General features: G+C 42.9%; 58 protein-coding genes (2 of these 58 cut by a window edge). 16 read left to right on the top strand and 42 right to left on the bottom strand.

Annotation, left to right across the window (positions count from 1 at the left end):
• The 4 genes from rihA to LC20001_RS09475 all read right to left on the bottom strand — a co-directional run.
• Window positions 1-615: the 5' portion of a pyrimidine-specific ribonucleoside hydrolase RihA gene (gene rihA / locus LC20001_RS09460; protein ID WP_010011659.1), read on the bottom strand. It extends 321 nt beyond the left edge of the window; only the first 615 of its 936 coding nucleotides appear in the window; it begins with the start codon at window positions 613-615; the stop codon falls past the left edge of the window.
• Between the two features lie 271 nt (window positions 616-886).
• Window positions 887-1,597, bottom strand: coding sequence for a ribose-5-phosphate isomerase RpiA (gene rpiA / locus LC20001_RS09465; protein ID WP_010011660.1), 711 nt, complete (start codon window positions 1,595-1,597; stop codon window positions 887-889).
• 26 nt (window positions 1,598-1,623) lie between these two features.
• Window positions 1,624-2,583 carry a nucleoside hydrolase gene (locus LC20001_RS09470; RefSeq protein ID WP_035457368.1) on the bottom strand — a complete coding sequence of 320 codons (960 nt, stop codon included), beginning with the start codon at window positions 2,581-2,583 and terminating at the stop codon, window positions 1,624-1,626.
• A gap of 201 nt (window positions 2,584-2,784) precedes the next feature.
• Complete coding sequence (locus LC20001_RS09475; protein ID WP_003678915.1) at window positions 2,785-4,014, bottom strand: NupC/NupG family nucleoside CNT transporter; 1,230 nt, start codon at window positions 4,012-4,014, stop codon at window positions 2,785-2,787.
• Between the two features lie 242 nt (window positions 4,015-4,256).
• Between LC20001_RS09475 and LC20001_RS09480 the strand changes: the two genes are divergently transcribed.
• The 3 genes from LC20001_RS09480 (at window position 4,257) to LC20001_RS09490 (ending at window position 6,602) form a co-directional block, all read left to right on the top strand.
• A complete protein-coding gene (locus LC20001_RS09480; RefSeq protein WP_010011662.1) occupies window positions 4,257-5,693 on the top strand; it encodes a glycerophosphodiester phosphodiesterase in 1,437 nt (478 codons plus the stop codon).
• Window positions 5,694-5,705: 12 nt separating this feature from the next.
• Window positions 5,706-6,191: a GNAT family N-acetyltransferase gene (locus tag LC20001_RS09485; RefSeq protein ID WP_003678912.1), complete on the top strand. Its 486-nt coding sequence runs from the start codon at window positions 5,706-5,708 to the stop codon at window positions 6,189-6,191.
• 66 nt (window positions 6,192-6,257) lie between these two features.
• On the top strand, window positions 6,258-6,602 hold the full coding sequence (locus tag LC20001_RS09490) for an ArsR/SmtB family transcription factor (protein ID WP_010011663.1): 345 nt from the start codon (window positions 6,258-6,260) through the stop codon (window positions 6,600-6,602).
• A gap of 82 nt (window positions 6,603-6,684) precedes the next feature.
• On the opposite strand, the gene LC20001_RS09495 is transcribed toward LC20001_RS09490, so the two are convergent.
• On the bottom strand, window positions 6,685-7,338 hold the full coding sequence (locus tag LC20001_RS09495) for an HD domain-containing protein (RefSeq protein ID WP_003678909.1): 654 nt from the start codon (window positions 7,336-7,338) through the stop codon (window positions 6,685-6,687).
• 32 nt (window positions 7,339-7,370) lie between these two features.
• The gene (locus LC20001_RS09500) at window positions 7,371-7,928 is read right to left on the bottom strand and encodes a GNAT family N-acetyltransferase (RefSeq protein ID WP_010011665.1); all 558 of its coding nucleotides are present in this window, start codon (window positions 7,926-7,928) and stop codon (window positions 7,371-7,373) included.
• Between the two features lie 108 nt (window positions 7,929-8,036).
• On the opposite strand from LC20001_RS09500, the gene pepV reads away from it, so the two are divergent.
• A complete protein-coding gene (gene pepV / locus LC20001_RS09505) occupies window positions 8,037-9,440 on the top strand; it encodes a dipeptidase PepV (protein ID WP_003678907.1) in 1,404 nt (467 codons plus the stop codon).
• Between the two features lie 348 nt (window positions 9,441-9,788).
• On the opposite strand, the gene LC20001_RS09510 is transcribed toward pepV, so the two are convergent.
• The 3 genes from LC20001_RS09510 to LC20001_RS09520 form a co-directional block, all read right to left on the bottom strand.
• Window positions 9,789-10,247 carry a TspO/MBR family protein gene (locus LC20001_RS09510; RefSeq protein WP_010011666.1) on the bottom strand — a complete coding sequence of 153 codons (459 nt, stop codon included), beginning with the start codon at window positions 10,245-10,247 and terminating at the stop codon, window positions 9,789-9,791.
• 122 nt (window positions 10,248-10,369) lie between these two features.
• Window positions 10,370-10,549, bottom strand: coding sequence for a hypothetical protein (locus tag LC20001_RS09515; RefSeq protein WP_010011669.1), 180 nt, complete (start codon window positions 10,547-10,549; stop codon window positions 10,370-10,372).
• Between the two features lie 89 nt (window positions 10,550-10,638).
• Window positions 10,639-11,097, bottom strand: a complete 459-nt coding sequence (locus LC20001_RS09520; protein ID WP_010011670.1) for an ASCH domain-containing protein — start codon at window positions 11,095-11,097, stop codon at window positions 10,639-10,641.
• 137 nt (window positions 11,098-11,234) lie between these two features.
• Here LC20001_RS09520 and LC20001_RS09525 point away from each other — a divergent pair, with 137 nt between their 5' ends.
• A complete protein-coding gene (locus tag LC20001_RS09525) occupies window positions 11,235-11,699 on the top strand; it encodes a hypothetical protein (RefSeq protein ID WP_010011671.1) in 465 nt (154 codons plus the stop codon).
• Between the two features lie 25 nt (window positions 11,700-11,724).
• Here the strand turns inward: LC20001_RS09525 and LC20001_RS09530 are convergent, their stop codons facing one another.
• Window positions 11,725-11,973 carry a hypothetical protein gene (locus LC20001_RS09530; RefSeq protein ID WP_010011672.1) on the bottom strand — a complete coding sequence of 83 codons (249 nt, stop codon included), beginning with the start codon at window positions 11,971-11,973 and terminating at the stop codon, window positions 11,725-11,727.
• A 136-nt stretch (window positions 11,974-12,109) separates the two neighbouring features.
• Between LC20001_RS09530 and LC20001_RS09535 the strand changes: the two genes are divergently transcribed.
• Both LC20001_RS09535 and LC20001_RS09540 read left to right on the top strand, forming a co-directional pair.
• Window positions 12,110-13,075, top strand: a complete 966-nt coding sequence (locus tag LC20001_RS09535; RefSeq protein ID WP_003678903.1) for a biotin--[acetyl-CoA-carboxylase] ligase — start codon at window positions 12,110-12,112, stop codon at window positions 13,073-13,075.
• A gap of 125 nt (window positions 13,076-13,200) precedes the next feature.
• A complete protein-coding gene (locus LC20001_RS09540; protein ID WP_010011673.1) occupies window positions 13,201-14,301 on the top strand; it encodes a baeRF6 domain-containing protein in 1,101 nt (366 codons plus the stop codon).
• Window positions 14,302-14,445: 144 nt separating this feature from the next.
• On the opposite strand, the gene LC20001_RS09545 is transcribed toward LC20001_RS09540, so the two are convergent.
• Window positions 14,446-15,369, bottom strand: coding sequence for an IS30 family transposase (locus LC20001_RS09545; protein ID WP_099267147.1), 924 nt, complete (start codon window positions 15,367-15,369; stop codon window positions 14,446-14,448).
• Between the two features lie 208 nt (window positions 15,370-15,577).
• On the opposite strand from LC20001_RS09545, the gene LC20001_RS09550 reads away from it, so the two are divergent.
• Window positions 15,578-18,148, top strand: a complete 2,571-nt coding sequence (locus LC20001_RS09550; protein WP_244901103.1) for a transglycosylase domain-containing protein — start codon at window positions 15,578-15,580, stop codon at window positions 18,146-18,148.
• Window positions 18,149-18,198: 50 nt separating this feature from the next.
• On the opposite strand, the gene ccpA is transcribed toward LC20001_RS09550, so the two are convergent.
• Window positions 18,199-19,200 carry a catabolite control protein A gene (gene ccpA, locus LC20001_RS09555; protein ID WP_010011676.1) on the bottom strand — a complete coding sequence of 334 codons (1,002 nt, stop codon included), beginning with the start codon at window positions 19,198-19,200 and terminating at the stop codon, window positions 18,199-18,201.
• Between the two features lie 205 nt (window positions 19,201-19,405).
• Between ccpA and LC20001_RS09560 the strand changes: the two genes are divergently transcribed.
• Window positions 19,406-20,503 (top strand): M24 family metallopeptidase, encoded by a 1,098-nt coding sequence (locus LC20001_RS09560; protein ID WP_010011678.1) that lies wholly within the window; start codon window positions 19,406-19,408, stop codon window positions 20,501-20,503.
• Between the two features lie 75 nt (window positions 20,504-20,578).
• Here LC20001_RS09560 and LC20001_RS09565 read toward each other — a convergent pair whose 3' ends face one another.
• Both LC20001_RS09565 and LC20001_RS09570 read right to left on the bottom strand, forming a co-directional pair.
• Window positions 20,579-21,013 carry a YtxH domain-containing protein gene (locus tag LC20001_RS09565; RefSeq protein WP_010011679.1) on the bottom strand — a complete coding sequence of 145 codons (435 nt, stop codon included), beginning with the start codon at window positions 21,011-21,013 and terminating at the stop codon, window positions 20,579-20,581.
• On the bottom strand, window positions 21,013-21,483 hold the full coding sequence (locus LC20001_RS09570) for a DUF948 domain-containing protein (RefSeq protein ID WP_003679246.1): 471 nt from the start codon (window positions 21,481-21,483) through the stop codon (window positions 21,013-21,015). Before LC20001_RS09570 ends, LC20001_RS09565 begins: the two co-directional genes overlap by 1 nt.
• Before the next feature lie 333 nt (window positions 21,484-21,816).
• On the opposite strand from LC20001_RS09570, the gene LC20001_RS09575 reads away from it, so the two are divergent.
• A complete protein-coding gene (locus tag LC20001_RS09575; protein ID WP_010011680.1) occupies window positions 21,817-22,701 on the top strand; it encodes a mechanosensitive ion channel family protein in 885 nt (294 codons plus the stop codon).
• Here LC20001_RS09575 and LC20001_RS09580 read toward each other — a convergent pair.
• Window positions 22,698-23,561 carry a nucleoside hydrolase gene (locus tag LC20001_RS09580; protein WP_040473131.1) on the bottom strand — a complete coding sequence of 288 codons (864 nt, stop codon included), beginning with the start codon at window positions 23,559-23,561 and terminating at the stop codon, window positions 22,698-22,700. The two genes, LC20001_RS09575 and LC20001_RS09580, sit on opposite strands and share 4 nt — an antisense overlap.
• A 143-nt stretch (window positions 23,562-23,704) precedes the next feature.
• Here LC20001_RS09580 and LC20001_RS09585 point away from each other — a divergent pair, with 143 nt between their 5' ends.
• Window positions 23,705-25,150 carry a DDE-type integrase/transposase/recombinase gene (locus tag LC20001_RS09585; RefSeq protein WP_169925068.1) on the top strand — a complete coding sequence of 482 codons (1,446 nt, stop codon included), beginning with the start codon at window positions 23,705-23,707 and terminating at the stop codon, window positions 25,148-25,150.
• A gap of 276 nt (window positions 25,151-25,426) precedes the next feature.
• Here the strand turns inward: LC20001_RS09585 and LC20001_RS09590 are convergent, their stop codons facing one another.
• Complete coding sequence (locus tag LC20001_RS09590) at window positions 25,427-26,800, bottom strand: IS701 family transposase (RefSeq protein ID WP_145955953.1); 1,374 nt, start codon at window positions 26,798-26,800, stop codon at window positions 25,427-25,429.
• A 320-nt stretch (window positions 26,801-27,120) separates the two neighbouring features.
• Between LC20001_RS09590 and LC20001_RS09595 the strand changes: the two genes are divergently transcribed.
• Both LC20001_RS09595 and LC20001_RS09600 read left to right on the top strand, forming a co-directional pair.
• On the top strand, window positions 27,121-27,969 hold the full coding sequence (locus LC20001_RS09595; protein ID WP_010010634.1) for an aldo/keto reductase: 849 nt from the start codon (window positions 27,121-27,123) through the stop codon (window positions 27,967-27,969).
• 47 nt (window positions 27,970-28,016) lie between these two features.
• A complete protein-coding gene (locus tag LC20001_RS09600; protein ID WP_010010635.1) occupies window positions 28,017-28,397 on the top strand; it encodes a hypothetical protein in 381 nt (126 codons plus the stop codon).
• Window positions 28,398-28,485: 88 nt separating this feature from the next.
• Here LC20001_RS09600 and LC20001_RS09605 read toward each other — a convergent pair whose 3' ends face one another.
• Window positions 28,486-29,763 (bottom strand): O-acetylhomoserine aminocarboxypropyltransferase/cysteine synthase family protein, encoded by a 1,278-nt coding sequence (locus LC20001_RS09605; RefSeq protein ID WP_056943341.1) that lies wholly within the window; start codon window positions 29,761-29,763, stop codon window positions 28,486-28,488.
• Window positions 29,764-29,778: 15 nt separating this feature from the next.
• Window positions 29,779-30,621: a homoserine O-acetyltransferase/O-succinyltransferase family protein gene (locus LC20001_RS09610; protein WP_010010637.1), complete on the bottom strand. Its 843-nt coding sequence runs from the start codon at window positions 30,619-30,621 to the stop codon at window positions 29,779-29,781.
• A gap of 505 nt (window positions 30,622-31,126) precedes the next feature.
• Here LC20001_RS09610 and LC20001_RS09620 point away from each other — a divergent pair.
• The gene (locus LC20001_RS09620; protein WP_010010639.1) at window positions 31,127-32,203 is read left to right on the top strand and encodes an LCP family protein; all 1,077 of its coding nucleotides are present in this window, start codon (window positions 31,127-31,129) and stop codon (window positions 32,201-32,203) included.
• A gap of 60 nt (window positions 32,204-32,263) precedes the next feature.
• Here LC20001_RS09620 and LC20001_RS09625 read toward each other — a convergent pair whose 3' ends face one another.
• On the bottom strand, window positions 32,264-33,925 hold the full coding sequence (locus LC20001_RS09625) for a C40 family peptidase (protein ID WP_010010641.1): 1,662 nt from the start codon (window positions 33,923-33,925) through the stop codon (window positions 32,264-32,266).
• 436 nt (window positions 33,926-34,361) lie between these two features.
• On the opposite strand from LC20001_RS09625, the gene LC20001_RS09630 reads away from it, so the two are divergent.
• A complete protein-coding gene (locus tag LC20001_RS09630; RefSeq protein WP_010010643.1) occupies window positions 34,362-35,045 on the top strand; it encodes a metal-dependent transcriptional regulator in 684 nt (227 codons plus the stop codon).
• Between the two features lie 20 nt (window positions 35,046-35,065).
• Here the strand turns inward: LC20001_RS09630 and LC20001_RS09635 are convergent, their stop codons facing one another.
• The 12 genes from LC20001_RS09635 to racE form a co-directional block, all read right to left on the bottom strand.
• Window positions 35,066-35,551 carry an S-ribosylhomocysteine lyase gene (locus LC20001_RS09635; RefSeq protein ID WP_003678610.1) on the bottom strand — a complete coding sequence of 162 codons (486 nt, stop codon included), beginning with the start codon at window positions 35,549-35,551 and terminating at the stop codon, window positions 35,066-35,068.
• A gap of 136 nt (window positions 35,552-35,687) precedes the next feature.
• On the bottom strand, window positions 35,688-36,263 hold the full coding sequence (locus LC20001_RS09640) for a non-canonical purine NTP pyrophosphatase (protein WP_010010644.1): 576 nt from the start codon (window positions 36,261-36,263) through the stop codon (window positions 35,688-35,690).
• Window positions 36,256-37,557: a bifunctional folylpolyglutamate synthase/dihydrofolate synthase gene (locus LC20001_RS09645; RefSeq protein WP_010010645.1), complete on the bottom strand. Its 1,302-nt coding sequence runs from the start codon at window positions 37,555-37,557 to the stop codon at window positions 36,256-36,258. Before LC20001_RS09645 ends, LC20001_RS09640 begins: the two co-directional genes overlap by 8 nt.
• Window positions 37,557-38,117, bottom strand: a complete 561-nt coding sequence (gene folE, locus LC20001_RS09650; RefSeq protein WP_010010646.1) for a GTP cyclohydrolase I FolE — start codon at window positions 38,115-38,117, stop codon at window positions 37,557-37,559. The genes LC20001_RS09645 and folE overlap by 1 nt, the downstream gene beginning before the upstream one ends.
• Window positions 38,114-38,599, bottom strand: coding sequence for a 2-amino-4-hydroxy-6-hydroxymethyldihydropteridine diphosphokinase (folK, locus tag LC20001_RS09655; RefSeq protein ID WP_010010648.1), 486 nt, complete (start codon window positions 38,597-38,599; stop codon window positions 38,114-38,116). The genes folE and folK overlap by 4 nt, the downstream gene beginning before the upstream one ends.
• Window positions 38,599-38,958, bottom strand: a complete 360-nt coding sequence (gene folB, locus LC20001_RS09660) for a dihydroneopterin aldolase (RefSeq protein WP_003678614.1) — start codon at window positions 38,956-38,958, stop codon at window positions 38,599-38,601. The genes folK and folB overlap by 1 nt, the downstream gene beginning before the upstream one ends.
• 52 nt (window positions 38,959-39,010) lie before the next feature.
• Entirely contained in the window at window positions 39,011-40,120 is a 1,110-nt protein-coding gene (folP, locus tag LC20001_RS09665) for a dihydropteroate synthase (RefSeq protein ID WP_010010649.1), read from the bottom strand.
• Window positions 40,121-40,236: 116 nt separating this feature from the next.
• Entirely contained in the window at window positions 40,237-41,376 is a 1,140-nt protein-coding gene (locus LC20001_RS09670; RefSeq protein ID WP_010010650.1) for an N-acetyldiaminopimelate deacetylase, read from the bottom strand.
• A gap of 14 nt (window positions 41,377-41,390) precedes the next feature.
• Window positions 41,391-42,101, bottom strand: a complete 711-nt coding sequence (gene dapD / locus LC20001_RS09675; RefSeq protein WP_010010651.1) for a 2,3,4,5-tetrahydropyridine-2,6-dicarboxylate N-acetyltransferase — start codon at window positions 42,099-42,101, stop codon at window positions 41,391-41,393.
• Between the two features lie 18 nt (window positions 42,102-42,119).
• Window positions 42,120-42,590 carry a cyclic-di-AMP-binding protein CbpB gene (gene cbpB / locus LC20001_RS09680; RefSeq protein WP_010010654.1) on the bottom strand — a complete coding sequence of 157 codons (471 nt, stop codon included), beginning with the start codon at window positions 42,588-42,590 and terminating at the stop codon, window positions 42,120-42,122.
• 33 nt (window positions 42,591-42,623) lie between these two features.
• The gene (gene rph / locus LC20001_RS09685; protein ID WP_010010655.1) at window positions 42,624-43,976 is read right to left on the bottom strand and encodes a ribonuclease PH; all 1,353 of its coding nucleotides are present in this window, start codon (window positions 43,974-43,976) and stop codon (window positions 42,624-42,626) included.
• Entirely contained in the window at window positions 43,960-44,805 is an 846-nt protein-coding gene (gene racE, locus LC20001_RS09690) for a glutamate racemase (protein ID WP_010010656.1), read from the bottom strand. The genes rph and racE overlap by 17 nt, the downstream gene beginning before the upstream one ends.
• Before the next feature lie 477 nt (window positions 44,806-45,282).
• Between racE and LC20001_RS09695 the strand changes: the two genes are divergently transcribed.
• Window positions 45,283-45,882, top strand: coding sequence for a YslB family protein (locus LC20001_RS09695; RefSeq protein ID WP_010010657.1), 600 nt, complete (start codon window positions 45,283-45,285; stop codon window positions 45,880-45,882).
• Between the two features lie 30 nt (window positions 45,883-45,912).
• Here LC20001_RS09695 and LC20001_RS14605 read toward each other — a convergent pair whose 3' ends face one another.
• The 11 genes from LC20001_RS14605 to LC20001_RS09750 all read right to left on the bottom strand — a co-directional run.
• On the bottom strand, window positions 45,913-47,271 hold the full coding sequence (locus tag LC20001_RS14605) for a polysaccharide deacetylase family protein (protein WP_010010658.1): 1,359 nt from the start codon (window positions 47,269-47,271) through the stop codon (window positions 45,913-45,915).
• Window positions 47,272-47,453: 182 nt separating this feature from the next.
• A complete protein-coding gene (gene trxA, locus LC20001_RS09705) occupies window positions 47,454-47,768 on the bottom strand; it encodes a thioredoxin (protein ID WP_003678631.1) in 315 nt (104 codons plus the stop codon).
• A gap of 197 nt (window positions 47,769-47,965) precedes the next feature.
• Window positions 47,966-50,323 (bottom strand): endonuclease MutS2, encoded by a 2,358-nt coding sequence (locus LC20001_RS09710; protein WP_010010661.1) that lies wholly within the window; start codon window positions 50,321-50,323, stop codon window positions 47,966-47,968.
• Window positions 50,324-50,434: 111 nt separating this feature from the next.
• Window positions 50,435-50,968 (bottom strand): CvpA family protein, encoded by a 534-nt coding sequence (locus LC20001_RS09715; protein ID WP_003678635.1) that lies wholly within the window; start codon window positions 50,966-50,968, stop codon window positions 50,435-50,437.
• Window positions 50,969-50,995: 27 nt separating this feature from the next.
• A complete protein-coding gene (locus LC20001_RS09720; RefSeq protein WP_010010663.1) occupies window positions 50,996-51,271 on the bottom strand; it encodes a cell division protein ZapA in 276 nt (91 codons plus the stop codon).
• 204 nt (window positions 51,272-51,475) lie between these two features.
• Entirely contained in the window at window positions 51,476-51,784 is a 309-nt protein-coding gene (locus tag LC20001_RS09725) for a DUF1292 domain-containing protein (RefSeq protein WP_003678637.1), read from the bottom strand.
• 38 nt (window positions 51,785-51,822) lie between these two features.
• Window positions 51,823-52,254 carry a Holliday junction resolvase RuvX gene (gene ruvX, locus LC20001_RS09730; protein ID WP_003678639.1) on the bottom strand — a complete coding sequence of 144 codons (432 nt, stop codon included), beginning with the start codon at window positions 52,252-52,254 and terminating at the stop codon, window positions 51,823-51,825.
• Between the two features lie 2 nt (window positions 52,255-52,256).
• Window positions 52,257-52,514, bottom strand: a complete 258-nt coding sequence (locus tag LC20001_RS09735; RefSeq protein ID WP_003678640.1) for an IreB family regulatory phosphoprotein — start codon at window positions 52,512-52,514, stop codon at window positions 52,257-52,259.
• Between the two features lie 117 nt (window positions 52,515-52,631).
• The gene (gene alaS / locus LC20001_RS09740; protein WP_010010664.1) at window positions 52,632-55,274 is read right to left on the bottom strand and encodes an alanine--tRNA ligase; all 2,643 of its coding nucleotides are present in this window, start codon (window positions 55,272-55,274) and stop codon (window positions 52,632-52,634) included.
• 345 nt (window positions 55,275-55,619) lie between these two features.
• The gene (locus LC20001_RS09745) at window positions 55,620-56,606 is read right to left on the bottom strand and encodes a hypothetical protein (RefSeq protein WP_010010665.1); all 987 of its coding nucleotides are present in this window, start codon (window positions 56,604-56,606) and stop codon (window positions 55,620-55,622) included.
• Between the two features lie 25 nt (window positions 56,607-56,631).
• Window positions 56,632-57,671, bottom strand: partial view of a DEAD/DEAH box helicase gene (locus tag LC20001_RS09750; protein ID WP_003678647.1) — the 3' portion only. It continues 310 nt past the right edge of the window; the window shows 1,040 of its 1,350 coding nt (coding positions 311-1,350); its start codon lies beyond the right edge, outside the window; the stop codon is at window positions 56,632-56,634.

Raw genomic sequence — 57,671 nt, forward strand, 5'->3', positions numbered from 1 at the left:
AAATGCAGTGACATCGGCGGGCAGAATCTGTGCCTTATGGGTCACATCTAACCCAGCCATCACCAGTGGTACGCCTGTATCGATCACTAATTTAGCTGCTTCCGGATCGACAAACATATTGAATTCGACTTGTGGGGTCCAATTGCCTAAGCCCATTGCACCGCCCATAAAAACGATCTGCGCTAATTTATCTTTTAGTTCTGGGTGAACTGACAAGAATAACGCCGCATTCGTCATTGGTCCGGTAACGACTAAGGTCACTGGTTCATCACTCGCACGTAACGTTTGCGCGATCAATTCAACTGCTGGGATCGATTGCGCCGCAAAGGCAGGTTCAGGTAATTCAGTCCCATCCAATCCAGTTTCACCATGAACACTTTCAGCAATCTGTAGATTTTGTAATAACGGCTTTTGATTTCCTCCAGCAACTGGAATATCCGTCTGCCCTAACAGCGTCAACATACGCAACACATTATTCAGCGTTTTTTGCGGTGTTTGGTTCCCCGCTGACGCTGTGACCGCCAACAAATCAATTTCTGGGGACGCAACAGCCATCATTAACGCAATTGCATCATCGTGGCCTGGATCACAATCTAAAATAATCTTCTTTACCATTTATGAGCACCTCTACTTCACTATTAAGGATATTTATTAGCCAAATACGCTAATAAATTCTGATGTTACGAACGATGTCCATTCAACTACTACTCCGTAATCAGCGTGAGTTATTTGCAAAGTCCGCAAATATCTTTTAATACTACGGACGTTGCCCATTCTTGTGGCAAAACCCCTACCGCAAGAAACCTGGCAAGGCGAGATGCGCTGCGTTGAATCATGGCGCTACTTCACTATTAATGACACTTAGCGAGGAGCGTCACTATTTAGTTTAAGCTTTAAGATCACGATAATTTGGACGTTCTGGCGCTTGTAACACTTTAGGACCATCAGCGTAGCCGACGATGACGGTGTTCACAACATTTAAAAATAATCCGTGTTCTACGATGCCCACTTGCTGATTGAGGTACTGTGCTAAGCGGAAAGCATCATCGATTTGACCTAGATGTAAATCGATCACATAATTTTTAGAATCTGTTAAAACGCGTTGCCCAGCTTGCTCCCGAAATGCAGGATGCAGACCTTTAGCAGCTAAACGTTTAAATAATTGTTGACTACCATAGGGGATCACTTCTAATGGCAACGGAAAACTACCTAATTTTGGCGCCATTTTGGATTCATCCACGATCCACATATTGCGTTTAGAATTGATTGCCACGATTTTCTCAAATAAATGAGCGGCACCGCCACCTTTGATTCCTTGAAAATCAGCATCGATCTGATCAGCACCATCGATCGTTAAATCAATCTGATCTACTTCATCCACAGCCTTGATTGGAATGCCTAACTTACGGCCTTGTGCTGCAGTTCGATCCGATGTCGGTACACCGACGATCTTTAGACCTTCTTTGGCGACACGATGGCCTAAGGCATCAACCATAAATTTAACCGTACTGCCAGTTCCTAGGCCAACGACCATCCCGTCTTTTACATAAGTTGCGGCTAGATCGCCGACCATTTTTTTCAGTTCATCTTGAGTCATCATTTATTCCTCTCTATCAGGCAATTTTAGTTATGGGCAAATAAAGCAGTTAAGCGATGCATAAAACGTTGTAAATACTTCGGTACATCCACATTTACGGCTACTTGAACGTTAGTGGTTGGTAAATCAAGACGGTCAACATCCCCAACTGTCCGCGCAGCAAATGGCGCCTCCGTTTCAACTTTCATATTAAGGCCGATTGTTTGGACTAGACTTGGATCCAAAGCTACGCCCACTGCTAAAGGATCATGTAGCGCACAACCATGTAATTGCGGATTCAATGCAGCATACGCATCAATATAATAATCGACGATATTCGCGAAAGCCACACTAGATTTCGTGCCGAGATCACGCCATAATTGCGTTTCTTTTTTAGTTAATAAGGTGCGCAAGGTAACATCCAAGCCCACCATCGTTAAATTAAACGGGCTCCGCAGAACCTGATCCGCCGCAGCTGGATCTTGATTAATATTGGCTTCACCTACCTCAGTCACATTACCAGGCACAGTCAGCGCACCGCCCATAAAAGTAACGTTGCCGACCAAAGCCGTTATTTCTGGCGCTTGGGCTAAAGCCGCCGCCAAATTAGTCATCGGTCCAGTTGGTACAATGATCAAGTCGTCACCATATTGACGTGCTGCTTCGATCATGAAATCAACCGCTGATTTATTCTCTACTGCACGTTGGGCAGTTGGTAAGCTCACCTCGCCAATACCGTTGACGCCATGAATGTCTTTGCTAACCTGCATAACATCGAAATGATCAGTCGTCGATGAATGCGGTAAGCCTAAGTAAACGGGAATATCCGTCCGCCCCAGCAACTCTAAGATCCGCAAACTATTTTGGCCAGCTTCAGCTGTAACCACGTTACCGTACGTGCTGGTAATACCAATCAAATCAACCTCATCGCTTGCTAACGCATAAGCAATTGCCAATGCATCATCGATCCCAGTATCCAAATCTAAGATCATTTTTTTCTGCGCCATCATTATTCCCTCTTTCATTAACCACTAAGCCGTTATTGTTCCCTCTTTTTCACGCTAATCATACATAAAAATCATAGCATAGCCCCTGAGCGATTTCAATCTACACAGAAAGCGCTTTATTTTAGTGCTAAATAAAAAGTTAGCCCGTAGACTAACTTTTAATTAAAACCTAATTTTAAATTGTAAGCGTTCGCTCATGGTTTACCAAACGAAAACACCGACGATCCCCGCTGACAGCAAGGAAACTAAAATACCGGAAAGTAATAAGTAACCGACATTAGCCGAGATCAAATCATTCTTTTCCTTATCAACTAAGCCCTTGAAGGCACCGATAATCATACCGACCGTTGAGAAGTTAGCGAATGAAGTTAGGAAAACCGTCAACATTGCCTTAAAATGTGGCGCATAGTTGTTGATTGAGCCTGTTACTTTACCCATGACTACAAATTCGTTGGTTACTAATTTTGTCCCCATGAATTGAGCAAACTTGAAGGCATCGTCAACGTTCAACCCGGTCAACCAAGCAAATGGGAACATGATGATTCCTAAGATGTGTTCCAACGTTAACCAAGGATTGATCAACATTAAGATTTTATCGATTAAGGCAGCTAAAGCCACGAAGGCAATAACATTAGCCGCGATGATCAAAATAAGACGACCAGCACCTAGAATGGAATCACCTAAGAAGGAGAAAAATGGTTCCCGTTTAGCTGGTGCGTCCGTATCACTGGCATCACTACTGTTACTCCCAGTCATCCGCGCAATCGTGTCTTCTTCTGGCGTAACAGTTAGTGGGTTAAGTAGATTAGTCACAATAATAGCGTTAATAATATTAATCGGTACGGCCGTTAAAATATATTGGCCTGGCATCATCTGTGTATAAGCCCCAAGGATTGAAGCCGTCACACAACTCATTGACATCATCGCCAAGGTTAAATCACGTTCTGCCTTCATTTGTTTCAATTGTAAGCTAGAAACAGCCAAGGCTTCTGTATTGCCTAAGAACATCATTTCAACGGCGAAAAATGATTCAAACTTTGGTTGACCAGTAATTACAGCTAAGCCACGGCCAATCCATTTAATAATAAAAGGTAGTACACCAATATAAGTTAAAATATCAAATAATGGCACGATCATTAAAATTGGTAATAGTGCGCTGGTAACAAAGTCCATCTGCTTAACGTTGACCCAGCTTGCTAATGCAAACGCGATCCCTTCATAAGCAACATCAACTAACCAGTTAAAGCCATCTGCGGCCGCCTTAACAATATCAGTACCAACTGAGAAACTGGTAAAGAACCACGCAATAACAAGGTTTATAACTAACATTAAAATAATCGAACGCCATTTGATGTTGCGCCGATTCTTTGAGAAAGCAAATGCAATGGCGAGAAAAATAAAGATCCCGACAATATTGACAGCTAAGTACATCCCATATCCTTCTTTCTTTTATTTTACAGCGGTGCCAGCCGGTCCTCCCTTCAATACTCAACAACACTTGAGCAACAATCTGAAAATAGTATACTAGAAAAGCGACGGGAAAGACAGTACTTTTCTACAGCATTGCCCGGCTAGCTCAGTTTACATTCAATTTGCAAATCAGCTATACTGGAGCAACGGCTTAAAACGTCTAAACGTTTTGCCAAAATTTTTAGGAATGTGGTTTTATTTCATTGAAAAAAATTATGATTCTACTTAAATTACCCTTGATTAAATTACCGCTGAGCCTATTATTTTGTTTCGGTAGTTTTTTGATTCTCAGTGGCTTCACAGTGATCGGCCACCGTGGTGATCCCCTGCAAGCCCCTGAAGAGACATTTGAAAGTTTTAATGACGCGTTTGCCGACGGCGCTAAATATGCAGAGTTAGATCTGCGGGAGAGTAAAGATGGCACCTTAATTATTTCGCATGATTCCAATCTTGAGCGTGTCAGTGGCCAAGACATCAGCATCAGTAAAACTGATTTTAATCAATTACAACAGGTCAAACAAAGTAATGGTGAATCGATCCACTCACTAGCGGAACTATTTGCGTATTACCAGAACCAGCCACAGACGCGCTTTGTTTTGGAAACTAAAAAAAGCAAAAAGAATAAACCGACTGATATGGAAGCTAAGGTTGCGGAACTAGTGCAACAATATCACATGGAAAATCGGGTCATGGTACAGTCGTTTTCTGCAGCTAGTGTCGTTTCCTTTAGTCAATTATTGCCAACGGTCCCGCGCTATTTACTGGCTAACGAACTAAGTGATATTAATTTTGACACCTTGCAAGTCGTCACCGGTATTGATATTGATGCTACCTTGGCCACGCCAGCATTTATCCAACAAATGCACGCGCTGAACAAGCAGGTACTGGTGTGGAGTGATATTGAAGAGCAAGCTAGCGCATTAGCCAATATTAGTTTGACCGATATTGACGGCATCGTGACCAACTATGCTCAACTCGCCAGTGCCTATAATCAAGCAAAAAGTACGACAACCATGTCGCCCTTAGATATAACTAGTGCCACGGTCAGCGCGACGCATGCCGTTGCTAGCGTGACCAACCCTTATTTAACGTTAAATGCTGGGCAACCGTTAACTGCACAGCGGACCTATTCATTAAGTACCTTAGTCACCAACCCACAACATAGTTATGCCGCACTCGATCAGCAACGCTGGGCCGATACCGACTACTTAAATTTTGGCAGCGATGCCTTATTAGCGGTCCCTTACCTCAATGGTTCTGCCAGCCTGCGTTACGGTCAAACTGCGCTACCATTAGTTGCTAGTCCCAGTGCACCCCAACAAGTCGTTGCTCATTTAATACCGGGCGAAGCAGCTACCATTACCGCCGTTAAACTAATTAACGGCCGCCCATGGTTGGAACTCAATCAGCATGGTTGGTTACCAGCCGAACAGACTTCGATCACTTTAGCTACTGGCGAAGCGCAAATACAGTACCAACAATTGTTATCGGACGCAAAGCTGACTAATATTAAATTACCACGTTTACGTGATTATTTACCGCTGACGCAGGCAACACTACCATTAAGCACTTTACAAAAATATTTACTGACTCCCGCACCCGTTTATCTACAAGCACAATTCCAACCACAAAATAATTGATGGAGGCTTCTTATGCAAATTCGCCATGTACAACCAACTGACTTATCAACCTTGATTGAAATCGAAAAGGCTGGCTTTGCCCCAGCAAAAGCGGCTACTCCTGCTGCTTTTAAAAATCGCATTGATACGATCAGCGACACATTTTTAGTGGCCACTGAACAAGACCAAGTGATCGGTTTTATTAACGGTCCAGTGATCGACCAACTTTATTTGACCGATGATCTTTTCACAACCACTAAGCCTAATCCCGTTAGTGGTGGCTATCAAAGTGTCCTCGGCTTAGCGGTTGCACCAGCTTGGCGTCATCACGGTGTGGCCCAACAACTTTTAAGTGAACTAGCCCAACAAGCTCAGCAGCACCAACGACGCGCAGTCACTTTAACTTGTGAGCATCGATTGATCCCATTTTATGAAGCTGCCGGCTTTCACAATGACGGCCAATCAGCATCAACGCACGGTAGTGTTATCTGGTATAATATGGTGCAGGCCCTGAATTAAGGACTTTTATCGGTAAACTAGTATCAAGAATAATAATTTTAACTGTGAGATAGAGGAGGCCTTTACGTGGAAAATCCTGTTGCCCCGACTGCCTTGGTGACCGCTGTGCAGGAGGCGATTCCAGATGATGCTGTTTTAGCGCACATCACAACGTTATTTAAAGTCCTAGGTGACAAGACTCGTGCACGAATTCTTTACGCCTTATACGAATCCGAGCTATCGGTCTCCGGCATCGTTGCGGTGTTGGATATGTCGCAATCATCCGTTTCACATCAATTACAAACGCTAAAACAAGCTGGTTTAGTTAAAAATCGGCGTGCTGGTAAGATGATCTACTATTCATTAGCCGATCACCACGTTATCAGCATCTTTAGCCAAGTTATTCAACATGTTAATGAAGATCAAAATTAAGCTAAGTAACCGCTGGTCAGTTGCTTAGCTTTTTTGGTAAACAAAAAAGCTGCTAATGCAGCTTTTCATATTTTACATTCAATTACGCTTCCCCGTTCCATTCGGCTTTAAATTCAGCTAGAAAAGCTAACATTACTTGCTGCCGTTGTGCAGCAATTTTTTTAGCACTTGGTGTGTTCATGCTGGCTTGCAATAACAGTAGCTTCTCATAAAAGTGATTGATCACTGGACTTTGCTGCCGGTAAGCGGCTTTATCCATCTGGGTTCGCGGCTTGATGGCTGGATCATATAGCGGTGCCCCAGTGTGACCGCCATAATAAAAAGTACGTGCAATTCCAATTGCGCCAATTGCATCTAATCGATCAGCGTCCTGCACGATCTGGCCACTTAAAGGTAAGGCTTGTTTATGTACCAGATTTTTACTGAAGGACAAACGATCAATAATCAACCAAATTTCTGTTTGTTGTTCATCGCTCACTTGTTCCGCAGCTAAAAAGTCACGCAGCTGTTGCCGGGCTACTGCCACGTCAGCAACCACTTTATCATCGATCACGTCATGTAGCGTTGCCGCCAATAAAGGCACAAACGCAGCGACGTGCTCTTGCTGGCAAAGCGTCTTCGTCAAACAGACCACACGCTGAATATGGTCAATACTGTGCCCGCTATGATCTTGCCCTAATACTTGCTGCATATAAGTTGTTGCCGCAGCCAATTGTTTCTGTTGTAACTCATTCATAATTTAACTCCTCTGCTCAGCAAAAGCTGGGCCTATTTATTTAAATATTGTTCGCGCGTGATAGCGTGTAGACAGCCGTCGACAAACTGATGACGCATCAAAATAGTCTGATGTAGTACCCCTTCCTGCTGCATCCCTACTGCGGCCATCACCTTAGCTGAAGCTTGATTTTCCGGTTCATGCAAGGCATAGATACGCTGCATACTTGTTTGGTGAAACAGCATATCCAACAATGCCGTCACACTTTCCTGCATATAACCGCGATGCTGATAAGCTGGATTAAGTACATACGCCAGACTCGCTTTACGATTATTTTCATCGATATCAAGCAATTGCACTGCACCGATCAGTTGATTATTTTCGTTTAAAGCAATGCCGTATTGTCCGGCTGGTCGTGCCATGAAAAAATCCAAGATGGCCTTTTTACTATCAACCAAGCTATGATTGACTGGAAATACGTAGTGTGCGGTTGCTGGATCACTGGCATAGTCAAACATTGCGGCCGTATCCGCCAGTGTAACTGGTCGTAATTTAACTCGTGACGCTGGCACACTTGGTTGCTCAAGTAACTCCTGTACCAAAACTCCCATCAATCAGACCCCTTTTCTAATTAAAGCTGTGTTTTTAATTGCCTAATTGGTCAAATATGATACGCTGATAGTGTTTATTTTATCTTATTTGGAAGCAGGTGCAACAACATGACGATTGATTGGGAAAAAGAAGTTAAACAACGCGAACCAGAAATGTTAGCCGATCTCGCGGAATTAATTGCGATCGATTCTTCACGTGATGATGAACATAAAACAGCTACCGCGCCTTTAGGCGAAGGACCACGGGATGCACTCCGCAAAGTGCTCTCATTTGGTGAACGCGATGGTTTTACGACTAAAAATATTGATAACTTAGCTGGCCGAATCGAATATGGCGACGGCGCCGAAGCCTTAGGCATCTTTGCACACATGGACGTCGTTCCCGCTGGTGATGGTTGGGATACAGAACCATTTAAATTAACTGAACAAGACGGAAAATTGATTGGTCGCGGAACTAGTGACGATAAAGGACCTTCAATTGCCGCTTATTACGGCTTAAAAATTGTCCGTGACCTGGGTTTACCATTGAGCAAAAAAGTGCAATTGATTTTTGGTACTGATGAAGAGTCTGATTGGACCGGCTTAAATCGTTATCAAGAAACACAAAAAATGCCTGATTTTGGTTTTTCGCCAGACGCTGAATTTCCGATCATCAATGGTGAAAAAGGAATCACTGATCTAACCATCAAGTTCCCTACTTTGGCGCAGAGTACAACGGCAGCTTTGAATTTGCAAAGTTTCGAAGCTGGCTTGCGTAGCAACATGGTTCCACAAAAAGCAACCGCAGTTGTAACTGGCGCTACTGAACTGAATACGGCTTTTGATGCCTTTTTAGCTGCTAATCCAGTTACTGGTCAAATTACTCAAAATGACGACCAAACAACGATCACTGTATTAGGTAAAGTTGCTCATTCAATGGCCCCTGAAGATGGGATCAACGCTGCCACTTATCTGGCTACGTTCTTAGCTGACCTTAACTTAGATCAAGCTGGTAAAGCCTACGTTACGGTGATTAAAGACTATTTCCATCAAGCTGATCGTGGGCAGCATTTAAACATCGCCCACACGGATGAAATTATGGGTGATTTAACCGCTAGTCCTGACTTATTCCATTATCAAGTAGGACAAGTACCTGATATTTTATTGAATGTCCGCTATCCAAAAGGTATTGATGCCGCAACGATCACTAAAAATATTCAGCAAACCTTGGCTGAATATCAAGTTGAGATCACTGCCAGCGCTCATTCGATGACACCACACTATGTTGCACCTGATGATCCATTGGTCGCAACCCTATTGTCGGTTTTTGAAGCACGCACCGGCCAACCCGGTCATCAAGCCGTCGTTGGTGGTGGCACTTATGGCCGACTATTAAAACGTGGGGTCGCTTTTGGTGCTTTGTTCGATGAAACCAAGAACGTTATGCACCAAGCAAACGAGTACACTTTAAAGGCTGACTTCTTGAAAGCAGCGGCAATCTACGCCCAAGCTATTTTCGAGCTAGCCAAATAAGCATAAATAAAAACGCCTATTACTAGGCGTTTTTATTTTTCCTTTGAATTGATGATTTTTGACTTGTCGTACTAAACAACGAGAATGTGCCATAAGGCGCCCAATTACTACTTTGCTAATAAGGTTGAGCTATTTGCAAAAAAACACAACTAGCTTTGATGCTGCGGGCGCTGACATTCTTGTGGCAAAAATCATACCGCAGGAAACATAGCAAGGCGAAAACCGCCAAGTGGAAACAAGGTAAACGGAAAAAGTTGCCTTATGTCACACGTTTTAGCTGTATTATTTGGAAGTAAAAGAAGGAGTTGAACATAAATTACTTATGTCTCAACTCCGTTTTTTACACAATTAATTTAACAGCGCAACTCCAGCAGTCAAGTAAGTCGCAAACAATAGCCAAAGTAGGTACGGCCACAGCAGAATAACACTCCGCTCCTTGGTTTGCTGAATCAGCCAACCTAACAAACCGACCATCACTAAGATAATCAATAGTCCTAACCAATAGGCATTAAAACGGAAAAAGACGATACTCCATAAAAAGTTTAAAGTAATTTGACCACCAAATAATAACCACCGTAAATTAGTTGTACGTGTTTTACTGGTCCACAAATGATAGGCGTAAATTCCTAACAGTAAATATAGTACAGGCCAGACGATGCCAAAAAGAAACGATGGTGGTGCCAGTGGTGGTTTATTCAGTCCGAGGTAAATAGCTTTAATATCACCAGCCAACCAGCTGGAAAGCATCCCAATTAATTCAACCACAATAATTGAAAGTGCCAAGCGACCCCATTTTATTTTGCTCACAACATCAGCCTCCTTCAGATTTAATAATGACTCTAATTCAGCTTAACAAAATGTTGGGACCGGATAAAATGATATGCAGACATAAAAAGGGATGGTCCACAACGAACCATCCCTTAACCAAACTAACGTGAAATCACAACGACTAATAACATTTCGCTGTCGATACTGTCGGAAGTGTTGATTGGCGTTAACTTAACGTCAACTAATTCACGATCCTCTTCACTGACATCCAATAACACTTTGTTCAACCGCTTTTCCAATTCCTGGGGATAAGTGGTAAAAACCTTGCTTTGATAATGCATTTACTTGCTTGCTCCTTCTAATAATATTATGCTAATTAGAGAATGTTACGGCTAGCATCCGCCAATGACTGACATTTACTGTCTTGACATTAATAGTGGTATAACAACATAAAACGTTCCAACAAAACTAGCGTTTGCTCGGTAAATTTTTGTTGTGCGGCAGCCAATTCTTCAGTGAAAAATTTTTCATGTACTCGGCGCCAATAAGCTAACGTCCGATCACCCTCACCTTCGGCAAAGGCGTGATCGGCACTGACATCACAAAAAGGCACTACATCAACTGCAGTAGTCCGAATGATTGCAACCGCCTGCTGGTGACCGTCTAAAATCACGCTATAGTCACCAACTTGCGGTAAAGGCATGTTGGTCAGTCCGTATAACGCATAATTTGATGCTGTCGCGGTTTTCTTACGCTTAAGCACTAAATTAGCTAAGTCATCGGCCATTTGCGGTGTTGCCCCAAATGACCAAGCATCAAAGTCAGCTTTGACTTCAGGATGCTCGGTAATAAAGGCGTGCCACATTTTGATTGCTGATTCATTTTCCATATTGCTGCTCCCTCATTCCTAATCTAATTATAGGAAATTCTAACAGCTTTGACAATCAACGATTTACAGTCAAATTAGCGATATACTGATTTAAGCCACCTATCAACCATTAAATTACAAAGTAGAGGCGATAAAAATTGAAAAAATTTGAACACTATCATCCCATGATGAGTGCCCATTACACTCTAGATTGGCTGACACAAACCCCATTAAAGGTCATTCACGCCGCCATTCCGACTGAACGTTCAATGACCGAAATGGCTCAGGTCGTCAGTAAAGCAATGCAACTGGTCATGCATAATCAAGCTTTGATCTGGGGCATCGTGCAACGTGATAATCAACAATTTGCTGGTGTAGCCAGTTTGTCGATCGACACAGTCGCACAATGCGCTGAACTCAAGTTTATTTATCAGGCGGACCGCTTGCCTGTTGCTGGACGTAATGAGATCATCGACTACTTGGCCGCATTTACGTTTGCGGAACTCGAATTACCTCATTTTGTGATCACACTTGCGGCTACCGATAACGCACTACGACAAAACTTGATCACGCAAGGTTATCAAACTACTAAACAGCCCCAGAAGCTAATAAAAAACAAGTAACTTCAAAAAAGTCACCTGTCAGCGGTTACAGAAAGATGCGTAAATTACGCTTATTGATCACAATTGTTTCAGCACTAGTCTGCTTATGGTGCTGCCGCAATAAGTGTTTCACTAATTGCTGTAATTTACCGTCGTCTTCTTTTAGTTTAGCCAGCACATCAGTATTGATTTTGAGCACTAATTTCTCCTTGGTGTTCGGTACGTCGACCGTGACTTGTTTTGTTTTCAAATCGGCCGGATCAAACTTATGCTGTAAAAAATCTTGCCATGTCACAAAAAAGCCCCCTTTTATCTCATTATAGACCATTTAACATAATAAAGGTTATGTTAACTTGATATTGATCAATAATTTGTGCACTTTTTTAATTGATCAAGTCCATTAAATCCTTATCCGAACGGAGTCTACGGTAATGTCAACTCAAGAAAAATTATTAACGCTTTTATTAGAACACCCCACCGAATATCTTTCTGGTGAACGTTTAGGCCAAGAACTAGGTGTTTCCCGCACTGCTATTTGGAAGGCCATTCAAGCCTTAAAGGCAGCTGGTTACCAGTTAGAAACTAAAGCACATCAAGGTTATCGGTACCAATCAGCCGATATTCTGAGCGCACCGGTGATTCGCCAGGATTTAGCACCTGAGTTAGCGCAAATTCCTTTGAATATTTTTCCGCAGTTACCCTCCACTAATCAAACTGCCAAAAAAGCAGCCGCTGACAATGTAGCTACTCCCCAAATTTTTATTGCGGATCAACAAACTGCTGGCTACGGCCGTTACGGGCGAAATTTTGTCTCACCGGAACAAAAAGGTATCTATATGTCGCTACTGCTAAAACCCGCTCATCCATTGACTGATGTTGGCTTATTGACCACTGCCGTAGCCACCGCCGTTTTTCGTGCAATCAAGGCAACAACTGGTATTGTCGTCGATATTAAATGGGTCAATGATCTTTATTATCAGGATAAAAAAATTTGTGGTATTTTGTCTGAAGCCATCACTGATTTTGAAAGCCAACAGATCAGTCATCTCGTGATTGGAATCGGGCTTAATTTTGCTACGACCCCTTTGATTCCTGCTGAACTACAGAATAAGGTTGGTGCGCTTTTTCAAGGCCAACCATCGATTACCCGTAATCAGTTGATCAGTGCGATCATCACCCAATTTTTCGACCTTTATCAGACTTATCCTGATGGTGCTTTTTTAAACGAATATCGTGCGCATTCACTTTTAATCGGCCGTAAAGTTACGCTGCAACAAGGTCAGCAAACCATTACCGGTACTGTCAAGACAATCAATGACACCGGTGAATTAGTGTTGACTACCACTGCTGGTAAGCAGGTCTTCGGCTCCGGTGAAGTCACCAAAGTTCATTTTTAGGGTCCAAGTTTCAAAGTGGCAGTCCCTTCCTGAAACATGTTAAGCTGAAGTTATCAAATAACTGGTACTTAAACCAAGGCGTTCTAGGATCAATCAGCTAAAGCGCATAAACAGGAGGTAACCTTATGACCACAACAACATTTACTGATCTCAAAACATTGCTCAGCGAACTAGATCAAGGTCCCTTTGTCTCACTTTACTTTTCGATGGCCCCAGCGCGGCAAGCCGATAAAAATCGCTTAACGATCAAACAACTTTTTAAAAGTGCAGCTACTCAGTTTAGCCAGGATTTTCCTGACCTAGATTGGCAACCCTACGAACAACAACTAACGCCATTATTGACCGATATTCCTTATTGGCAAGATGAGTTGCCAACTAGCTTTGGTATCATTACTAGCGCTGCGCACACCACGGTATTGCGTTTAGATACTACTGTTGAATCACAAGCTTGCGTTAGTAGCTGGCCCAACCTATTACCACAGATTGCGGCTCAACAATTAGCTTTTAACTTTGACTTATTGTGCTTAAATCAAGATAGTTTCCAACTATTCCAGGTTAATACGGGGGTCCCAGAAGCAATCAGCCTACCGGATGACGCGCCAACGACATTGCAAAAAGCTCTGGGAACAGAAGTCAGCGGTGGCGACCTTAATTTCCACGCACATACAGGGGGTCATGGCGAACACGTTAGCTACCACGGTCATAACACTGCTGACGCCGAAAAAGAAATCGATCATCGCAACTATTATCAGGCCGTAGCCGACTATATCCGGGAAATAACGGCCAAACGGCAGCGGGCACTGGTTTTATTCGCACTGCCAGAAAATCAGAGTCTCTTTCGCCCCTTAGCTAAAAATATTTACCTAGCAGAACATTTAACGATCGAACGATCACCGATCAGTTTAACAAACAGTGAATTAACCACTGCGCTTAAACCACTCCAAACTAAATGGCAAGCTGAATTATTATCAATCGTCCATGAACGATATGACTTAGCCGCTAACCAAAAACTGATCGTAAGCGAACCAGAAGAACTACGCAATGCCGCTTTAGCCGGACAAATTGATACATTATTGATTGATCAAACCCAGTTGACTGGTACAACACCAGATTGGCTATTAGAGATCTGCGACCAAGTATTACGCTATCAAGGTCGCGTGCGCATCTTCCCAACGGCAGATTATCCAGCTGCTGAAGCGGTAACCGCAATCAAACGTTACCGTTAATTCGTAACATGTATAAAAAGTTACCTTGGACAAATCCATCAAGGTAACTTTTTATTTGCGCACAGTTTAATAAATTCTTAAGTCTACTCACTTATGACCCATTTTATTGTGTTAGGCAGATTGCAAGAAATAACTTGAACAAATTTAGTAACGCAGATTACGCAAAAAGATCTCAATCGGTGTTCGCCAATTTAAACATTTGAGTGGTCGGGAATTCAAATACCAGTTAATTTGAATCAATTCATCATCGGTAATCTCATCAATCGGTTGACCTTTGGGAATGAAGCGGCGTAGTACTCGGTTGCGATTTTCATTACTGCCTCGTTCATGTGGCGAATAAGCGTGCGCAAAGTACAGCGGAACACCGGCCTGTTCTTCAATCAAATTGTAGTTGGCGAATTCTTTCCCATGGTCAACAGTAAGGGTCTTGAGATTATCTCCTAACTGGTTAGCCAATTCTAAAATAGCCTTGGTCATTGAAGTACTATCTCGTCCATTAAGCCGTTTAACGATGGTAAGCCGACTCTTACGCTCGACAAACGTAGCTACTGCTTGACCTTTACGTTTTCCAGATAAAACTGTATCAGCTTCGAAGTGACCTGAAGTATTACGATCAGAAATTTCAGCTGGACGATCTTCGATGGAACGTCCATGACTAAAACTACCACGGGTTTCTTTAGATCGTTTGCGACGAATACCATGGTCAGGTAAATCAGTCACATTAATATCCAGTAGTCCCTGATCAATCCAGTTATAGATGGTTTTGTAGGCAATTCTAACTACATGAGCCACTTGTTCAATTGACCATTTTTGGATCTTGATTTTTTCTTCAATCAATCGCTTTAGGTTAGTCGTTAAGATGGTTTTACGACCACGATGACTAAGTTTAACTGCATGGTCAGTTTGAGCCTTAACTGCGTGATACTCACCAGCTAAGCGATGAACCTCATTAAAGATAGTGGTTTTACTAAAGCCTAAATAATCGGCAATATATTGAAGTGAGTGCTTTTCATGATGAAGTGTTTCGATGACAACGCGGTCTTCAAATGATAAAATAGTGGTGCCCATAAAGGTCCTTCTTTCTAGTGGAATGTTGTGGTGACACCATTAAAGACCTTTACGGGTTTTTCTGTCCACTAATATGTTCAACTTAAATTTTACAATCTACCGTTAATTTTGGCCGAAGTCTTTCATTTTGATTACCATTACCAATTTTTCGGCGCAAATAAAATTCAATCTGTTATAATACGTAGAGTATTTAGATTTTTAAGGTGGGATGATGTTGAAGGACCATAGATCTAGAACCGATCAGCGCCAACAGCGGCGACCTGATGGGTTCTTTCCGCGGCTAGTACAGCTGCTTGGCCGAATATGGCATTACATAAAACGGCGTCTGAGCTTTCCTGACGTCATACTAAAAGAAACGGCAACAACCAAAGAAACAATCTTTTATTATCTCGATATTAGTATCAGTGTCGCCCGTAGTTTACTGTTACACTTGCTATCATTTGGGTTAGTCGTTGGTGCGCTGGGGTTAGGCTTAGGTCTCGGTTACTTTGCTGCCTTGATCAGCCACGATAACATTCCTAATTACACAACAATGAAGCGTGAGATCAATAGTAATTATGAAGCATCGAATCTTTATTTCGCTAATGATGTGCGTTTAGGCTCGATGCGAACTAATTTAGTTAGTCAGTCGGTATCGATCAATCAGATCTCACCTAACTTAACTAAAGCAATCACCTCAACCGAAGACCAATACTTCTATCAACATAAAGGAATCGTGCCTAAATCAGTTTTCCGGGCACTCCTGTCTAGCTTAACCGGTATTGGTGTTCAAACTGGTGGTTCCACGCTGACCCAACAGTTAGTAAAAATGCAAATTTTGAATTCGGAAACTACATTTAAACGTAAAGCAACCGAAATTCTATTAGCATTACGGGTCGACAAATACTTTTCTAAAACTGAAATTTTACAGGCTTACTTAAATGCCGCCACTTTTGGTCGTAACAACAAAGGACAAAATGTGGCTGGGGTCGAAGAAGCCGCTGAAGGCTTGTTTGGTGTTCACGCCAGTCAAGTCAATGTGGCCCAGGCCGCCTTTATCGCGGGCCTACCCCAGAGTCCATCGGTTTATACACCTTATACCAACACCGGTAAGTTGAAAAAGAACATCGAATACGGCCTAGAACGTAAAGATGTAGTTCTTTTCCGAATGTATCGCGACAATAAGATCAGCTACAAGACTTATCAAGCAGCGAAAAAGTATGATCTAACCAAAGATTTTCTGCCTAAAGCAAATAATCCGCAACAAAGTGTTAAGTATGGCTACGTTTATAACCTCTTGACACAACAAGCAAAAGGGATTATCAAAAAGCAACTTTACCAAGCTGACGGTCTGACCGCCGCTAAGGTTAATAAAGATGGTGCCCTTTCCGAACAATACGACGAACAGGCAGAACAGCTATTGGCTAATCGTGGTTATCATATTTACAGTACGATCAACAAACCGATCTATAACGCCATGCAACAAGTTGTTAAACAACAAGGTTCAACTTTAGGTCAAACCTACTATGATACAGCAACCGATGCCAGCGGAAATATTGTTAAAGTGAAGGAACAAGTTCAAAATGGTAGTGTGCTCTTGAATAACCAAACCGGTGCCATACTTGGCTTTATTGGTGGCCGTAGTTATTCCAGTAGCCAATTAAACCACGCCTTTGATACAATGCGTTCACCTGGTTCATCGATCAAACCATTAGCCGTCTATGCACCAGCGATCGAACGCAAGATCATTGGCTCAGAGACTAAGTTGGCCGACTTTAAAGTTAATTTTAATGGCTACAAGCCAACCGACTATGGATCAACGATTCAAAATCGGTTCATCAATGCGCGTGAAGCTTTGAAATATTCTTACAACATTCCAGCGGTCAATCTGTACAACGAAGTTCGTAATCAAGGTTCAGTCAAACCTTATCTCGAAAAGATGGGAATCACTTCGTTGACTGCCAATGATTACAAAAACTTAGGTTTAGCGCTTGGCGGGACTGATTATGGGGTCACGGTGGCCGACGCTGCAAGTGCCTACTCTACGCTTTCTAACGGTGGGACCCATACCGATTCTTATGTGATCGATAAAATTACCGATGCTAATGGCAAAGTGGTTTACCAACACAAAGCAAAATCAACTAAAGTCTTCTCAGCAGCAACTGCCTACATCACCTCTAATATGATGCACTCCGTAGTATCTTCGGGGACGGCTAGTCAAATTCCGGGTGAAACCGTCTTTGACACGACTAACTTAGTTGGTAAAACGGGGACATCTAATGACAATCGTGATAGTTGGTTTGTTGGTAGCACACCAACAGTTACCTTAGCTACTTGGACAGGTTACGATAACTATAATGGTTCCTCGTATAATCTAACTGATTCATCTAGTGAGATCACCAACCAGTTCTGGTCTAACCTTGCTAATGCCGTTTACAATGCGGATAGCAGCGTAATGGGTACAACCAAAACGCGTAAAAGACCAAGTGGCGTCACGACTGCCTCGGTGGTTAAATCAACAGGACAGTTACCTGGACAATTAACGGTCGCTGGTCAAAGCGTCTTCGCCAGTGGCACTAAAACGACTTCGTATTATGCCGGTTGGAGCCCAAGTAAAACGAAAGAGAAATTTGGGATCGGTGGTAGCACTTCTAATTACTCAACTTTCTGGAAAAATTACATTAATGGTAATAACGCTGACGGCGCCCTTTATGGTGGCGAAGTCATTCCTGATGAATACACTGAAGGCAATACCACTACTGGTATCGGTCAGAGTACGGCCGCAACGACCACAAATTAAACTAAAAAAATAAACCTGCCGTAAAAAAACGGAGGTTTATTTTTTTACACTTATTTAGTCGTACCACGTTCAACGATACCATAAGGTAAGAGAATCGTTTGATTGTCGATTTCTTCCTTATTCATCATCTTCGTCAATAATCGCATTGCAACTGCACCAATATCATACAATGGCTGTGTGATCGAACTCATCTTGGGCCGTGAGATCTCAGTCAATTTGGAATCGTTGCTGGTGATCAATTCAAAATCATCAGGCACGTTGACGCCATCATCACCGGCACCATTCAATAAGCCAATTGCTAATTCATCGTCGCCGATCACTGCAGCAGTTGCACCAGCTGCCTTGACCCGATCCCAGATTGCTTCGCCAGCTTTATAACTGTATTCAGTTTCAAAAACCAAATTAGGATCGTAAGCAATTTTAGCTTGAGCTAAGGCTTTCTTGTAACCTTTCAAACGATATTGGCCGTTGATTGGTTCGTTTAAGCTACCCGTAACGAACGCAATCTTTTCGTTACCATGACGAACTAAAGTACTGGTAGCTTCATCAATTGCTTCAACGTAATCAATGTTAACACTAGCCACTTGTTCGTCTGGATCAACTGAACCGGCCAAAACGATTGGTGTCTTTGAGCGCGCAAATTCAGTCCGAATGCTGTCTGTGATCTGATTGCCCATGAAGATGACCCCATCGACTTGTTTAGCCAACAAAGTATTCAATACTTGGATTTCTTTTTGGCCGTTTTCATCTGAATTAGCCAAAATAATATTGTACTTGTACATTGTTGCTACATCATCGATCCCGCGAGCCAATGATGAGAAGTAAATGTTAGTGACATCGGGAATGATCACGCCGACGGTTGTCGTCTTTTTACTAGCTAAGCCCCGCGCAACAGCATTAGGCCGGTAGTCTAAACGATCAATGACTTCAAGAACTTTCTTTCTAGTTGCTGGTTTAACGTTGGGGTTACCGTTCACGACACGTGAGACGGTTGCCATTGAAACGTTAGCTTCACGCGCAACGTCATAAATGGTGATAGTTTGTTTATCCATTAGAGATTCCTCGCTTTGTTTTCATTAATTTTCATGGAATTACCTTTTATAATTTAACAAAATTCGCAAACAAATGCAAGCGTTTCAAATGCTTTTTTCATAAAACTTACATGCTTGTTTTCATAATCAGTTGTGAATTAAATTGAAAATTTGTGAAACGTTAATTATGCTATACTGAAATAGAATTAAGAAAGGATGATTACTTATGAATCATTTGCAAAATTTGCAAAACTGGTTAGCGACTAATCGTTATGATGTCGCCTACATCAGTAATCCAACTAACGTGGCCTATTTCTCTGGTTTCTTTGCTGATCCAGAAGAGCGGGTACAAGCGTTACTGGTTTTTCCTGATCAAGACCCCTTCTATTTTGGCCCCCAACTAGAAGTTGAAGCCGTCAAAGCTAGCGGTTGGACTTACCCTGCTTATGGCTACCTCGATCATGAAGATGCCTTTGCTTTGATCGCCAAACAAGTTGAACAACGGCAAGCACAACCTAAACGTTGGGCCATTGAAAAAGATGATCTCTCCTTTGGTCGTTACGAAGTGTTACAACAAGCATTTCCGCAGGCTTCTTTCCCTGGCGATGCCAGTCGCTTCATTGAACAAGCAAAGCTGATCAAAACGCCGGATGAAATTGCGGAAATGGTGGCTGCCGGTAAAGAAGCAGATTATGCCTTTGAAGTTGGCTTCAAAGCGATTCAAGCTGGGCGGACGGAACAAGAAGTCGTTGCCGAGATCGAATATGCCCTAATGAAGCGCGGCGTCATGCAAATGAGTTTTGACACCATCGTACAGGCCGGTGCTGATGCGGCTGATCCACATGAGGGTCCTAAAGCCACAAAAATTCAGCCAAATGAACTGATTTTATTTGACTTAGGAACCGTGCATAACGGCTACATGAGTGATGCTACCCGGACAATAGCCTTTGGTCAACCAGATGAAAAAGCGCTAGACATTCACAAAGTTTGTTTAGAAGCACAATTGACCGCGCAAGCAGCAGCTAAGCCAGGTTTGACCGCAGCTGAATTGGATCACATTGCCCGCAGCGTGATCACTAAAGCTGGTTATGGTGACTACTTTATTCACCGTTTAGGCCATGGTATTGGTACTTCAACCCATGAGTTTCCTTCAATTATGGAAGGCAACAACATGGAATTACAACCAGGCATGTGCTTCTCGATTGAGCCAGGGATCTATATTCCTGGCGTTGCCGGTGTACGGATCGAAGATTGTATCCATATCACTGAAGACGGCAATGAACCATTTACCCATACACCTAAAGAATTACAATACATTAAGTAGTAACGATCTTAAGACCACACAAATAAGCGCCTAGCTAAAAATAGCTTGGGCGCTTATTTGTACAGGGCTAATTAATTATTTTTCAGTCGTTTCATCACTAGTAAGTGCTTCTGACGTTGCTGAAGCTGCTTCACTGGTCACATCAGCATTTTTAGCTTCCGCAAACGCACTTTGTCCTTCAAGATTGATGTCTGCATAATCATTGGACTCATCATCCTTCAAGTCAGCTGCGGAATCCTTGGCCTCTTCTGCTGCTGATTTAACTTCTCCAGCGGCACTAGTTGCTGTTTCACCTAAATCGTTGAACGTATCGCCAGCAATATCGGCGAATTCATCGGTTGTTTCGTCAGCAAAGTCAGCATAATCAGCCGCCTTATCGCGGAACTGATTGACTTTACGTGCTAAATTATCCCGCAATTCGTCACTTGACTCAGGTGCTAACAAACGAGTTGCCGCAAATGCTGCTGCGCCACCAAGTAAAAATCCAAATAGAAAATGTCCTTTTGCCATTATAAATCGCTCCCTTGTTGTGTATTTACTTCTGAATCAGTAGTTGCTTTGTGCTGGCGCCGTTTACGATAAAGCCGCAAGGCACTAGCTCCAACACGGCTAAGTGCCGAAGCTTTGGCGGTCGTTGCACCAACATTGGATATTTTATCCACTAAGTTATGGCTTGCTTCATTAAGATCAGAAACACTAGCTCCTAGATCACCAGCTGCTTGGAAAACTGGGTCTAAGTTAGCCACCTTGCCATTAACATCGTCCAACAACACATTCGCTTTCGTCAGCAAACCTTCGACTTCTTTAGAAAGTGTGTCCACATCCCCAGTGACGACGGTTACTGTTCGCGTTGCTTCATTGACCGTTGCCTGAATTTCTTTCATCACTTTAGTCACACGCCGCAATAAAACCACGAGCCCGATCACTAAAATTAGAAATGCAATGGCTGCAATCAATCCAGCGATTTCACCACCAGTCATAGCATAGCCTCCTCTGTCCCACAATAGTGAGTAATTTTTGTGCCAAAAGTTTTGGCTATTCCGCTAAGGTAGTCCGTAACCGCACACTGACAGCTTAAACACCCTCGATCATCACCCAAAACATGGCGCTACAAATTAATAAACGAGCACTCCAACTGATTTTATATCAATTCTACAGTGCCCGATACAGGTGAAATGATTATTTCAACCAGTATCTGATGTTTTTAGGATAGCATCATTTAGCGCTTTCTTCAACGATTGTCCATGTAATTTGGCATCTTTAACTATTTTTTGCTACACTAAGACCAGATTATTAGAAATTAGGTGGAAATTTTGGCTGTTGAACCATTATTGACCGTGACCAGCTCAGTGACAAAACAAACGAATCTATTGACTCGCTTCATACAAAATATTCAGTGGGAAAATATTATTGGTAAAATTGTCGCGGTAACGATCGAATTATTACTTTTAAGTGTCCTATTTTGGATCATTAATCGCATCACACGTCTGGTGCTCGAACGTAGCTTTAATAATTACAAAACAAAACGGAATTTAAGTGAAGGCCGTTCACAAACGATCTACACATTGATTCTCAATAGTTTTAAGTATTTGATCTTCTTCTTTTATCTTTATGCTATTTTGAGTATTCTTGGCGTCCCCGTTGGCACTTTGATCGCCAGTGCTGGTATCTTGAGTGTCGCTATTGGCCTAGGTGCGCAAAGTTTAGTTAAGGACTTCTTATCCGGCTTTTTTATTTTATTGGAACAGCAACTGGATGTTGGCGATCATATCAAAGTAGGCACGATCGAAGGAACCGTTATGGCAGTGGGCTTACGCACGACACAGGTCAAAAGCTTTGATGGCACATTAAACTTTATCCCTAACAGTAATATTAACATCGTTAGCAACCTGTCCCGTAGTAATATGCGCGTGCAGATCGACGTGCGGTTATTCCCTGATACTGATTCAGAGCAAGTACAAACAGTTTTAACTAAGGTCAATCAAGAATTAGCACCTAAATACCCTGAGATTCAATCCGGCCCCGATGTTTTTGGTCTAGTTGATCTAGGTAATGGTAATTTTGCGGTGCGAGTGCTGCTATACACCCAAAATGGCGCTCAAGGTCGGATTCAAAGTGACTTTTTAGCAGCATATATTGCGGCATTAAGTGATGCTGGTATTAAATTACCAACCACCCCACTACCAAGTACGCTCTAAGCAAAATATGCTTTTAAACCTTGTAAAAAGATTTGGTTAACTTGAGCCAAATCTTTTATTTTAACTAATAGTTTAACCGGTTGTGGGGTTTTAGCTGGTGCTAATTGCAACATACCTTTACTTAGTTGTGGTGTTGGTGCAGCCAAATAACCAGTTTCAAATTCAAATAACTCGGGCTGTAGTAAGCCTAAAGCAGTGACTCCATCCCAATTAACAAAGCCATCGACTTGCCACATCTGTTGGGTCACCTTCATCCAGTCACTGATAGTGTGTTCCAACCATTGTTGACGGTGATTGCTGCCATTACCAAGTACCAAATCACGTCGACCAAAAATTGCGGTAGCTAAGTATTGCCCACTGGCTAGCATCAGTGGCGCACCGCCTGTAATTACTTGCACGACTGCAGCCGGCGCAACTGAGAAATTCAATTCGCCCACTGGAAAATGATTTACCGTCAAAGGCTTAAACAGCCCGCCCATAATCACGATTTGTTGCACTAAGTCAAAAAAATCGGGTTCCAATTGTGCGGCAGCCGCTAAATTAGCTAAACTACCAGTGGCTAAAATCGTCACTTGATGTGGATAACGTCGTACAGTCGTCGCCAAAAATTGGCTGGCGGCTGTTTTTTTATTGGTTTCTCCCTGTTCAGCCCCAGCATAAATATCAATCGATAAGGCAAACATTTTCGCTAAAAGTGTCGTTTGTTGTTGCACTTGTGCAACGGTGCCATTACCAAACGTTAAAGTTACCCCCAACAAATCGACAGTGGGCTGCTGGTTCAAATAAAGCAAAGTCCAGCCATCATCAATGTCTTTTCCCGGAATACCGATCGTATTATCACAATCATAAATCAACTTCATGGCTTTTCCTCCAATAACGGCGAGGTACTGTCAAACGTACCTCGTTTTTGTTATTAATTTCCGAATATTAAAAAACACCCGAACGTCTTTTTCTGGTATTCTTGGTGTGCCACCAACAAGAAAATCCAGAAAGAAGGATTCGAGTGCATACACCATTAATAGCCTATTTAGTTCTAATAATCAAGCTCCAAAGACAAATTATTTTGATCCTTTTAGCTCAGTTGGCTGAGATCTTTGATCATTCACGGCTGCCAAGCGCTGATAAACCGGTATTCAAGCGTTTTAACCAATTTCAGGTCGATGAGAAAGTCCCACTACTTCAAGCTGATATCGGTTCTGAAGCCCTCGACTACCAGCTGTTGATCGCTGAGTCGCTTGAAAAGAACGGTAAGCCGATACTGCCAGTCAGGCGGCGTAAACCAATCAGCTTTGCGGCGCAAGACTGTCCGCGGTGCTCGGCACCACAGGACTATCTTTACGCCAATAACGGTGCTGGCGGTCAGCTACGGTGCAAGGTCTGTCAGTTCAAGTTTCAAGATGGTCACGCCGAGAAGAATAAGACGGTCGCTTTACGTTGTCCTTATTGCCAGAATCGCCTGAGTATTCACAACCGTCGGACCAAGTTCGACGTCTGGTGTTGTTACAACGATAAGTGCGCATTTCGCCTTGGTGCGATCGCCGCAATGTCACCCGCTGAAGTCGCTGACTTCAACGTCCATCCAACTGCCCACAAGATGCGCTACACTTGGCGAACCTACAACTTTGAACTTAAAGGCATTGCGCCAGAATCGCCGATCCAAGCACCGGTAGACCTCGATCGGATTCAAGCCAGCCCTGAAGTGCTGGGCTTGGTGCTGACCTATCACATCAACTATGGTCTGTCAGCGCGGCGAACCGCGGCGATCATGTACGATATTCATGGCGTTAAAATCTCACACCAGACCATCCATAACTACGAAATGGCGGTAGCCGCTGTTGTCCGGCCTTTCTGGGCGAATTATCCTTACGCACTGTCCGATCAGATTGTTGGTGACGAGACTTACGTGCGCGTGAAAGGCGAGTGGCACTATATCTTCTACTTCTACGACGCCAAGTGTAAGCTCATTCTCGCCGACTACGTGACCCCTAATCGCACAACCGAATCAGCGGTCATTGCGATCAACCAAGTCCTCCAAAAGATGCCTCAGATCCCTGAGAAGCTTAACTTCGTCGTTGACGCGAATCCGATCTACCAAGTTGCCCAGATCTATTTTGCACAACAGGGCATCAAGTTTGGCATTCACCAGGTTGTTGGTCTTGAAAACAAAGATGAGATCAGTCGTGAGTACCGCTTCTTAAAGCAAACCATTGAGCGCTTGAATCGTTCCTACAAAGAAAATTATCGTTCCAGTACCGGCTTTGGCTCTGCCACAGGTTCAGCGAGTTACACGGCACTTTATTCAGCGGCCTATAACTTCTTGCGGCCTCATGAAGCACTGCATTACCGCATTCCTGTTGAGTTACCACAACTCAAACCGTTTGAACGAATGCCGGACAAATGGCTGGCGCTAATTGAACTAGCGCAGTCTCAATTACCAACAGCAGCCTAGATATTCTGAAAAATCAGACTAACTAAGGCTTAATTTGTGTACCCTAGAACACATAAAATAGGCAAGATCCAGTGAGAAGCAACACCTGAATTAAGTTCGATTCATCCGTGAACGGTGATTCCATATATTAATCGTCATCCCCCCTTGAACATCCGGTTTTGAACTTGGGTTTCATGGAACTTTAGACGTTACCTAAATTTTTATACTTAAAAATAATCATTAATAAAAATTATTTTTAAGCTAATTTTATTATAGCATTTTTGTCGTTTCAGCACTTTACAGCTTTTCACTGACCCCCGACCAACAAGAAGCCAACCACTGAATCACCACTTTGGCCGGTGTTGTTTTTAACCGCCTTTGCACTTGCCGCGCTAAACTAGCCAAAAACAGCGCCGCTTGAATTTGCCGACTTAACCAGAGTTTGCGTTCACGCAAACTTTTGGTTACCAAAAAAGCTAAACTAGGTTGGGTCAATGGCAATACGATCATCAAGGTATACGCCGTATTCAATAAATGATGATCGGCTTCAATCTTGGCTACTGAACGCACGGCGTAATCACCGAAGTGCCAGAATGTTTTCATTTCATAAAAATAGGTCTCGATCGCCCAACGTTTTTGATAGTAGGCCAACGCTCGTAGCGCTGGCGCAGGGGCGCTGGTCTCCGGCGTCCGATAGGTGAGCTGGGTCGGATCAACGGCTAGGGTTTCGGTTGTGATCGCCGCTAATTCTTCGGGCGCGCTCGTCGCCATGAACAGACGACAAGTCGTCTTGCGTTGTACGCGGATCATGTAAACTGGCTGGGGCATCAAGCGTGTCAGACACCGCACTATACCGATCTGATCTCCGGCCGAACAAAGATTTAATGCAATATTTCCCAAATGGATCTGGTCACCATATTTCCGCGGCCGACCGCGCTTACCGGTGCGTTTGGGTAAGCCAAACATGGCGGTATCTTTACGCACATTGGCGATCATAGCTAGATTAGGTTGCGTCATGACCAGTTGGTTGATCTCAGCTTTGGGATACCAACTGTCACACAGTAGGAACACTTGTTGGTCGCTGGCGATCGATTTCAAAGTCGTCTTGATCATTTGCGCCGCTTGCTGGTATTTGGTCGCCTGTTCCGCCTGATAAAGGTGCGTGGCTAACGGCAAGAACGTATAAACTGGCTGGTCATCTTGGTCCCGCTGTGTTGGGATCATCAGACCTAAAGTAACGAAATCATGGGCATTGACGAGCCGCTTACCCGTATGTGCGGCGTGATCGAATAGATATTTGACGCCGGTAAATTTGTGGCCGAACTTGGGTTGGACCGTGTCATCCAGAACCAATAATAAGGGCAAGTCCTGACAAGTAGTGGGAATCAAGGTCAGTAAATACGTCAAGTTGCGCACTTCTAACTGTGGCAAGTGGTTACCGATCACTGCCAAAGCCCGATAAAACGTGTTCAAAGAATGCTTCGTCACCCGGCCCAGAAATTGTTCAAATAAGTGGCGGATCGAGTGGCGGTCACCGATCACTAACAACGCTAGACACAACCAAAAATAGTTAAGGCCCATTGGCTTAGACAAGCCAGCCGCTTTTAAATCAGAAAAATAGGCGTGGAGGGTGGTTAAAAGTGATGATTTTTGATAAAATGAGTTCAACACGAATCCTTCTTTCTAAATGGTTTTTTGTCGAACTCATTTTAGCAAAGAATAGGCATTCGTGCCTTTTTATATCCAAATTTTTTTAAAAAGCTGTAAAGTGCTGGTCGTTTAAAAACAGCGCTTACAAAAGCTTTTTAATTCACTGTTAATTTTTTTGCTGCGCATCTAAGTTTGCTTGACCATTTTAACTTGAGCCAACAATTTCCTTTGTCAAATCACGTCAGTAGCCCTACAATAGGATTAGGACAATAAATAAGCCATGCTTCAACTTTGTGTCCTTGACTAATAAAAACCTAAAAGTGAAGTAGAGGAGCCATCCTATGACGAAGTTACGACAACCAAATCTGCAGTTAGCTGACGGGCACACAATGCCGCAATTAGGTTTTGGTGTCTATAAATTAGCAGATCAGGCAACAATGAACACTGCAATTGCAGCTGCTTATCAAGCAGGTTATCGGCTATTTGATACTGCACAAGCCTATCAAAATGAAGCTGAATTAGGCACTGCCTTTAAACAGTTAGCACTACCGCGAACTGAACTATTTATTACAACCAAGATTGCTGAAGTTAATCAAGGTTACGATAATACTTTGCGTTCAGTTGAGTTATCACTAAAAAGATTACAGATCGAACAACTTGATCTATTATTGATCCACTGGCCGATCCATTCACAATTTTTTGCCACTTGGCGGGCCCTAGAACGTTTAAAAGCAGAAAAAATCGTTCGTAGCATTGGGGTTTCAAATTATCATCAAACCCATTTGGATTATCTTGCTACTAAGGCTAATGAACAGCCTGTGGTCAATCAAATTGAAAACCACCCTTACCTATCACAAGAACCATTATTGGCTTATAACCGTAAACAGCATATTGTCAGTCAAGCGTGGAGCCCATTAGGCCGCGGTGCTGTACTACAGGATCCTACACTGATCAAAATTGCTTTAAAGCATCAACGCTCAGTTGCGCAGATTATTTTGCGCTGGCATTTACAACGTGGTTTAGCCGTTATTCCTAAGTCACAAAATCCACAACGGATCAATGAAAATGCGACTATTTTTGATTTTAAATTAGATGCTGATGACATGACAGCAATTGCACGACTAAATCGTTACCAACGTACTGGGGACGATCCTGAAGTCGTTTATCAAATTGAACATCAATATCATTAGCTACTGCTACAGAGCTTAATTCATTCGAGACAAGGAGATTTTTTATCATGCCTGCTGCCAATCACGATTATACTTTCCCCATTAAAATCACTAAGGGACCACAACGCTTCTTGATCCAGTTTTTAACGATCCCACAATTAACTGCCTCGGGTGAAATCTATGCTGAAGCTGAATATTACGCTTACCGCGTATTAGCTGACCACTTACTCACGCTCAAGAACGATCCCGCAAAGATTCAAGCGTTAACTGGGACTACTGCTAACGAACCAGTCGATGACCACTCTTTTTTAAGCAATATTTTAGTCCCGCAGAATTTAGACCCGCATAAAATGCAAGCGCAATTTGTTATTCCGCGAGATTCACCAGAACACGCTCACAGTGAGATCAATAAAATCACTAAACTGATCAATGAAGAACCACATGAATAGTTAAAAACAAACACAAAAAGCTGATTAACTTAAGCAAGCTAATCAGCTTTTTGTGTTTTTGTGTTTGTCCAAATAAAATGACGTTACGCTAGATCTGTGCCAATGCTTGATCCAAATCAGCGATCAAGTCATCGACATTTTCGATCCCAATCGATAACCGGATCAAATCAGGAGTGATCCCGGTTAATTTCAATTCTTCGTCATTCAATTGCGCATGGGTCGTTGAGGCGGGATGAATGATCAAGGAATGCGCATCACCGACGTTTGCCAATAAGGAGAATAGCTCAAGATGTTCAATCAAGGCTTTACCAGCTGCTTCGCCGCCTTTAAGCCCAATGGTGAAGATCGAACCAGCGCCTTTAGGGAAATACTTTTCAGCTAGGTCGTGATAAGGGCTATCGGCTAATTCAGGATAATTGACCCATGCTACCTTAGGATGTTCATTTAAGTAGTTGACGATCTTGCGGGCGTTGCTGACGTGGCGTTCAACCCGTAGTGACAAACTTTCTAGGCCTTGGATCAACAAGAAGGAATTGAAGGGACTGATCGTGCCACCGAGATCACGCAAGGATTGTGCGCGTACTTTAGTCGTGAATGCAGCGGGGGCAACATCGTTCCAAACTAAGCCGTTATATTGAGGATCAGGCGTTGTGAAGCCAGGGTAACGGCCGCTAGCCGCGTAGTCGAATTGACCGTTTTCAACGATCACGCCACCCATGGTCGTGCCGTGGCCACCGATAAATTTAGTGGCTGAATGGACCACCACATCAACCCCATGATCAAGTGGTTGGATCAAGTATGGCGTGCCGAAAGTATTGTCAGCGATCAAGATCAAGCCATGCTTATGCGCCACTGCCGCAACGGCTTCCAGGTCGATCAAGTTGATGCCAGGATTGCCGATGGTTTCCACGTACAAAGCTTTAGTGTGTTCGTTGATCGCCGCTTCAAAGTTAGCGGGATCATCAGGATCAACAAAATGAGTGGTGATGCCCAGCTTCTTCAAAGTTACACTGAACAGGTCGTAAGTGCCACCGTATAAGGTGCTGGCTGAGACGATCTCGTCACCGGCATCAGCGATGTTAAGGATTGCTGCGGTGATTGCGGCAGAGCCAGTGGCCAAAGCAACCCCGGCCGTCCCATTTTCCAAAGCCGCGACCCGTTTTTCTAGGACATCCGTCGTTGGATTCGTTAGACGTGTGTAGATGTTACCAGCATCGGTCAAGGCAAAGCGGCCAGCTGCTTGGGCGGCGTCTTTAAACACGTAAGAAGTCGTTTGGTAGATCGGCACTGCGCGAGCACCAGTTTCATCGATCGTTTGTCCAGCAGTAACTTGTAAAGTTTCAAAACGTAATGATTCTTTTGACATATGATTACCCTCTTCTTAATTTAATTGTTGGAGCCAATTGGCAATAATTTGTTGTCCAGAACTGTGCCAACGTTCAAGTACTTGTGCATTTGCATCGTTACCGTAAAAATAATTTTCTGGCAGCGTGATTGGGATCCCACTGGCTAAATCACGCTGATATTCATGTGCTAAGGTGTTACGCGCATATTCAGGATGCCCAGTAATAAAGGTTTGTCGCCGATCACGACTTTGGACCAACACTGGTCCTACATTGATATCATCCACTAGCAACTTTAAATCAGGTTGAGCAGCAATATCTTGTGATTGTAAAGTTGTATGCCGTGAATGAGGCATGTAAAAATGGTGTGGTAAATGATTCAACAACGGATCAGCACCAACAGCTCGATGTTCAAAAATACCGAAAACTTTAGGGCTGACCGCATATTTTTCGATCCCATATTGGGCGTATAAGGCCGCTTGTGCTGCCCAGCAAATAAATAAGTTTTGCCGCACATGATCCTGTGCCCAAGCTAAAATTTCAGTAAACTCTTGCCAATAATCAACTTCTGCATAAGGCAATGTTTCCACTGGTGCACCTGTGATGATCAACCCATCATAAGTATTATCAGCAATTTCTGGCAAAGTCGCGTAACTTGTTTGTAAATACGGTAAAACATGTGATTTAAAATGATGTGTTTGCGGATAAAGAAACGTTAATGTCAGGTTCTCTGGTAAGCCAGCAAATAAATCTAATAATTGGCCTTCAGTTTCTAACTTATTAGGCATTAAATTTAACACAACCAAATCGGTCGTTTGTTGTGTGCTGGTACCTAGTTGATTAAATACCAATCGTTTACTTGATTCATACTTTACGGACATCAAAGGACCACCTCCCAAATTAGCTTTAGGTGAAATAAAAAAGCTTCCATCCCAAACGTATCAAAACGTTTAGGGACGAAAGCTTTCGCGTTACCACCCTGATTTACATTGATCTCACAATCAAATGACTTAGTAAGTACATCAAAACAGACTATACTCCGCAAAATAACGCTTGCCCACGGATAAACAGCGTTACCACCGTTTATCAAGCTCCAAGACCATCTTCGATCAAATTATCTTTGCTTCCTCTCACCTAACGAAGCTCGCTAAATAGATACCTTGACTTACTCTTCTCTTCTACGCTTATCATTATTTTTTAACTTGTTACCCATGTTATCATCATCTTTTTCTCACGTCAAGCCTAGTTTACACAAAAATAGGGATAAAATTGCAGTTAAGCGCGATTTCGCTATAATAGAAGTTAGCTAAATATTTTAATCGTGACTAGCAAGTACTGAAATCAAGCTTGTCAGTCCAAAGTTAATAATCTCTGCAGGAGGCCCTCATGCCGGAAAACGAAGAATCAAATACCCGTAGTGGACGTAAACCACCCAAGAAGAGTCATCCACTATTAAAAATAATTCTCTTGATCATCTCTGTAGCTGTCTTTTTAACCGGTATTTTCGCCTACAAGCTCTATTCACATGCTGGAGATACGATTACTGGCATGCATGCTTCAATCGGTAACGCATCACAAAAGATCCAACAGAAAAAACCTTTTTCAGTCTTGCTATTAGGTGCAGATACCGGTGCTGATGGCCGTAAATATAAGGGTAATTCAGATACGATCATCCTTGCAACGGTCAATCCAGCAAAGAATCGAGTTAAATTAGTTAGTATCCCTCGTGATACTTTAGCCGAATTAGTTGGTGCTAAACCGCGTAATATGCAAAAAATCAATGCTGCTTATAATTATGGTGGTACTAAAATGGCCGCTAAAAGTGTTAGCAAACTACTCAATGTGCCGATCGATTACTACATGACGATCAATATGGGCGCCTTAAAAACAGTCGTTAATGATGTTGGCGGTATCGATGTTAATATCCCGTTCTCGTTTACCAGTGTTTGGACTGGCGGGCAGAAATTTAAAAAAGGGGGGCATCATCTAAATGGAACGCAGGCTCTAGCCTATTCACGAATGCGGCACGAAGATCCGCGCGGTGATTATGGGCGCCAATTGCGACAACAACAAGTGATTCGTGCAGTCCTCAAAAAAGCAACTCAACCAAAAATTTTACTCAAATATAAAAAAATTACCCGTGATTTAGCAAAAAATATGCGCACAGATCTGACCTTTGCTGATATCGAGACTTTAGCCTTAAATTATCGTCAATCTGCTGGCAACATTAAATCTGACCAACTACAAGGTAAAGATGCTTGGATCAACGGTTCCTCTTATCAAATTGCATCAACTAAGGAACTTAATCGTGTATCCAAAATGCTACGTCATGAATTGGGACTAACTGCTGAAAAAGTCGATAACGCAGAAGTTTACCAAAATGAATTGAATCCTTACTTTGATGGTATTGATGATCAAATGTTTTATATCAGTAATGACTTCACTACCACAATTGCTCAATAATATATTATAAAAAGGCCTTAACGTAGTTTTAAAACCACGTTAAGGCCTTTAATTTACAGATTAATAGTTGATATGCACACCGAATGAAGGCATGAAATAACTTGAAATTGAAGCAATAGTAACCGTTTCACCAGGTTGTGGTGCATTAATATACTGGTTATTACCAATATATAAAGCAACGTGATAAGTTGCACCGGCACTACCCCAGAATACTAAATCACCAGGTTGTAATTGACTGATGGAAACTCTAGATCCAGCACTTTCTTGCGCAGTTGTCACCCGACCAATCGAAACGCCAGCTTTAGCTAACGCCCATTGTGTCAAGCCTGAACAATCAAAACCTGAACCTTCAGATTCGCCACCCCAAACATAAGCGACACCAATTTGTGACTCAGCAGCTGAGATAGCGGCTTGTGCACCAGTGCCATAACTTGTGCTAGAGCTTGAACTACTTGCTGATGAGTTTGTATTAGTTGCTTGCGAAGCTTGTGAGCTCGTATTTTGTGTTGAAGTTTGATCTGTATTGGTACTTACTTGCGTTGCTTGTGAAGTTGCTTGGCTAGCAGCGGCAGCAGATGCCGCATTGGCGCTGGCAGTTGCAGCTGATTGGGCTGCTGCTTCACTAGCAGCATTAGCACTAGCGGTTGCGGCTGACTGAGCAGCAGCTTCACTAGCGGCGTTAGCGCTGGCAGTTGCGGCTGACTGAGCGGCCGTTGATGCAGCAGCTTCACTAGCAGCGTTAGCACTAGCGGTTGCGGCTGACTGGGCAGCAGACTCCGCATTAGCTTGAGAGGTTGCTTGGCTAGCAGCGGCAGCAGACGCGGCATTGGCACTAGCGGTTGCAGCTGATTGGGCGGCTGCTTCACTAGCGGCGTTAGCACTGGCAGTTGCGGCTGACTGAGCAGCTGTTTGCTGTGCAGCTTGTTCTGCTGCAGTCGATGCAGCGGCAGCACTAGCAGCAGCTATTGAATTAGCAGCGGCTTCGCTAGCGGCATTAGCGCTGGCAGTTGCAGCTGATTGGGCTGCAGCCGTTGATGCAGCGGCTTCGCTAGCAGCATTGGCGCTAGCAGTTGCAGCTGATTGGGCATCAGTCGTTAACGCAACTGAACTAGCACTAACTGTACTTGTACTAGCAGCAGTTGAACCAATCTGTAAATCAGCACTTTTAGCTGGCTCAACACCAGCTAAGTCTGTATTATTATAAGCAACGTATGCGCTTGGTACCCATGCATTGTCAGCAATTTTGTACCAAGTAATGCTACCAACTTTAACTTGTTCAGTTGCAGTCTTCGTTTGACCATAAACCATGTAATTACCAGTTGGTTGACCACTAGTTGGTGATGTCCAAATTGTGATCGCACCATCTTTGTAATTACCAGTTACAGTATCACTTGTTTTAGCAGTTGTCTTTTCAGCAGTATTCGCTTGGAAATATTTAGCTGGAACCCATTCATCAGTTCCGATCTGATACCATTTTTCACCGAAAACTTGTTTAGTTGCCTGTACCTTAACGGCTTGGCCCTTAGTTAAGTAACGGGTTGGTTTCTGACCAGTTGTTGGGTTGTTCCAAACGGTGGTTGCACCATCTTGATAAGTGACCTCAGCCGTTTGCGCAGCTTGCGTTTGCTGAGCCCCGGCTAGTGTGGCACCGGCTAAACCGGCAACACCGGCAGCCAAGTATGTAGATAAATGATTTTTAGACTTTGATTTCGCTTTTGACATATAACAGCCTCCTTGTTACGCCTAGATTAGGACGTGCACATTTGCACCATGTGATCTAAACTGGGAACAACTTGGTTCCCAAACTTTCGAACTTCAGTATAACGTACTTTAAGAAAAATTTACAGTATTTATCCCTCCGCGGCGAAAATGTAATCTATTTGTGATGAAAAAAGATGAAAAATCAGTCAACTAAACAAAATACACTAGTTTAATGACAGTTTTACCCCCATTCAACATCCTTCATTTTAGTCGATAACTAACCCACTCGTCAAAAAAATAGCGCATTCAAAATAAATTAATCCAAATACTAACTAAATCTCCGCTAAGATTAGGAGGTTCTCTTGCAGTTTTACTGTCGCCGTTCCTAAAAGTGCGCTATAATAGTGAAAGTAATTTTACACGGCAAAAAACTTTCTACAGGAGCGTGATAACGTCAATGACGCCGATTAAGGAAGATTATCTGAAAATCATTTTTGAATTAGGCGGCGCAAAAAAAGAAGTCTCTAATAAGCAGATTTCATTAGCATTAGGTATTGCCGCTGGTTCCGTCACCGAGATGGTCAGCAAATTAAAAAAAGAAAAGTTAGTCACTCATCGACCTTACCACGATATTGCATTAACTAAAACCGGCTTAGATCAAGCTATTTTATTGATCCGTAAACATCGTTTATGGGAAACTTTTCTAGCAAACGACCTTGCATTTGCGCTACCAGATATTCATCCAGAAGCTGAAGTTTTGGAACATGTTACCAGTCCCAAGCTACTAGCACGCTTAGATAAATTTCTTGGTTATCCGAAACATTGCCCTCATGGCGGCGTTATTCCTGACGCTGATGGTCACTTTCAAGAAGAAAGTTACACCGTCCTCGCACAGATACCCGATGGCCAAACGGTTACCATTGAACGTTTCATCGATGACCATGACTTGTTGATTTACCTTGCGGATATCAAATTAGAATTAGAAACTCAGGTTACGGTGCTTAAGCATGAACCTTTTGACGGCCCAATCAGTGTCACTACTGCAGAGGGTCAAAAATTTAATATTAGCTTCAAGGCAGCCCATAATATTTTTGTCACTGATGAAAGTGGCGCATCGTTGGAGCCAACAAAAAAAGCGTGAATCTAATCACGCTTTTTTGTTTACAATGAAGTTGTTACCACGTGGCGTTCAAATGGATCTGAACTGATACCTTCTTCAAGAATCTTTTTGCACCATTCTTTAGCTGAGAACAAGGAATGATCACGATAATTACCACAGCTCGTGATATCAGTTCCTTGGACGTCATCCCAAGTAGCTGGGCCCGCAATAAATTCTAGTGAGCCTTTCAAAGCAGCGGCAACATCTTCTGGTTTATGCCGCCCCCAAAGGATCAAATGAAAACCTGTCCGGCAGCCGAACGGGGAACAATCGATCACACCGTCTAGGCGATCACGCAACAAACCAGCTAACATATGTTCAATTGTATGTAATCCTGCTGTTGGAATTGCGTTTTCGTTAGGCTGAACTAAACGTAGATCGTAATTCTGAATTTCATCACCTTTAGCGCCGGATTCCGTTGTAATCAAACGGACATATGGTGCTTTTACTTTAGTATGATCTAAAGTAAAACTTTCAACTTTTGCCATGTTTAATTCCTCCAATTAGTCATTTGAGCGATGTGCTCTGCTATTTATTGTACCGCGCAAGCAGTAATTTTGAAAATCTTTAATTCAATTTCTAGAACGTACGTTAAAAAATCAACGCTGGAAGCTAACTCACGACTTAGTATAGTTGCCGGACTAAATCAGCCACTGCGCGACCGCGATGACTGTACTGGGCATGGGCTTTAGCTGGTAGCTGCGCTAAGGTTTTCCCTAGTGCAGGTAAGTAAATCAACCGATCAAAGCCGCCGCTGAGTTCCCCCTGTTCCTCAACTGCCACTTGAGCAGTCAAACAACCATGAGCACGCAATATTTGTGTGCCCACACGTAAAACCAAATAACTATGCACCGTAATTTGGCGATCATGCACATTTTGCAAGCGCGCCAGCAGGTACTTATTTGCTGGCAGTGGCTGCTGGGCTAGCGTTCGTGCAGTATAAACGCCAAATTCAGTAGGAAAAGCCGCCAACTCAATTCCAGAATCATCACCTAAAACTGGCAAATGCGTCAATTGGGCAACCTGATCGGCTTTATGCTGGGCATTTTGCCAATAGTCAGCGCCTTCTGGTGCAAAAGACAATCGTGGCAATTCAGTCGTATAACTGCGTAAGGAAAATTGCTGTTGGGCAAATAACTCACGTAACTCCGCTAACTTACCTTGGTTATGTGAAGCTAACAAAATCGGCTGCTCAATCATCTGGCAACAACTCCTTAACTAAGTAAAACGAGCCGGTGACAACGATCAGATTGTCAACTGCAGTTTGTTGATGTGCTAGACGCAAAGCTTGTTGCGGTGCTGCACAAATACTAAGTGGTAAGTCGGGGGCAATTTGGCGACACGCCGCTGCCAATTCATTTGCCGGTAAATGACGCTGCGGATTATCCGGAGTCGTTACAATCACGCGCTGCGCACGCGGTAACAGTAATTGCAGCATTTGCCGATAATTTTTATCACGTAACATACCTAAAACCAAAGTAAGCGGTCGGTGCGGAGTTAAACGCTGCAACGTTGTCACTAACGCTTGGCTACCATCAGGATTGTGCGCCCCATCCAAAAGTACGGTTGGCCGCTGACCGATCACTTGTAGCCGTCCTGGTAGCTGAACTTGTGACAGCGCTTGTCGAATGCATTTATTTGGTATAGTGATCAGTTGCTGTAACACGTGAACTGCAGTTAGAACTGTCGCCAAATTGGCCACCTGAAATTCACCAACTAACCTCAAAGTCAACTGAGGCCATGTGAACCATTCACTAGTCAAACTAACCGTCATTCCAGTTAAATCAAATCGTTCGATCGTATACTTTAATTGTTGTGGTTGCCAATAAGTTGCCCGATTATGCTGTGCAGCTTGCCGCAATACCGTTTCAGCTTCAGGCGCCTGTTGCGGATAACTGATCACTGGCACACCCGGCCGCATGATCTTACTTTTAGTGGTGGCAATCGCAGTTAAGGTATCACCAAGCAAAGCCATATGGTCATAAGCGACTTTTGTAAAAATTACGAGCTCCGGTTGATCTAAAGCATTGGTTGCATCAAATTCACCACCTAAGCCGGTTTCAATCACCGCCCAGGCAACTTGTTGCTGCTGAAAATAAACCATCGCTAAAATAAAGTACCATTCAAATTCAGATAAAGCTGTTGGTGGCAATGTTAATTCGCCTAAGGCCTTTTTGACTTGCGCAAATGCAGTTAAAAAATCAGCGGCAGTGATCATTTGACCATCGATTGTGATCTGTTCAAACGGACTTCGCAGATAAGGACTCATAAATGCGCCACTCCGATAACCTGCAGTCGTTAAAATCGTTCGTAGCATCTGTGTCGTTGAACCTTTACCGTTAGTCCCCGCAATGTGAATAAGCTTAAACTTATTCTCTGGATGCCCCAACTCTTCTAGTACTTGCCGCAGTAAGCCCACTCGATCACCAACTTCGTACAGCATTCCTTGGGTCATTTCTGCCTGTGCGGCGGCAACTTGCTGTTCGATCGTCATTAGTGCAACCGCCGCTCAAATTCAGCAATCCGCACTGGATCATCTAAAGCGCCAGTAAAGCGCGTGGTAACCGTTTGACTACCTGTCTTTTGAATACCACGCATTTCCATACACATATGCCGCGCTTCCAACTCAACCGCAATCCCACGTGGCTGGAGGATTTTTTGTAATTCATCGACTAACTGCGAAGTTAACCGTTCTTGAACATTAGGTTTATGCGCAACATAATCAACTAAACGGGCGATTTTGCTTAACCCAATGATCTGACCATCAGCCGGTAAGTAAGCAATATGGACCGTGCCGAAAAATGGTAATAAGTGATGTTCACACATTGAATAAAACGGAATATCTTTAACTAGTACCATTTCCGCATGACTATCGGTTTGAAATAATTTGTAATTCGTAAATTCTGGTTCACGTAACGAACTAAAAATTTCCGCATACATCCGCGCAACTCGCTCAGGAGTTTCAACCAAACCAGCCCGCTCAGGATCTTCCCCGACAGCTACTAAAATTTGTTTGACCGCAGCGATGATCTGCTGCTTCTGTTCATCATTCATTCTTGCTCATCCCTAATCTTGGTCACCCGCTGAGCGGCGGGTAACGCTTGTAATAATTGCTCAACTTGCTTTTGCTGCTGACCAGTCGTAATTTCTTGTAATGGGACTAAAACAAATGCCCGCTTAGCCATCTCTGGGTGCGGAATCGTCAAGTCAGCCGTTTGGATCACCACATCATCATACCAGAGAATATCTAAATCAATGGTACGCGGTCCCCAATGGATCAAGCGTCGGCGTTTTTGATTTTGTTCGATCTGCTGGATACGCTGCAAAAGCTCAGTTGCGCTTAAGCTCGTCTCTAAATAGACTGCACAATTATAAAAATCATCCTGCACAACACCGCCAACCGGTGCCGTCTCATAAATACTAGACACACGTACAACGTCGATTGCCGAGTCAGCTTGCAACGCCGCAATTGCCTGTTGCAACTGTGCCTTACGATCACCTATGTTGGATCCAATACTAAGATAGACTTGATGCATCAACGCTTCACCTGCACTTCAATTTCCACATTATCAAAAATACCCGCAATCGGTACACTATATTTACGTACGCGTAATTGAACGGCTTCAACCAATTGATATTGGCGTAACAATTCTTGGCTGATATGATTAGCCAAACTTTCGATCAATTGATATTGCTGTGTTTGCGCAATCGTAACGATGCTATCATACACTTTAGCATAGTTGACTGTTTCATTGAGTTGATCTTTAGTCCCTAACCTTTCAATCGGGACAGTTAGCGCCACATCAATTTCCAAACGTTGTCCCAGTCGATTTTCCTCTGGTAAAACACCGTTATATGTATAAACCTGAATATTATTTATTTTGATTAATCCCACAGTTGGTCCTCCTATTATTCATTAAAATAATAAAGACAGTTGAAACAAGGCTCTAACGGCTAAAACTACGCTTGATCTTATCCATAATGCCTAGCGTATATTTGGTTTCAGCAATATCGTGTGCCCGCATGAAGTTGACGTCTAAGGCGGCTGAATTAGCAAAGATCGCCATCGTTGGTACCAAACGTTCTTCAACCGGTAAATCTAATAATCTTCCGATAAACCCTTTTCGTGATGGCGCAATTAGCGTAGCCACACCTAAATCGTTGAAATAATCTAGTTCACGCAATAATGTATACTCTTGTTCATAATTTTTACCGTAAACCGAACCTAAGCCAACATCGATCATGAGCTGACGTCGTTCGATGCCATAGTGTCCAGCAAAATCAATTGCAGCAGCAAAATAATCGTGAATATCTTGAGCTAGATCCGTATATTGATCCCCATTTTGCGTATGCATGATCACTAATCCCGCATCCGCTGCCGCGACTGCCGCCAACAAACGTGGTTCATCCTGTACTGGACGCACATCATTGATAATATCTGCCCCAGCAGCTAAAACTGCCTGCGCCACTTCATATTTATAGGTATCAACCGCAATCGGAACATCCACTACAGGCCGAATTGCTTCCAGCACCGGAACGACTCGAGCAATCTCTTCTGCTGGCGTCAACTCTTGATAACCTTTACGAGTTGACTGCCCGCCAAGTTCCAATACATCCGCACCCTGTGCTACCATTTCCTGTGCCCGCTTGATTGCTGCCGCCGGTGTAAAGTAGCGACCACCATCATAGAATGAATCATCAGTAATATTCAAAATCCCATAAACACGTGTTTTAGCCTGTGTATCTAAATCAAAGCGCCGAGCATGGAACAAATGCGACTGTCGTAATTTGGCGGCTGCCTGCTGCAATGCACCAATATAATCAGTAAGTGCAACAGACTGCTGTGTTGACGTGAGCCATTTATCCATTGTTAATAACAAGTATTTGTCTACGATCAGTGCCCGTGCTGATAAACGCGTAATTTGTAATTCATGTTCCAGCTGACGTGCTGCTTGCTCAGTTGGTAGATCGACGTCTGCCATTAACATGATCATCGTTGGTTTAAATAGCTGTGCGGGCAACGTCGTGGTTGCCATTGATTGTTGTTTAAGTTGCAACGCTATCGTCCTAACTATTATTAATTTAATTAGCCCAATCTTACCCAGAAATGAGCCCAGCGTCAAACAATTATCGTGTACTAAAAAGGAGCGGCTACGTTCGCCGCTCCTTGATCTTATATTTCAGCATCACGTTTTTTGAAATAAGTTGTCATTGCGTAAATACCTTTTTCAATTGCCCCAACATGCGGCACTAAATGTTCCGAGTGTAGTTGATAAGGTTGATCAACACCTAGCCAGAACATCGTACCATGGATCTGAGCAATCAGAAAACCAAAATCTTCACCAGTCATTGCTGGCTCAGTTTCTACGTATTCAATGGCTGGATCAGCCTGCATCGTTTCAATAAACGCGGCAGTTGTTGTCGGATCATTTTCCACCGGATAATACCCGCCCTGATGGAGGTCTAGATCGACCTGGCAATCATAACTTAGTGCAATACCTTCGGCAATCGTCCGCACCCGCTGCTGGATGTGTTGATTCATGACTTGCGTCAACGCACGGATCGTACCATCAACCTGAGCACTGCCACTGATCACATTGCCAATCGTGCCAGCATGAAACTGACCTAAAGTGACCACGCCACTTTGAATCGGATCAACATTGCGACTAACGATCGTTTGAATTTGATTGACAAATTGTGCCCCAGCAACGACCATATCATTAGCCAGATGTGGATAAGCCGCATGACCACTTTTACCACTAAAATGGGCGTGGATCTCACAAGTTCCCGCAAACAAAGTGCCTTGACGACAACCGATCGCACCCGTTGGCAATTGTGGATTAATGTGTAAGCCATAAATTTCATCAGGCATCCAGTCATCCAACGCACCCATTTCATAGAGGCGTTTACCACCGCTGGCATTTTCTTCCGCTGGTTGGAACAAAAATAACATATTATTCTGTGGTTGGTTGGTGGCAAAATAAGACAATAAACCTAGTGCCACCGTCATGTGAATATCATGACCACAAGCGTGCATCATACCTTCATGCTTAGAAGCAAAAGGTAGCCCCGTTTGCTCTTGTACCGGTAAAGCATCAATATCTGTGCGCCAACCTAAAGTTGCGTGTGGTGCTTGCCCACTAACAAAAACCAAGGTTGCCGTCTCAACTTTTTTAATGGTCAACCAAGTTTGTGGTAAGCTGGCGATCACTTTAAGTAAATAAGCCTGCGTTTCAAATTCCTTTAAGCCAATTTCAGGGATTTGGTGCAGATCCTGATAAATTTGCGTTAATTCGTCTGTTGTTAATGTCATCTGCGCGCCTCAGTTTACAACTGCCGCAGTGCATCAAGAATTTCAGTCTTGCTACGCGTTTTATCATCAATATCTTTGATTTTACGCGCCGGAACACCTGCAACGACGGTATATGGAGCAACGTCTTTCGTGACGATCGCGCCAGCCGCAACCACGGCACCTTTACCAACGCGGATACCTTCCAAAACAACGGCGTTAGCACCGATCAGCGCATCATCTTCAACAACAACTGGTTGTGCCGAAGGTGGTTCAACCACACCGGCTAACACAGCGCCAGCACCGATATGCGCGTTCTTGCCCACTGTTGCGCGCCCGCCGAGAACAGCACCCATATCGATCATTGAACCTGAACCGACAACGGCGCCAATATTGATGACGGCACCCATCATGATCACTGCATTATCATGAATTTCAACTTGATCCCGAATAAAAGCACCTGGTTCGATCCGGGCATTAAATTGTTTTAGATCAACCATTGGCACCGCTGAGTTGCGAGCCTCATTTTCAACATGGTATTCACTGATTGCTTTTTGATTGGCCGCTAAAAATGGCTCAACGTCAGCCCAATCACCAAATAACACACCACTATGCGCCTCAAAAAAAGTTTGGATCGAGCCAGGGATCGTTAATTGATCTAAATGCCCCTTCACATATACCTTAACTGGGGTTTTCTTCTTTGCTTCACTGATGAAACGGATGATTTCATTTGCATCCATGTCACGCACGCACCTCTCCATAAATTATCATTTTTCACTCTCGCTTAGTGGATACACCTGATCAAAGTTATGTGCCAAGTAGTTAACACTCTTCATGATCTCCCGTCGCGTCACAATGCCCGTGAAATCACCTTTGTGACTGACGACTGGCAGAAATGGATTATCCACTAATAAATGTAATATTAACTCAATATCATAGGGGTTTTCAACTGTTGGTACATTTTTTTCGCAAACATCGCCGACACAGAGCCGATTTAATTGGCTTAAATCAAAATCATCCCGGCCTAACATCGTGTCGGTGATCATCGGTAACGAAATTAAACCAACAAACTTTGAATCGTTGGCCAGTACCGGAATTTTAGCGTAGCGAATTTTAGTTAGCACTAAAAAAGCATGGTTTAAATTATTGTCAACTTGTACATTGGCCACCTTTTCAGCTGGGATCAAGAAATGAGCTTTATTTTGTAATAGAATATCTAAAATCGGTTGACTTATCAATGCGGCACCTCCGCTTACTGTTTATGTCGATTGCTATTTTAACCAGTCACGCCAAACTTTTTCCAAATTACGTAATGCATTACCACGATGACTGATTTTATTTTTCTCATCTGCAGTCAATTCGGCTAAACTCTTATCTAATTCGGGGACCAAGAATAACGGATCATAACCAAACCCGTTGTCGCCGCGGGGAATACCTAAGATGTAGCCATTGACTTCGCCATCAACGACCAGATCATTTTCTGGTTGATTAGGTTTGGCAAAAACTAGCGTCGTGTGAAAAGTCGCGTTACGCTTTTCTTTTGGAACGCCAGTTAATTCGTATAATAATTTAGCGTTATTAGCAGCATCGTTGTGATCACCAGCATAGCGAGCTGAATAGATTCCTGGACGACCATGTAGCGCAGCCACTTGTAAGCCGGAATCATCCGCTAGTACCGGTAAATCAAGAACGCGTGCAATCGTGTCGGCCTTTAAACGGGCGTTTTCTTCAAACGTCTTCCCCGTTTCTTCGATTTCTGGCAAATCAGGAAAATCATTCAGCGTCTTCACTTGAAGACCATCAGAGGCAAACATTGCCTTAAATTCGCTAGCCTTACCCGCATTACGTGTGGCGATCACAACGGTATTTTGGGACAAATCGCTGGTATCATACGGATGTTGCAGTTTATCGAATTGATAGCGTTGTGCCGTGATCAATTGTTCAATACCTTTGGTCCCTAAATATAACAATTCGTTTAATTGACTACCAGAAAAAGTGGCTTCTTCACCAGTACCTTGTAATTCAATAAATTCGCCTTGCCCAGTCATCACAATGTTCATATCGACTGAAGCTTGCTGGTCTTCACTAGCTTCTAGATCTAGCACCGGACCAATTTCCGGTAAAATACCCACGCTGATTGCTGCTAAATCATCTTTTAAAGGATTCTCAGGTAAGACTTTATTTGTCACCAGTCTAGCTAGTGCCAGCTTTAAAGCAAAAAATGCTCCGGTAATACTAGCTGTCCGCGTACCACCATCCGCCTGGATCACATCACAATCCGCCACTAATGAGCGTGGTCCTAATTTTTCTAAGTCCACCACTGCCCGCAATGCTCGGCCAATCAAGCGTTGTATCTCGATCGTACGACCAGTTTGCCGACCTTTCGTGGCCTCACGCCGAGTCCGTTCCTTAGTCGCTCGTGGCAACATACTGTATTCGGCACTGATCCAACCTTTTTCCGTTCCGCGCAAAAATGGCGGCTGACTGTCCTCAACACTAACGCTACAGATAACTTTGGTGGCACCTAAAGTCATCAAAACAGAGCCTTCTGGATTTTTCAAATAATTAGCTGTGATTTCAAATGGACGCAATTCTGCAGTCCCGCGATTATGATTTCTTTGCATGCTTAACCTCGCTATGTTTAATTAATTCCGTTAAATCAATATGGCGAACATCTAAATCATTTAATTCTAACCAGTCCCCCGCGATTCGCTGGAACATTTCCGGATTACCGGTGGTATAAAATTCATGTTGTGGTTGTCGTGCCGGTGCTGCTAATTGATCAAATTCCAATAACGCAGAAAGTTGATTGACCGTTTCGGCACCAGAATCGATCAAAGTAACTTGATCACCAATTCGATTTTGGATCAAATGACGAATCAAGGGATAGTGCGTGCAGCCCAAAATCAAAGTATCAATATGCTGATTATCAAATGGCGTCAGCGATTCGGCGACTACTTTTTTAGCAACCGCCGATTTATATTCGTCACTTTCAACTAACGGGACAAACTTAGGACACGCGACACCCGTTACTTCAACTTGTGGTGCTTGCCGCGCAATCGCTTGCGGATAGGCCTGACTCTTGATGGTTCCAATCGTTCCGATCACACCAACCTTTTTATTTTTGGTTGCCTTGATTGCTGCCTGACTCCCCGCCACGATCACACCGATCACAGGAATATCTAAAGCTGTCTGGATTTCTGGTAAAGCCGCAGCAGTAGCCGTATTGCAGGCAATAACGATCATCTTAACGTGCTTACTTAACAAGAAATTAGTCATCTGCCACGTAAATTCTTTAACTTGACTAGCTGGCCGTGGTCCATAAGGATTACGTGCCGTATCGCCAATAAAAATAACCTGTTCATTCGGTAGCTGGCGTAACGCTTCTTTCACGACCGTCAGGCCACCCACGCCCGAATCCATATAGCCAATGCCTTGTTGTACATTTACCATTTATTTATTCCTCTTTCTGTTCGTCCAAGCTAACTCTTGCTAACTCATAGGCACCTGTATAGATCTAGTTTGAAAACTACCAAACCATACTTGTCCTGCTGACCTTTTGCAATAACCCGATCACAAATAGACCTACATATGATTTTCGCCTTTTTTAGAACTAAGTTCAAGTGAATCGCTAGGGTTATTCATTTTTTAATAAAAATTTGTTGGATGCCCATTAGTTTAATTATTTTTGCTATAATGAAAAGGAAGAAAATCAGCCATATTTTTGTTGAGTGAGTTTATGGTCAATCAACGACTGCTATTACTCAGCATAACAATACACCAATGAATTCAGGTTACTTACCATTTCAATTAAGTAACAGATTGCTTGTCGTTGTGGGTTAACCTTGCTTTAGATTGAAATCAACCACAACATCAAAAATTTTTGACCAAAAAATTAACCACGATCGTGGAGTAGAGGTGATTAGGCTTATGCCAGAGAATCATTATGAAAATTTATTACGGGCAGTGTCTACGCCGGAAACACTGGGTTATGAGCTATTGCGCGATATCTTATTGCCTGATCTTCTAGGACAGGAAGCACCTGGTATTTTGTATTGGGCGGGTAAAGATCTTGCACGCCGCCTGCCTCTAAGTCAGTTAGATGATCTGCCAACTTTTTTCGCGCAATTTAATTTTGGCGAGCTAAAATTAAGCCAACAAACCAAGAATCGGTATATTTACCAGTTAGGCGGCCAACAAATTGCACGGCGGCAAAAGGCATTTAGCAATGCGGATTTCCAACTTGAAACTGGCTTTATTGCCCAACAAGTTCAGCAACTGACGCAAACGGTTGCTGAAGGTCAGCTTGAATTTGATCGGGATAAAATTACGATCATCGTTCAAACTGACCATACAGATGCCCCTCAAGCTACTGCGATCGATAACCCGATCACGTTACACCATTTTGGTAGCACTGATGCACCTGCAGAAAAGCCCACCACAGACACCCGTACAAGTGCTACACCAGTTACCGATTTAATGCCGAAACGCACACAACGCCATAAACGCGGCTGGTTCAGCCGTAATTAAAAAGCATGCCTATATTTGCGGCATGCTTTTTCAATAGCTGCGTTGATCGCCTAATCCAAAATATTGCCATTGGCTGAATAACGGTTGCGCGATCAAGTCATCAATAGTCACGAATTGATACCCTTGCGCTTGCAAATAGCTAATAATATTGGGCAAAGCGGTGACCGTTGCCGGTTGAATATCGTGCAAAAGAATAATTGCACCTGGCGTAGTCGTTTGCTGAATCATTCTCAAAATTATAGCTGCATTTTGACTTTTCCAATCTTCGCTATCAACCGTCCACTGAATAATTGGTCGTCCCGCAATGGCAGCGCTAGTCTGATCAATACTGCCATACGGTGGTCGCATTAGCCGTGGCCAAGTTCCTGTCGCCTGATAGATCGCTACATCAGTCATAGTTAGCTCTTGATCTACCTGTGCCGCTGTTAAATTAGGTAACTGCGGATGATCGTACGTATGATTGCCAACTTCATGTCCAGCCTGAGCAACGCGCCGGGCTAACTGTGGATAAGTGGTGACATTACGTCCAACCATAAAAAAAGTCGCATGAATCTGTGCTTGGGCTAAAATCTGCAAAACTTGCGGTGTAGTGTTTGGATTCGGTCCGTCATCAAACGTTAAAGCAACATGCTTACCAGGACTTATTTGTGATGTCACGTGCCAAGCTGTCGGCAAAAAATAGCGCAGTTCTGTAAAATCAACCGGTACTGCACTTAACTGTTGCTGCGCAGTTTGTACATAGAAAACTAATTGTTGCTGATTGATCGCCAACCACGGATTTAATGGCTGGGTCATAAAGTTTTGCCTGGTTTGTGCCAAAGTTGCCGGCTGCGGTTGCACTACTTGTAGAACCGCATTGAATATTTGCAGTTTTAAGGCGTTTAATGTGGTCACATCATTCGTAATTTGGGCTAAAGTGATCACCTGATCTTGCGCATCATTCACTAATAATTGTCGCCGCGTCAATGGTAATGATATGCTCGTTCGTTGTCCCGCGCGATCAATAGCGACCGCCACCAAGTTATAACCAACTAAATTGCCAGCACGGCTGACGCTAGTTGGATAAATATCTATCGTCACCGCGGTGGACGGTATTTTAAGCTGCTGGGCAAAAATTTTCCAGAAATCAGCCGTCAACTTAGAACTAACCACTAATTTTTGTGGCACAAAGAAATGATAATGCACTTGACCAATGCTCAGCGTCTTTTGCCCATGAACATATTTAGTTTGTATGTTGATTGTCTGCTTCTTATTTTGCTTTGACTTAACTGTGAGTTGAGTAGCCCGATCAGCCGGCGGATCATTCGACTGATCATTTATCTCTAAAATAATTCCACCAACAACAACCAGTAAAATAGCCACTAAAATCCGCCTAACTTTACGGCGCATCGTCATAATCCCACTTTATAAACCCATTTAAATCAGCTCCCAATATTTCACTCACAATATAGCAGTATCAACTATTATAATCAATTATTTTTAATTATGAAATTAAGTGAAAACAAAAAAGCCACGATAACTACAGTTATCGTGGCTTTTCATTTAACAAATAGGGTCAAATCGTAATTGATTTATGCAGTATATTGTTTTAATACTTGATCTAACTGATCCTTGGTATGATAACCAACTAGGGTCTCAACAACTTCACCGTCTTTTTTCACTAGTAAAGTTGGAATACTCATGATACCGAAACTTTGAGCAGTTGCTGGATTAGCATCAACATCCATTTTAGTGAATTTAACTTCACCATCATAGTCTTCTGCTAATTGTTCAACAACAGGTGATTGCATCCGACAAGGACCACACCAAGTTGCCCAAAAGTCAGTTAAAACAACGCCTTTATCAGTTTCTTGACTAAAGTCTTTATCAGTAATTGCTTGTACCATAAATTTCTACCCCTCTACTCCACAATTTGTGGTTAATTTTTGTACCAAAAATTCTTGATGTTACGGACAATAGCCATTCTTGTGGCAAAGACCGTACCGCAAGAACCATGGTCCTGCGATATGTTATATTCTAGCAGAAAAGCCGATTAACAACAATCTTTTTGCTTACTAAAAATTAGAAGTTCCGACTGCTTATATTATTTAAAAGTAACAACCGTTGCACCGTCACCGCCAGCATTTGCCGGTGCAAATTCGAATTTTTTAACTTGGCGATTTGTTTTTAAATAATTAGTAATTCCTTGCCGCAGCGCGCCAGTACCTTTACCGTGCACAATTGTGACCTGGCCATAGCCCGCTAATAAAGCAGCATCAATGTAACGATCAACATCAGCTAAAGCATCTTCATAACGTTCACCGCGTAGATCTAAAGTTGAGCTAACGTGATTGCCGGTATGAACCGTTGCAAACTGCCGCTGTGGTTTTTCTGCTGGTACGCCAGCCGTTTTTTCTAGATCATCTACAGCCACTTTCATTTTGAGAATTCCGAGTTGAACTTCCCAATGCTTTTTGTCTAATTGATTGAGTAAAACACCATGCTGGCCATACGTAGTGACAATAACATCATCGCCAACCTTCAACGCTTGGCGCCGTTTTTCATGGCGCAATACTTTATTTTTCGCCAATGCTTTTTCTTGTTTCAAATTGGCCAAGCCCGTCTTAGCTGCGATCAATTCATGTTCTTTAACCGTTTGTTGTTGCTGTTTTTGCATTTCGCGCAGATCATGAATGATGCGGTCACTTTCTTTTTGCGCATGATCCACGATCTGATTAGCCTTATTTTTAGCCTTGTCCAGTTGCTGTTCCCGCGCGGAAATAAACTCTGTGCTAGCACTAGCCAAATCAGCATGCAATTGTTCTGCCTCTGTCAATAATTTTTTAGCTTGTAGCCGTTCATTTTCAGCAGCTTTACGTTGCGCTTCCAAGTCACTGATCATATTATTCAGATCTTGACTATCTGCTGTGATCAATTGCTTAGCTTGAGCCACAATGTTATCCGCCAAACCTAAACGTGACGCAATCTCAAATGCATTGGAACGTCCGGGAATCCCAATCAACAAATGATAAGTTGGTTGCAGGGTTTCCACATCAAATTCCATACTAGCATTGATCGTACCCGGGCGGTTATAGCCGTAAGCTTTTAATTCAGGATAATGTGTGGTTGCTAAGACATAACTGTTGGTAGTCCCTAACTGGTCTAAAATAGCGATCGCCAACGCAGCCCCCTCTTGTGGGTCAGTGCCAGCACCTAATTCATCGATCAAAACTAAACTGCGATCATCAACTTGCGCCAAGATCGACACAATATTGGCCATATGTCCAGAAAACGTACTAAGGTTTTGTTCAATTGATTGTTCATCACCAATATCGGCAAAAATATTATCAAAAACGCCGACTTGACTTTCTTCACCGGCAGGAATAAACAAACCAGCTTGTGCCATTAATTGCAGCAAGCCCATTGTTTTCAATGTAATTGTTTTCCCACCAGTATTAGGACCGGTGATGATCATCGCCCGATAATCCTGACCTAAAATAATATCATTAGCTACGATCTTAGCCGGATCGATCAATGGATGCCGGGCTTGACGCAAACTAACTTCGTTGTCGAGATTCAACAATGGCTCCGTTGCCTTAATTGCCTTTGCATAGCGCGCCTTGGCGTTGATGAAGTCCAACTGACCTAAAATCGTCGCGTTCTGTGTGATCTCATCTTGATAAGGCGCAATAGCTTCTGATAATTCAGCTAATATCCGCTGAATTTCTTGCTGCTCCTCCAACTGTCGCTGGCGCAAACGATTATTTAGATCCATCACGCTTTGCGGTTCAATAAATAAAGTTAGACCGCTGGCACTTTGATCATGGACAACGCCACCAAAATGAGCCCGATACTCTTGTTTTACTGGAATAACGTAACGATCATTACGAATCGTAATGATCGGATCACTCAAATATTTGGCACTATTGCCACGCGTGTAACCGGTCATTTTTTGGCGAATCTCACCTTCTAATTGATGGATACCGTTGCGAATGCCTTTTAATTTAACTGAAGCATCATCAGTTACGTGGCCATCTTCTTCTAATGATAAACGTAGCCGCTTAGTCAGCTCCGGTAAAGTCACTAATTGCGCCTGAATCGCATCAACCTGACGCAGCGTGATCTCCTCATCAGCAAACTCAATAAAAAAGCGATCCACTGCATTGGCTGCACGAAGAACGCGCCCAATTTCAGCCAGTTCGACCCCATTCAAAGTCCCACCAATCGCTAAGCGCTGCATATGAGATGCAACACTAGCTAATTGGGGAATCGGAATTGGTCCCTTTAAACGCAGAATATCTGCACCATCTTTAGTTTCATCAAGTTGCTGCTGAATTGCTTTACTATCAGTCAATGGCGTCAAAGCAGCCACTTGTGCTTGCCCCATTGCAGAAACAATATATTGTTGCAACGCTTGTTTGATTTTAGCAAACTCTAAAATCGCTAAAATTTTCGAATTCAATATTAAACCTCCTCTGCTCTACAATAGTGAGTATTAGATACCAAAAATAACCACTACTATAAAAGAAAAAAGATAGCCTGTTTATTCAGCCTATCTTCCCATAAACTCAACTTAAATCGCCGCTAACCACCAATGAAGCGCTGGTATTGGCGTAAATCGTATCATCCCTTGCGTTAACAATGAGTGACTTAGCAATGACTGCAAGCCAGTTGCTGGAATCAACGCAAGTACCGTCAAAAACAAAAAGATCCCGACATAAACCGTTACTGCTGACAATACACCGCCACCAATTACGCTCAGTCGCCGTTCCATTGGGTAAAAAGTTAGATGATGCAATAAGATCGCTACAAAACGAGTCAATAACCAACCAAAAAATAAGATCAGCATAAACGCAATTGCAGCATAAAAGGCATTATCTAATTCTAAACCAGTTTTATGACTAAAGAAAGCAAACTGACTGGCTTCTGTTGCTGATTGATAAGGAATCAACAAAGTTAATTTAGGCGCGGTATGTAAATAGCTTAAACGCGCAACGATAAAGGACAGCAAACAACCAATCGTATAGACAGCTTGCATCGCTAACCCGCGCCGGGTTCCTACATAATACGCATAGGCTAAAAAGATTATAATAATAAGTGATAACATTAGTTTCCTCTTTGCTTGTGTTCAAAATTAATTTTGGTCGGCCAACTGTTGCTTCAATTGTTCGTTTTCTTTTTCTAATTGCTCAATTTTTGCTTGTAGTCTCAATTGATCAGAAACCGTATTGATTGCCAATAATACAGCGGTCTGCTCATCGTCTAGCGTTGTTGCCAATGATTTGATCTGGGCCAGCTGATCATTAACTAATTGAGTGACCGCTTGAATATGCGCATCCGAAGCATTACCAATGATCACATATTGCTTGTTATCGATCACAACTTTAAAACGCCGTTTCTGCTCTGCCATCAAACGCTCCTCCTTATCTTTTCATTATTAAAATTATCTATATTTCAGAAAGTAATTCAACGCATTTTATTTTAGCATGAAAAAACGTAAATAAACAGCGCTTTAAGAAAATGTTAGACGGCACGCCACTAGTTTAATGAAAAAAATAATTGATGTAAAAAGGATCGGTGCAAAATTTTCGTTTGCATCGATCCTTTAGTGTCGCTATTCTTGGTCGTCATCCGCCAAAAAAGTATTCAAAACTTCTTCAACCATATCCCATTCAGCATCCGATTCGATTGGGAATAGATCACCTTCAGCAGGATCGCCTTTATCATTGGCCTTGTATGAAAAAGCTTGGATATCGACGTCTTCATCTTCTGGGGTGCCAGCCGGATACAATAAAACATATGATTTACCGTAATCCTCGGAATCAAAAGTAAAGAGAATTTCATATAATTCTTCATTACCATTTTCATCAACTAAAGTAATTTGTCGTTCGTCCTCATTTTGAGGTAGTTGTTTGTCAGCCATGTCAGTCTCCTTAAGATTAATCTCGGCTCGCGCAGCACTTACGACTTAAGATGTGATTCGCGATCCAAAAAGTTTTGTAAAATCATTACTGCCGCCAGCTTATCAATCACTTTTTTACGTTTCTTCCGTGATGTGTTAGCCTGACTGATCAGCATCCGTTCTGCTTCAACCGTGGTTAAACGCTCATCAATAAAATGGACTGGTAAACCAAAAGTTGCCGTCAATAAACGACCATAAGCCTGTGAGGCTTCAGCCCGTGGTCCCAGGGAATTATCCATGTTCTTAGGTAACCCAACGACAAAATCAGTCACTGAGAACTCTGTTACTAGTTCTTTAACACGGTCGATGCCAAATTCTTCTTCGTCTTCATTGATGCGAATGATCTCCACACCTTGGGCAGTCCAGCCTAATAGATCACTGACTGCAATACCCACCGTTTTAGAACCGACATCTAAGCCTAAATAGCGCATTCTTAGCGCTCCTTCTTCAAATAATTACGCACAAGTTCTTCAATGATCTCATCGCGTTCATGTTTGCGAATCAGGTTACGCGCATCATTATAGCGCGGGATGTACGCTGGATCACCAGATAATAGGTAACCTACGATCTGATTAATCGGATTGTAACCTTTTTCTTCTAATGCTTGATAGACCGTTTCTAAGGTCTGCTGCACATTTTTTGGCTGCTCACGCCCAAAATCAAAGCTGACCGTTTTATCTAATGAACTCACCGCAAACACCTTACCCTTCTCACAAATCTCTATATTGTCACTATTTATCGTTTCTATCAAGAAAATCTATCTTGACTCCAACCTACATTCTACTAGAAAAGCCGGTTAGATACAATTTTATTTTCCTTGTAAAAATGTTTGAGCAGCTTGTAGCGCATCCGCCATACCAGCTGGGTTTTTCCCACCGGCTTGGGCCATGTCTGGACGGCCACCACCGCCACCACCAACTTTAGGTGCAATGGCTTTGATCAAATCACCGGCTTTGATGCCCTTAGCGATACCATCTTTAGTCACTGCAGCGATCAAATTGACTTTTTCACCAACGATCGTGCCTAAAACTAAAACATCAGAAACCGCTTTTTGCTTCCAATCATCCGCTAACTGACGTAATTGATTCATGTCAGCAACGTTGACCTGTTCCGCAACCAAAGTAACGTCATTGATGGTTTGTACATTTTGGAAAATATTAGCTGCCTGTTGCTGAGCTGCTTTAGCCTGTAAACTTTCAATCTGCTTTTCAGCCTGTTTTAATTGTTCTTGTAATTGTTCAACTTTACCAACTACATTTTGCAATTGTGGTGCCTTAACTAAATTAGCCGTTGCTTGTAACCAATTTTCACGTTGAGTCATATAGTCAAAGGCGGCTTTACCAGTGACAGCTTCCACCCGCCGAACACCAGCACCGATCCCCGTTTCGCCGGTAAACTTGAACAGACCAAGTTCTGCAGTGTTATTAGCATGTGTCCCGCCATCAAATTCACGGGAGTAATCGCCGATAGAAACAACCCGTACTTCTTTCCCATACTTCTCGGTAAAGATTGCGATCGCACCCATCTTTTTAGCGGATTCGATATCAGTGACCACCCAGTTGATTGGCAATGCTGCCCAGATTTTTTCATTAATGATCTGTTCGATCTGTTTTAACTCTTCAGGTGTTGTCTGCCCCGCATGCGTGAAATCAAAGCGTAAGTAATCAGGTTCAACTAATGAACCAGCCTGATGAACATGTTCACCTAAAACATCGCGTAAAGCTTGATCTAATAAATGGGTTGCCGTGTGATTCCGTGAAACTGCTTGCCGGAAAGCCGGATCGACCTTCAATTGATAAGTAGCATCCTTAGTCATTGGTGCTAGCACGTCAACTGTGTGTAAGTTTTGTCCATTAGGCGCATGTTGCACATCCGTGACAGTGGCAACCTTATGCCCAGCCTGATCAAAAATATCACCGTGATCGGCTACTTGGCCGCCCATTTCCGCATAAAATGGTGTTTCATCAAAGATCAGTTGCGCTTCACCAGTCGTAACTTGTTCAACAATTTTGTCATTAGCCACTAATAGCGTTAACTTCGCATCGTCTTTTTCAAGATGATCCCAGCCAATAAACTTACTTGGTACTTTAACATCAAGCAATAAGCCATTTTGGACACCCATCCCGTTATCTTGACTCCGAGCTGCCCGTGCGCGGTCCTTTTGTTGCTGCATTTCTGCATTAAAACCAGCTTCGTCAACTTGCAAACCTTCATCAGCCGCATATTCCTTAGTTAAATCAAATGGGAACCCAAATGTATCGAATAACATAAAGACAGTTTTGCCTGGCAAAGTTTGTTCATTGGCTTTTTTAGCTGCTTTGATCTGTTTATCTAATAATTTTAGACCGTCAGTTAACGTATTGTTAAAGCGATCTTCCTCAGACTTGATGATCTTAGCAATATAATCTTTTTGCGCTAAAACTTCGGGGTAATAGCTTTCCATGATTTCACCAACGATTGGAACTAATTTATATAAGAACGCTTCGTTGATACCTAATTTCTTACCGTGGACGGTAGCCCGCCGGATCAAGCGCCGTAAAACATAACCGCGGCCTTCATTAGAAGGTAATGCGCCATCGCCGATCGCAAAAGTAACTGCTCGCGCGTGATCAGCGATCACTTTAAACGAAATATCAGCTGTTTTATCAACTCCATAACGTTTGCCGTCACTCATTTGTTCAGTTGCCTTAATGATTGGCATGAATAGATCTGTTTCAAAGTTAGTTTTCGTTTCTTGTACCACCGAAACTAAACGTTCTAACCCCATGCCCGTATCAATATTTTTATGCGGTAGTGGTTCGTAAGTGCCATCTGGTTTATGATTGAATTCGGAAAAGACGATATTCCAGATTTCCAAATAACGTTCATTTTCACCACCTGGATAGTTTTCCGGATCATCCTCGGCCACGTTATTAAATTTTTGACCACGATCATAGAAAATTTCTGAATCGGGACCACTAGGACCTTCACCAATATCCCAGAAATTATCTTCATCTTCTAAGATATGATCAGGTTTAACACCGGTTTTTAGCCAAACTTCTTTGGCAACCTTATCTTTTGGATAAACGGTAATGTATAACTTTTCGGGATCAAAAGCCATCCATTTCGGACTAGTCATAAATTCCCAAGCCCACGGAATCGCTTCTTTTTTGAAATAATCACCAACAGAAAAGTTACCTAACATTTCAAATAAAGTTTGGTGACGAGCGGTTTTTCCGACATTTTCAATATCATTGGTCCGGATACTTTTTTGCGAGCTAGTCAAGCGCGGATTTTCTGGCACAACGCGGCCCTCGAAATACTTTTTCATTGTCGCAACACCAGAATTGATCCACAACAAACTAGGATCGTCCACCGGCACTAGTGACGCCGATGGTTCGATTGAATGACCTTTTTCCTTGAAAAAATCAAGGTACATTTGGCGAATTTGACTACTGGATAATTTTTTCATGAGTAACCTCTTTCTGAATAATAAAAATATAAAAGACCATATAAAAACACCGTTGCTTTTCAAGGACGCCTCAGCGCGGTACCACCTTGATTGCAACGATGTTCATCGTTCCCTCTCGAACTCGATAACGCCGAGTCAGCGATACGACAGGGAGCACTACCAATAAGTGTGTCGCCACGCTCACAGTCAAGGCGTAACTTTCTGCAGACACGATGTTATTAGAGCATATCCGGTCTAGATTGATTTTCTGCAATTATTATAGTCATCTGGCAAGCAACTGTCAAATAACTATAGCACTTTGAAAAAGTGTTCGAGCTGGATGAGCATTACACCAGGTTCGGCGCCTTAATCAAAGGTAACGCGAATCACCTTGCGATAAGCATATTGTGCCGCCGGTAATGCCTGTTCAAGCGTTACTGCTATTGGTAATTGATAATAGGCTGAATGAGGCAACTGACGTTCAATCAACGCCTCACCTTGACTTGCAGCTGGACCTAACTTCAGGACGCCTAAATCATCAGTCAATTCATAACTGTGATCTGACGCAAAGGTCAAATTAAACCCATTTTTAACCGCACCTGTATGCACAAGTTGGTTGCCCCACGGAAACAACGTGGTTTGCCCACTGTTAGCCAAATATTCCCATTCAGCTGGCGTTGGTAAATCAAAGCCGCGCTGTTCGATGCGCTGCTTAAGTTCGCCATAAGTCGTCGGAATTAGTTCACAAGCCTGATAACTGACCCCATCAGCTAATACGCGCAAGCTCACATGCTCAGTAACTTGAGCTTCAACTGCATCAGTCATAAACGGATTAAGTACATCTGTTTTTGGTTGTAACGCCAACATTAATTCACGACGATATTTATGGAAGAAACTTTGATCACCCGTAAACCGTCCCGTAACGCTATGATAGATCCCCCGCACCTGACGATCAACCGGTAAAGCACTTTCCGCAACTAATAACGGTGCCAAAGCGGCTTCGCGCGGCGCACTAGTAAATTGTTCAACGTACTGCTGTACTGCCGCAATATCAGTCAATTCAGTTGCCGTAGTGGTCGGTTTAAACGTTGTCCAGTCAATTGGTGCGCCTTCATTAGCCCAACCAACCATGAGCGTTGACTGTCCAGGAACAAAGATAAAACGCTCACCTTGGATCCATGTTGCCAACGTGGTAATTCGCTCACCGCTGATCGTAAAATTGACAAAATCAGTTTGACCAATTTGTAGCAGTGGATTGACGTAATACAATAAAATCTGATTAAAAAGTTCGCGCTGCTGGTTGCGTTCGAGCTGCCGCCAGTTAGCTAACATTAAACTTTCTTGCATATTCATTGAAGTGACCTCCACCTAACTGATTTTAGCGATTAGCATCGCGGTTCTTACGTTTTTGCTGCCGCATATCTTCGCGTTGTTTGACCCGCCGCTTAAACCATTCATCTTTGGCGATTGCTGATTTGATCCGCTTTTTATAGCCAGGTTTATGCTGCTTCTTTTGCTTTTTGACTAAGCCGACCATTTTCGTATCCAACGCTTGTTTCGTCTTTTCACGTTTAGCACGCCGATTACGATCATAGCCATCAATAAGTTGCCCATCTTTCAGCCGCTTCGGTTCAAACTTGATGCCTAATTTTTCAAGTTCAGTGATCTCTTTTTCCTGTCCGGGCTCATATAGTGTGATGGCGATCCCAGATAAGCCATTCCGGCCAGTCCGCCCGACTCGATGAATGAAGAACTCTTGATCAGCTGGTAATTCAGTATTAATTACATGCGAAATACCGGCAATATCAATACCACGCGCTGCCAAATCAGTAGCCACAACATACTGAAAATCAAGCTTTTGAATTTGGCGCATTGTCTTCTTACGATCACGCGGTGTTAAACCACCAGAAATTTTGGCAACTTTCAGTCCTTGCTTAGTCAAATAATCAGCAATTTCGTCCACGCGTCGTTTCGTATTAGCAAAAATCAACGCTAAATAAGGATTGCTATTTTTAGCCAATTGATAGATCAATTGATTTTTATCTTTACCTTGGGTCGAAACCAAATAATTACTAATCGTTGGGCTGATGATCGTTTCAGTGGGAATTTCTTCAATCACTGGCGAATTCATGTACTTACGTAAGAATGGTTCCAATTTTTGTGGAATCGTTGCGGAAAAGACCAGCATCTGTAAGTTAGCCGGGAAAGTGGCCGCAATTTTATCGACTTCATTTAAGAAGCCCATATCTAACGTCATATCAGCTTCATCAACGACAAAAGTAGTCGCCGTATAACTCTTTAACGCTTTACTCTTGATCAAGTCTAGAATACGACCTGGGGTCCCGATCACGATCTGTGGTTGATGATGATGGAGTTTCTCAATCTGTCGTTGTTTATCAGTTCCACCAACGTAATGCT

The organism is Loigolactobacillus coryniformis subsp. coryniformis KCTC 3167 = DSM 20001 (assembly GCF_002706425.1).
GTDB lineage: Bacteria > Bacillota > Bacilli > Lactobacillales > Lactobacillaceae > Loigolactobacillus > Loigolactobacillus coryniformis.

Coding starts and splice junctions, on each gene's coding strand:
- folE (WP_010010646.1), bottom strand. CDS start 38,117: ATGAATGATGAACAGAAGCAGCAGATCATCGCTGCGGTCAAACAAATT.
- LC20001_RS09595 (WP_010010634.1), top strand. CDS start 27,121: ATGACGAAGTTACGACAACCAAATCTGCAGTTAGCTGACGGGCACACA.
- trxA (WP_003678631.1), bottom strand. CDS start 47,768: ATGGTACAAGCAATTACTGATAAAGACTTTAGTCAAGAAACTGATAAA.
- LC20001_RS09745 (WP_010010665.1), bottom strand. CDS start 56,606: ATGAATATGCAAGAAAGTTTAATGTTAGCTAACTGGCGGCAGCTCGAA.
- LC20001_RS09550 (WP_244901103.1), top strand. CDS start 15,578: ATGATGTTGAAGGACCATAGATCTAGAACCGATCAGCGCCAACAGCGG.
- ruvX (WP_003678639.1), bottom strand. CDS start 52,254: ATGCGCTATTTAGGCTTAGATGTCGGTTCTAAAACGGTGGGTATTGCA.
- rph (WP_010010655.1), bottom strand. CDS start 43,976: ATGCAAAGAAATCATAATCGCGGGACTGCAGAATTGCGTCCATTTGAA.
- LC20001_RS09725 (WP_003678637.1), bottom strand. CDS start 51,784: ATGGCTGACAAACAACTACCTCAAAATGAGGACGAACGACAAATTACT.
- folK (WP_010010648.1), bottom strand. CDS start 38,599: ATGCATCAAGTCTATCTTAGTATTGGATCCAACATAGGTGATCGTAAG.
- LC20001_RS09565 (WP_010011679.1), bottom strand. CDS start 21,013: ATGGCAAAAGGACATTTTCTATTTGGATTTTTACTTGGTGGCGCAGCA.
- LC20001_RS14605 (WP_010010658.1), bottom strand. CDS start 47,271: ATGCGCCGTAAAGTTAGGCGGATTTTAGTGGCTATTTTACTGGTTGTT.
- LC20001_RS09670 (WP_010010650.1), bottom strand. CDS start 41,376: ATGACATTAACAACAGACGAATTAACGCAAATTTATCAGGATCTGCAC.
- LC20001_RS09495 (WP_003678909.1), bottom strand. CDS start 7,338: ATGAATGAGTTACAACAGAAACAATTGGCTGCGGCAACAACTTATATG.
- LC20001_RS09540 (WP_010011673.1), top strand. CDS start 13,201: ATGACCACAACAACATTTACTGATCTCAAAACATTGCTCAGCGAACTA.
- LC20001_RS09635 (WP_003678610.1), bottom strand. CDS start 35,551: ATGGCAAAAGTTGAAAGTTTTACTTTAGATCATACTAAAGTAAAAGCA.
- racE (WP_010010656.1), bottom strand. CDS start 44,805: ATGGTAAATGTACAACAAGGCATTGGCTATATGGATTCGGGCGTGGGT.
- LC20001_RS09715 (WP_003678635.1), bottom strand. CDS start 50,968: ATGTTATCACTTATTATTATAATCTTTTTAGCCTATGCGTATTATGTA.
- LC20001_RS09515 (WP_010011669.1), bottom strand. CDS start 10,549: ATGCATTATCAAAGCAAGGTTTTTACCACTTATCCCCAGGAATTGGAA.
- LC20001_RS09500 (WP_010011665.1), bottom strand. CDS start 7,928: ATGGGAGTTTTGGTACAGGAGTTACTTGAGCAACCAAGTGTGCCAGCG.
- LC20001_RS09645 (WP_010010645.1), bottom strand. CDS start 37,557: ATGACGATCGAACAGCAAGTTGCCGCCGCACAGGCAGAAATGACCCAA.
- LC20001_RS09545 (WP_099267147.1), bottom strand. CDS start 15,369: ATGGGCACCACTATTTTATCATTTGAAGACCGCGTTGTCATCGAAACA.
- LC20001_RS09570 (WP_003679246.1), bottom strand. CDS start 21,483: ATGACTGGTGGTGAAATCGCTGGATTGATTGCAGCCATTGCATTTCTA.
- LC20001_RS09610 (WP_010010637.1), bottom strand. CDS start 30,621: ATGTCCGTAAAGTATGAATCAAGTAAACGATTGGTATTTAATCAACTA.
- LC20001_RS09605 (WP_056943341.1), bottom strand. CDS start 29,763: ATGTCAAAAGAATCATTACGTTTTGAAACTTTACAAGTTACTGCTGGA.
- pepV (WP_003678907.1), top strand. CDS start 8,037: ATGACGATTGATTGGGAAAAAGAAGTTAAACAACGCGAACCAGAAATG.
- LC20001_RS09600 (WP_010010635.1), top strand. CDS start 28,017: ATGCCTGCTGCCAATCACGATTATACTTTCCCCATTAAAATCACTAAG.
- LC20001_RS09620 (WP_010010639.1), top strand. CDS start 31,127: ATGCCGGAAAACGAAGAATCAAATACCCGTAGTGGACGTAAACCACCC.
- LC20001_RS09485 (WP_003678912.1), top strand. CDS start 5,706: ATGCAAATTCGCCATGTACAACCAACTGACTTATCAACCTTGATTGAA.
- LC20001_RS09560 (WP_010011678.1), top strand. CDS start 19,406: ATGAATCATTTGCAAAATTTGCAAAACTGGTTAGCGACTAATCGTTAT.
- LC20001_RS09470 (WP_035457368.1), bottom strand. CDS start 2,583: ATGGCGCAGAAAAAAATGATCTTAGATTTGGATACTGGGATCGATGAT.
- LC20001_RS09520 (WP_010011670.1), bottom strand. CDS start 11,097: ATGGAAAATGAATCAGCAATCAAAATGTGGCACGCCTTTATTACCGAG.
- LC20001_RS09720 (WP_010010663.1), bottom strand. CDS start 51,271: ATGGCAGAGCAGAAACGGCGTTTTAAAGTTGTGATCGATAACAAGCAA.
- LC20001_RS09625 (WP_010010641.1), bottom strand. CDS start 33,925: ATGTCAAAAGCGAAATCAAAGTCTAAAAATCATTTATCTACATACTTG.
- LC20001_RS09695 (WP_010010657.1), top strand. CDS start 45,283: ATGCCAGAGAATCATTATGAAAATTTATTACGGGCAGTGTCTACGCCG.
- LC20001_RS09630 (WP_010010643.1), top strand. CDS start 34,362: ATGACGCCGATTAAGGAAGATTATCTGAAAATCATTTTTGAATTAGGC.
- LC20001_RS09475 (WP_003678915.1), bottom strand. CDS start 4,014: ATGTACTTAGCTGTCAATATTGTCGGGATCTTTATTTTTCTCGCCATT.
- rpiA (WP_010011660.1), bottom strand. CDS start 1,597: ATGACTCAAGATGAACTGAAAAAAATGGTCGGCGATCTAGCCGCAACT.
- LC20001_RS09580 (WP_040473131.1), bottom strand. CDS start 23,561: ATGAAGTTGATTTATGATTGTGATAATACGATCGGTATTCCGGGAAAA.
- LC20001_RS09640 (WP_010010644.1), bottom strand. CDS start 36,263: ATGATTGAGCAGCCGATTTTGTTAGCTTCACATAACCAAGGTAAGTTA.
- LC20001_RS09535 (WP_003678903.1), top strand. CDS start 12,110: ATGTCAACTCAAGAAAAATTATTAACGCTTTTATTAGAACACCCCACC.
- alaS (WP_010010664.1), bottom strand. CDS start 55,274: ATGAAAAAATTATCCAGTAGTCAAATTCGCCAAATGTACCTTGATTTT.
- ccpA (WP_010011676.1), bottom strand. CDS start 19,200: ATGGATAAACAAACTATCACCATTTATGACGTTGCGCGTGAAGCTAAC.